Annotated in this window: 50 protein-coding genes (1 of these 50 only partly in view); 34 read left to right on the top strand and 16 right to left on the bottom strand. The window is 72.4% G+C overall.

Annotation, left to right across the window (positions count from 1 at the left end; all coding sequences use genetic code 11):
* The 5 genes from ACWCXX_RS02395 to ACWCXX_RS02375 all read right to left on the bottom strand — a co-directional run.
* Positions 1-565: the 5' end (the start) of an efflux RND transporter permease subunit gene (locus ACWCXX_RS02395; RefSeq protein ID WP_451123410.1), read on the bottom strand. 2591 nt of this gene lie to the left of the window's left edge; the window shows 565 of its 3156 coding nt (coding positions 1-565); its start codon is at positions 563-565; its stop codon lies beyond the left edge, outside the window.
* Positions 566-731: 166 nt separating this feature from the next.
* The gene (locus ACWCXX_RS02390; protein WP_451123408.1) at positions 732-1427 is read right to left on the bottom strand and encodes a response regulator; all 696 of its coding nucleotides are present in this window, start codon (positions 1425-1427) and stop codon (positions 732-734) included.
* Entirely contained in the window at positions 1424-2695 is a 1272-nt protein-coding gene (locus tag ACWCXX_RS02385) for a sensor histidine kinase (RefSeq protein WP_451123406.1), read from the bottom strand. Before ACWCXX_RS02385 ends, ACWCXX_RS02390 begins: the two co-directional genes overlap by 4 nt.
* A gap of 354 nt (positions 2696-3049) precedes the next feature.
* Positions 3050-3328 carry a PspA-associated protein PspAA gene (gene pspAA / locus ACWCXX_RS02380; RefSeq protein WP_451123404.1) on the bottom strand — a complete coding sequence of 93 codons (279 nt, stop codon included), beginning with the start codon at positions 3326-3328 and terminating at the stop codon, positions 3050-3052.
* Positions 3329-3341: 13 nt separating this feature from the next.
* Positions 3342-4124 carry a PspA/IM30 family protein gene (locus tag ACWCXX_RS02375; protein WP_451123402.1) on the bottom strand — a complete coding sequence of 261 codons (783 nt, stop codon included), beginning with the start codon at positions 4122-4124 and terminating at the stop codon, positions 3342-3344.
* 297 nt (positions 4125-4421) lie between these two features.
* Between ACWCXX_RS02375 and ACWCXX_RS02370 the strand changes: the two genes are divergently transcribed.
* The 3 genes from ACWCXX_RS02370 (at position 4422) to ACWCXX_RS02360 (ending at position 7102) form a co-directional block, all read left to right on the top strand.
* Positions 4422-5021 (top strand): DUF3043 domain-containing protein, encoded by a 600-nt coding sequence (locus ACWCXX_RS02370; protein WP_451123400.1) that lies wholly within the window; start codon positions 4422-4424, stop codon positions 5019-5021.
* Between the two features lie 86 nt (positions 5022-5107).
* On the top strand, positions 5108-5866 hold the full coding sequence (locus ACWCXX_RS02365) for a class I SAM-dependent methyltransferase (RefSeq protein WP_451123398.1): 759 nt from the start codon (positions 5108-5110) through the stop codon (positions 5864-5866).
* A 159-nt stretch (positions 5867-6025) separates the two neighbouring features.
* Positions 6026-7102 carry a S1C family serine protease gene (locus ACWCXX_RS02360; protein WP_451123396.1) on the top strand — a complete coding sequence of 359 codons (1077 nt, stop codon included), beginning with the start codon at positions 6026-6028 and terminating at the stop codon, positions 7100-7102.
* A 171-nt stretch (positions 7103-7273) separates the two neighbouring features.
* Here the strand turns inward: ACWCXX_RS02360 and ACWCXX_RS02355 are convergent, their stop codons facing one another.
* A complete protein-coding gene (locus tag ACWCXX_RS02355) occupies positions 7274-7483 on the bottom strand; it encodes a hypothetical protein (RefSeq protein WP_451123394.1) in 210 nt (69 codons plus the stop codon).
* Positions 7484-7716: 233 nt separating this feature from the next.
* Between ACWCXX_RS02355 and ACWCXX_RS02350 the strand changes: the two genes are divergently transcribed.
* The 4 genes from ACWCXX_RS02350 to ACWCXX_RS02335 all read left to right on the top strand — a co-directional run bounded on the left by ACWCXX_RS02350 (position 7717) and on the right by ACWCXX_RS02335 (position 12856).
* Positions 7717-8919, top strand: coding sequence for a bifunctional adenosylcobinamide kinase/adenosylcobinamide-phosphate guanylyltransferase (locus ACWCXX_RS02350; RefSeq protein ID WP_451123392.1), 1203 nt, complete (start codon positions 7717-7719; stop codon positions 8917-8919).
* Positions 8920-9138: 219 nt separating this feature from the next.
* Positions 9139-10245 carry a nicotinate-nucleotide--dimethylbenzimidazole phosphoribosyltransferase gene (gene cobT / locus ACWCXX_RS02345; RefSeq protein WP_451123390.1) on the top strand — a complete coding sequence of 369 codons (1107 nt, stop codon included), beginning with the start codon at positions 9139-9141 and terminating at the stop codon, positions 10243-10245.
* 86 nt (positions 10246-10331) lie between these two features.
* Entirely contained in the window at positions 10332-12137 is a 1806-nt protein-coding gene (locus ACWCXX_RS02340; protein ID WP_451123388.1) for a phosphatidylglycerol lysyltransferase domain-containing protein, read from the top strand.
* Positions 12134-12856 (top strand): hypothetical protein, encoded by a 723-nt coding sequence (locus tag ACWCXX_RS02335; protein ID WP_451123386.1) that lies wholly within the window; start codon positions 12134-12136, stop codon positions 12854-12856. Before ACWCXX_RS02340 ends, ACWCXX_RS02335 begins: the two co-directional genes overlap by 4 nt.
* Here ACWCXX_RS02335 and ACWCXX_RS02330 read toward each other — a convergent pair.
* Positions 12799-13560 (bottom strand): hypothetical protein, encoded by a 762-nt coding sequence (locus ACWCXX_RS02330; protein WP_451123384.1) that lies wholly within the window; start codon positions 13558-13560, stop codon positions 12799-12801. The genes ACWCXX_RS02335 and ACWCXX_RS02330 overlap by 58 nt on opposite strands.
* A gap of 88 nt (positions 13561-13648) precedes the next feature.
* On the opposite strand from ACWCXX_RS02330, the gene cobS reads away from it, so the two are divergent.
* The 8 genes from cobS to ACWCXX_RS02290 all read left to right on the top strand — a co-directional run bounded on the left by cobS (position 13649) and on the right by ACWCXX_RS02290 (position 25496).
* Complete coding sequence (gene cobS / locus ACWCXX_RS02325) at positions 13649-14440, top strand: adenosylcobinamide-GDP ribazoletransferase (RefSeq protein WP_451123382.1); 792 nt, start codon at positions 13649-13651, stop codon at positions 14438-14440.
* Between the two features lie 317 nt (positions 14441-14757).
* Positions 14758-16314 carry a leucyl aminopeptidase gene (locus ACWCXX_RS02320; RefSeq protein ID WP_451123380.1) on the top strand — a complete coding sequence of 519 codons (1557 nt, stop codon included), beginning with the start codon at positions 14758-14760 and terminating at the stop codon, positions 16312-16314.
* Positions 16315-16699: 385 nt separating this feature from the next.
* A complete protein-coding gene (lpdA, locus tag ACWCXX_RS02315) occupies positions 16700-18088 on the top strand; it encodes a dihydrolipoyl dehydrogenase (RefSeq protein ID WP_451123378.1) in 1389 nt (462 codons plus the stop codon).
* 61 nt (positions 18089-18149) lie between these two features.
* Positions 18150-19916 carry a 2-oxoglutarate dehydrogenase, E2 component, dihydrolipoamide succinyltransferase gene (sucB, locus tag ACWCXX_RS02310; protein WP_451123376.1) on the top strand — a complete coding sequence of 589 codons (1767 nt, stop codon included), beginning with the start codon at positions 18150-18152 and terminating at the stop codon, positions 19914-19916.
* A gap of 147 nt (positions 19917-20063) precedes the next feature.
* A complete protein-coding gene (locus ACWCXX_RS02305; protein WP_329813855.1) occupies positions 20064-20687 on the top strand; it encodes a GntR family transcriptional regulator in 624 nt (207 codons plus the stop codon).
* A gap of 387 nt (positions 20688-21074) precedes the next feature.
* Positions 21075-23744, top strand: coding sequence for a pyruvate dehydrogenase (acetyl-transferring), homodimeric type (gene aceE / locus ACWCXX_RS02300; protein WP_451123374.1), 2670 nt, complete (start codon positions 21075-21077; stop codon positions 23742-23744).
* A 113-nt stretch (positions 23745-23857) separates the two neighbouring features.
* Positions 23858-24856 (top strand): helix-turn-helix transcriptional regulator, encoded by a 999-nt coding sequence (locus tag ACWCXX_RS02295; RefSeq protein ID WP_451123372.1) that lies wholly within the window; start codon positions 23858-23860, stop codon positions 24854-24856.
* Between the two features lie 118 nt (positions 24857-24974).
* Positions 24975-25496, top strand: a complete 522-nt coding sequence (locus ACWCXX_RS02290; protein WP_451123574.1) for a DUF4240 domain-containing protein — start codon at positions 24975-24977, stop codon at positions 25494-25496.
* 45 nt (positions 25497-25541) lie between these two features.
* On the opposite strand, the gene ACWCXX_RS02285 is transcribed toward ACWCXX_RS02290, so the two are convergent.
* Positions 25542-26312: an SDR family NAD(P)-dependent oxidoreductase gene (locus ACWCXX_RS02285; RefSeq protein ID WP_451123370.1), complete on the bottom strand. Its 771-nt coding sequence runs from the start codon at positions 26310-26312 to the stop codon at positions 25542-25544.
* A 154-nt stretch (positions 26313-26466) separates the two neighbouring features.
* On the opposite strand from ACWCXX_RS02285, the gene ACWCXX_RS02280 reads away from it, so the two are divergent.
* Positions 26467-27135: a TetR/AcrR family transcriptional regulator gene (locus ACWCXX_RS02280; protein WP_451123368.1), complete on the top strand. Its 669-nt coding sequence runs from the start codon at positions 26467-26469 to the stop codon at positions 27133-27135.
* A 7-nt stretch (positions 27136-27142) separates the two neighbouring features.
* On the opposite strand, the gene ACWCXX_RS02275 is transcribed toward ACWCXX_RS02280, so the two are convergent.
* Positions 27143-27694, bottom strand: coding sequence for an N-acetyltransferase family protein (locus tag ACWCXX_RS02275; protein WP_451123366.1), 552 nt, complete (start codon positions 27692-27694; stop codon positions 27143-27145).
* 166 nt (positions 27695-27860) lie between these two features.
* Between ACWCXX_RS02275 and ACWCXX_RS02270 the strand changes: the two genes are divergently transcribed.
* Entirely contained in the window at positions 27861-28760 is a 900-nt protein-coding gene (locus ACWCXX_RS02270) for a TIGR01777 family oxidoreductase (protein ID WP_451123364.1), read from the top strand.
* A gap of 296 nt (positions 28761-29056) precedes the next feature.
* Positions 29057-30364, top strand: a complete 1308-nt coding sequence (locus ACWCXX_RS02265; protein WP_451123362.1) for an FAD-dependent oxidoreductase — start codon at positions 29057-29059, stop codon at positions 30362-30364.
* 150 nt (positions 30365-30514) lie between these two features.
* Here ACWCXX_RS02265 and ACWCXX_RS02260 read toward each other — a convergent pair whose 3' ends face one another.
* Positions 30515-32191: a regulator gene (locus ACWCXX_RS02260; protein ID WP_451123360.1), complete on the bottom strand. Its 1677-nt coding sequence runs from the start codon at positions 32189-32191 to the stop codon at positions 30515-30517.
* A 265-nt stretch (positions 32192-32456) separates the two neighbouring features.
* Between ACWCXX_RS02260 and lipB the strand changes: the two genes are divergently transcribed.
* The 4 genes from lipB to ACWCXX_RS02240 all read left to right on the top strand — a co-directional run bounded on the left by lipB (position 32457) and on the right by ACWCXX_RS02240 (position 35634).
* The gene (gene lipB / locus ACWCXX_RS02255; RefSeq protein WP_451123358.1) at positions 32457-33269 is read left to right on the top strand and encodes a lipoyl(octanoyl) transferase LipB; all 813 of its coding nucleotides are present in this window, start codon (positions 32457-32459) and stop codon (positions 33267-33269) included.
* A gap of 132 nt (positions 33270-33401) precedes the next feature.
* The gene (gene lipA, locus ACWCXX_RS02250) at positions 33402-34367 is read left to right on the top strand and encodes a lipoyl synthase (protein WP_451123356.1); all 966 of its coding nucleotides are present in this window, start codon (positions 33402-33404) and stop codon (positions 34365-34367) included.
* Between the two features lie 342 nt (positions 34368-34709).
* Positions 34710-34910, top strand: a complete 201-nt coding sequence (locus ACWCXX_RS02245; protein ID WP_356932158.1) for an SCO2195 family GlnR-regulated protein — start codon at positions 34710-34712, stop codon at positions 34908-34910.
* A 19-nt stretch (positions 34911-34929) separates the two neighbouring features.
* Complete coding sequence (locus tag ACWCXX_RS02240; RefSeq protein ID WP_451123354.1) at positions 34930-35634, top strand: DUF4191 domain-containing protein; 705 nt, start codon at positions 34930-34932, stop codon at positions 35632-35634.
* A 182-nt stretch (positions 35635-35816) separates the two neighbouring features.
* Here the strand turns inward: ACWCXX_RS02240 and ACWCXX_RS02235 are convergent, their stop codons facing one another.
* Entirely contained in the window at positions 35817-36284 is a 468-nt protein-coding gene (locus tag ACWCXX_RS02235; RefSeq protein ID WP_451123352.1) for an RDD family protein, read from the bottom strand.
* Positions 36285-36549: 265 nt separating this feature from the next.
* Between ACWCXX_RS02235 and glnA the strand changes: the two genes are divergently transcribed.
* Complete coding sequence (glnA, locus tag ACWCXX_RS02230) at positions 36550-37959, top strand: type I glutamate--ammonia ligase (protein ID WP_451123350.1); 1410 nt, start codon at positions 36550-36552, stop codon at positions 37957-37959.
* 1853 nt (positions 37960-39812) lie between these two features.
* On the opposite strand, the gene ACWCXX_RS02225 is transcribed toward glnA, so the two are convergent.
* Positions 39813-40286, bottom strand: coding sequence for a hypothetical protein (locus tag ACWCXX_RS02225; RefSeq protein ID WP_451123348.1), 474 nt, complete (start codon positions 40284-40286; stop codon positions 39813-39815).
* A 152-nt stretch (positions 40287-40438) separates the two neighbouring features.
* On the opposite strand from ACWCXX_RS02225, the gene ACWCXX_RS02220 reads away from it, so the two are divergent.
* Positions 40439-40876: a hypothetical protein gene (locus tag ACWCXX_RS02220; RefSeq protein WP_451123346.1), complete on the top strand. Its 438-nt coding sequence runs from the start codon at positions 40439-40441 to the stop codon at positions 40874-40876.
* A 119-nt stretch (positions 40877-40995) separates the two neighbouring features.
* Here the strand turns inward: ACWCXX_RS02220 and ACWCXX_RS02215 are convergent, their stop codons facing one another.
* Positions 40996-41265 carry a hypothetical protein gene (locus ACWCXX_RS02215; RefSeq protein WP_451123344.1) on the bottom strand — a complete coding sequence of 90 codons (270 nt, stop codon included), beginning with the start codon at positions 41263-41265 and terminating at the stop codon, positions 40996-40998.
* 188 nt (positions 41266-41453) lie between these two features.
* On the opposite strand from ACWCXX_RS02215, the gene ACWCXX_RS02210 reads away from it, so the two are divergent.
* Complete coding sequence (locus tag ACWCXX_RS02210) at positions 41454-41813, top strand: arsenate reductase family protein (RefSeq protein ID WP_451123342.1); 360 nt, start codon at positions 41454-41456, stop codon at positions 41811-41813.
* Between the two features lie 109 nt (positions 41814-41922).
* Here the strand turns inward: ACWCXX_RS02210 and ACWCXX_RS02205 are convergent, their stop codons facing one another.
* On the bottom strand, positions 41923-42777 hold the full coding sequence (locus ACWCXX_RS02205; protein WP_451123340.1) for an alpha/beta fold hydrolase: 855 nt from the start codon (positions 42775-42777) through the stop codon (positions 41923-41925).
* A 63-nt stretch (positions 42778-42840) separates the two neighbouring features.
* Here ACWCXX_RS02205 and ACWCXX_RS02200 point away from each other — a divergent pair, with 63 nt between their 5' ends.
* On the top strand, positions 42841-43335 hold the full coding sequence (locus tag ACWCXX_RS02200) for a MarR family transcriptional regulator (RefSeq protein WP_451123338.1): 495 nt from the start codon (positions 42841-42843) through the stop codon (positions 43333-43335).
* A 115-nt stretch (positions 43336-43450) separates the two neighbouring features.
* On the opposite strand, the gene ACWCXX_RS02195 is transcribed toward ACWCXX_RS02200, so the two are convergent.
* Positions 43451-44362 (bottom strand): Gfo/Idh/MocA family protein, encoded by a 912-nt coding sequence (locus ACWCXX_RS02195; RefSeq protein WP_451123336.1) that lies wholly within the window; start codon positions 44360-44362, stop codon positions 43451-43453.
* A 268-nt stretch (positions 44363-44630) separates the two neighbouring features.
* Here ACWCXX_RS02195 and ACWCXX_RS02190 point away from each other — a divergent pair, with 268 nt between their 5' ends.
* From ACWCXX_RS02190 to ACWCXX_RS02155, 8 genes are all read left to right on the top strand, one after another.
* Positions 44631-46148: a hypothetical protein gene (locus tag ACWCXX_RS02190; RefSeq protein ID WP_451123334.1), complete on the top strand. Its 1518-nt coding sequence runs from the start codon at positions 44631-44633 to the stop codon at positions 46146-46148.
* Positions 46145-47284 (top strand): ARPP-2 domain-containing protein, encoded by a 1140-nt coding sequence (locus ACWCXX_RS02185; RefSeq protein WP_451123332.1) that lies wholly within the window; start codon positions 46145-46147, stop codon positions 47282-47284. Before ACWCXX_RS02190 ends, ACWCXX_RS02185 begins: the two co-directional genes overlap by 4 nt.
* 232 nt (positions 47285-47516) lie before the next feature.
* Positions 47517-48551: a glutamine synthetase gene (gene glnII / locus ACWCXX_RS02180; protein ID WP_451123330.1), complete on the top strand. Its 1035-nt coding sequence runs from the start codon at positions 47517-47519 to the stop codon at positions 48549-48551.
* Between the two features lie 167 nt (positions 48552-48718).
* Positions 48719-49630, top strand: coding sequence for a DUF6891 domain-containing protein (locus ACWCXX_RS02175; protein ID WP_451123328.1), 912 nt, complete (start codon positions 48719-48721; stop codon positions 49628-49630).
* Positions 49631-50049: 419 nt separating this feature from the next.
* Positions 50050-50667, top strand: a complete 618-nt coding sequence (locus tag ACWCXX_RS02170) for a winged helix-turn-helix domain-containing protein (RefSeq protein ID WP_451123326.1) — start codon at positions 50050-50052, stop codon at positions 50665-50667.
* A 204-nt stretch (positions 50668-50871) separates the two neighbouring features.
* The gene (locus tag ACWCXX_RS02165; RefSeq protein WP_451123324.1) at positions 50872-52140 is read left to right on the top strand and encodes a sensor domain-containing protein; all 1269 of its coding nucleotides are present in this window, start codon (positions 50872-50874) and stop codon (positions 52138-52140) included.
* Positions 52125-52772: a LuxR C-terminal-related transcriptional regulator gene (locus ACWCXX_RS02160; RefSeq protein WP_451123322.1), complete on the top strand. Its 648-nt coding sequence runs from the start codon at positions 52125-52127 to the stop codon at positions 52770-52772. The genes ACWCXX_RS02165 and ACWCXX_RS02160 overlap by 16 nt, the downstream gene beginning before the upstream one ends.
* A gap of 236 nt (positions 52773-53008) precedes the next feature.
* Complete coding sequence (locus ACWCXX_RS02155; protein WP_451123320.1) at positions 53009-56137, top strand: alpha-N-acetylglucosaminidase; 3129 nt, start codon at positions 53009-53011, stop codon at positions 56135-56137.
* Between the two features lie 446 nt (positions 56138-56583).
* On the opposite strand, the gene ACWCXX_RS02150 is transcribed toward ACWCXX_RS02155, so the two are convergent.
* Positions 56584-57214: hypothetical protein (locus ACWCXX_RS02150; protein ID WP_451123318.1), on the bottom strand; the 631-nt coding region annotated here is incomplete at its 5' end.

The following is a 57214-nucleotide window of genomic DNA, read 5'->3' as shown; positions in this document are numbered from 1 at the left end:
CGGGGGTGACGGAGACCTGGAGGTCCCGCACCCCGTCGACGGTGACCTGGCCGACGCCGTCGATGTCCTCCAGTGCGGGGACGACCGTGCGGTCCAGCTGGTCGGCGAGCGCCTGCTGGTCCTTGTCGGAGGTGACGGCGAGGACGACCGCCGGGATGTCGTCGGTCGAGCCGGCAATGACCTGCGGGTCCACGCCGTCGGGGAGCTGGGCGCGGGCGCGGTTGACCGCCTGCTGGATGTCGGCGACGAGCTGCTTGGTGCCCTCGCTGCCGAAGTCGAAGGACGCCATGACGACGGCGTTGCCCTCGCTGGCGGTGGAGGTGATGCCGGTGACTCCGTCGACGGCCTTGAGGGAGTTCTCCAGCGGCTCGACGACCTGCTTCTCGACCACATCGGGGGACGCGCCCTGATAGGGGGCGAGCACCGACACCACCGGAAGCTCGATGGTGGGCAGCAACTGCTGCTTGAGTTGCGGGATCGCGATCGCTCCGAATACGAGCGCGACGATCGAGATCAGTCCGATCAGGGCCCGTTGCGCGAGGCTGAATCTGGACAGCCAGGACATGGGTGAGGTCTCTCTTCTGTGGCTTGCGAGGCAGGTGGGGCGGGTGACTCGGGACAGACCCGGCCCAGTTACACCATCGCTCACCGGCAGGGGCGCAGACCTCGGCCCCAGGGTCGCTTTCTTACGCCCCGCATACCGCAGGTGGAGTACGCCGAATCTCCACCCGTCACTCCACCCTGGGGCGCACCAGGCCCGATTCGTAGGCTATTACCACCAATTGCGCCCGGTCCCTGGCGCCCAGTTTCGCCATCGTCCTGTTCACATGGGTCTTGACCGTGAGCGGGCTGACGACGAGCCGCTCGGCGATCTCGTCGTTGGAGTGGCCGCCCGCGACCAGGACGAGCACCTCGCGCTCGCGGCCGGTGAGCGCGGCGAGCCGTTCCGCGTACTCGGCGGCGCCCGGCCCCTCGCCGTCCGAACTGCCGCCCTGGGCGAGGAATGTGGCGATCAGGCCCTTGGTCGCGGCCGGTGAGAGCAGCGCCTCGCCGGCCGCGGCGATCCGGATGGCGTTGAGGAGCTCCTCGGGTTCCGCCCCCTTGCCGAGGAAGCCGGAGGCCCCGGCCCGCAGCGACTGCACCACGTACTCGTCCACCTCGAAGGTGGTGAGCATGACGACCCGTACGTCCGACAGTTCCGGATCGGCGCTGATCATGCGGGTCGCGGTGAGCCCGTCCGTGCCGGGCATCCGGATGTCCATCAGCACCACGTCGGCCCGGGTCGAGCGGGCGAGTTCCACGGCCTGCGCGCCGTCCGCCGCCTCGCCGACGACCTCCATGTCGGCCTCCGAGTCGACCAGCACCCGGAACGCGCTGCGCAGCAGCGTCTGGTCGTCGACGAGCAGCACCTTGATGGGCGGTGTCATGCGGTTTCCCCCGTCCGGCCCACCATGTCCGGCTCCTCGGACTCTTCCTTGCGGGCCCTGACGGGCAGGATCGCATGGACCCGGAATCCGCCGCCGTAGCGGGGCCCGGCGGTGAGGGTGCCGCCGAGCGCGGTGACGCGTTCGCGCATGCCGAGCAGGCCGTGGCCGCCGCCTCCGTCCGGCGCGTCCGCGGCGCGGCAGTCCCCGCCCGAGCCGTTGTCGATCACGGTGATCTCGGTGGTGGCCCCGACCCGTACGACGCTCACCTCGGCCCTCGCCCCGGGCCCGGCGTGTTTGCGCACGTTGGTCAGCGCCTCCTGGATGACCCGGTACGCGGCGAGGTCGACGGCTGCGGGCAGCGGGGGCCTCCGGTCGGTGCAGGCCACCTCGACCGGGAGTCCGGCCCGCCGGACGGTGTCGACCAGTTCGTCCAGGACCGCGAGGCCGGGGGCCGGTTCGGTGGGTGCCTCGGGGTCTCCGGACTGGCGCAGCAGCCCGACCGTGGCCCGCAGTTCGTTGAGCGCGGAGCGGCTGGCTTCCCGGACGTGGGCCAGCGCCTCCTTGGCCTGGTCGGGGCGCTTGTCCATGACGTGGGCGGCCACCCCTGCCTGGACGTTGACCAGGGCGATGTGGTGGGCGACGACGTCGTGCAGGTCGCGGGCGATCCGCAGCCGTTCCTCGGCGACCCTGCGCCGGGCCTCCTCGTCGCGGGTGCGTTCGGCCCGTTCGGCGCGCTCCCGGATCGCGTCGATGAACGCCCGTCGGGAGCGGATGGCGTCCCCGGTCGCACCGGCCATGCCGATCCAGGCGAAGACGCCGAAGTTCTCCTGGTTGTACCAGGGCGCCGGGCCGAAGAACATCGCGGCGGCCGTCAGCACCGTCATCGTCAGCAGCCCGACCCGCCAGGTGGTGGGCCGGTCGGTGCGGGCGGCGACGGTGTACAGCGCGATGACGGCGCCGGTCACCACGGGGGCGGGCGGGTCGGACCGCATCAGTTCGAGGACCGTCAGTCCGGCGGTGGCCACGAGCACCGCCACGGGACGGCGCCGCCGCCAGACGAGCGCGACGGCCCCCAACACCATCAGGAGCACGCTGCCCGCCTCGGGCCTGCGGGTGGCGAGGGTGGGCCCGTCCGGCGCGCCGGGGTGGACGAAGGACGCGACGATCATGGCCACGAGCACGGCCAGGGCGAGCGCGGCGTCCAGCGCGAGGGGATGGTCGCGCAGCCAGTGCCGTACGCGCAGGACCCCGGTTCCGAGGGTGGTCACGTCAAGCTACGTTACGGCGTGTCGCGCGGAGATCGGGCCGAGTTCGCACGGAGGACCCCCTCCGGGGGCCGCGGGAACGGCCCGGAGGGCGGCAACGGCCCCGTTCCGGGACCGGGAACGAGCCCGCGGAAGGACGGGAGCGAGCCGGAAGGCCGACAACGGACCGGGGCCCCGTGGCTCGTCGCCCGCTCCGGACGCCCCCGGAAACACCTGGACACGCCGGGAAGCATCTGGACACCCCGGAAACGCCCGGACGCACGCGGAAGCATGCGGAAACACGCGTGCCCCGGGTCCGGTGGGCCGGACCCGGGGCACGGTTTCGTGCGGAGTGCGCGTGCTGGAGAGCGCCGCTCGTCAGCCGGGGATCAGGCCGTCGTCCCGGAGCATGGCGCGCACCTCTTCGAGGGTCGCGTCGGACGACGGCAGAATCAGCTCGGACGGCTCCAGGGAGTCGTCCGGCAGGGACGTGCCGAGTTCGCGCACCTTGGCCAGGAGCGCGTGGAGCGTGGCGCGGAAAGCCGGGCCGTCCCCGCTCTCCACCTCGGCGAGCAGCTCGTCGTCGAGCTTGTTGAGCTCGGCGAGATGGCTGTCGGCCAGGGCGACCTGGCCCTCCCCCATGATCCGTACGATCATGACGCTGCCTCACTCAACTCTTGTCGAACCGGTGCGGGGACTGCGACGACTGCCGCTGGGCGGCGTCCTGCGGACCGCCCTCGATCGCCTGCTGCGGCGTGGAGCCGCCGGCCAGCTCGGCCTTCATGCGCTGGAGCTCCAGCTCCACGTCCGTACCGCCGGAGATCCGGTCCAGCTCGGCGGCGATGTCGTCCTTCGCCGTGCCGGTCGGGTCGTCCAGGGCGCCGGAGGCGAGCAGCTCGTCGATCGCGCCGGCGCGGGCCTGGAGCTGCTGGGTCTTGTCCTCGGCCCGCTGGATCGCCAGACCGACGTCGCCCATCTCCTCGGAGATCCCGGAGAACGCCTCGCCGATCCGGGTCTGCGCCTGGGCGGCGGTGTAGGTGGCCTTGATGGTCTCCTTCTTGGTGCGGAAGGCGTCGACCTTGGCCTGCAGCCGCTGGGCCGCGAGGGTGAGCTTCTCCTCCTCGCCCTGCAGCGTGGAGTGCTGCGTCTCCAGGTCGGTGACCTGCTGCTGGAGCGCGGCGCGCCGGGAGAGCGCCTCGCGGGCCAGGTCCTCGCGACCGAGCGCGAGCGCCTTGCGGCCCTGGTCCTCCAGCTTGGCCGACTGTCCCTGCAGCTGGTTCAGCTGCAGCTCCAGCCGCTTGCGCGAGGTCGCCACGTCGGCGACACCGCGGCGCACCTTCTGCAGCAGCTCGAGCTGCTTCTGGTACGAGTAATCGAGGGTCTCGCGCGGATCCTCGGCCCGGTCAAGGGCCTTGTTTGCCTTCGCGCGGAAGATCATCCCCATACGCTTCATGACACCGCTCATGGGCTTCGCGCGCCCCCTTCTGACGGACTGAGCTCCAGCACTCCAACAGAACCCACAGTACGGGCCCTGCCTCTATTACCGCACTGTTCGAGCACGGATGTGCTCCTCCCCAAGGACGACTGCGTCCGGTCACCGCTCCGGCCCAGGGAGTAGGTGGAGGTCGGGGAGAACCGGGACGCCCGTATCCGCCGAACACGCGGGTACACCGGCCAGGACGCGGGCCGTTGCCGGATCGTTCCCGACCGGCCTGGGGTCATCGCGATCGACCCCGTACCCTTGGGCCTTGTGTTCCGTAGCCGTTCGAAGGAAGAGAAGGCGCCCACCGAGAAGGTGACGGCGGACCTCTCCAAGCAGCCCCGCGACCCGCAGGCTCCCAAGGGTCGCCCCACCCCCAAGCGCAGCGAGGCCCAGTCGCAGCGCCGTCGCGCCTCCAGTGGCGCGCCGCTCGACCGCAAGGAGGCAGCGAAGAGGCAGCGCGAAGCACGCCGGGCGGACCTGGCCAGGCAGCGCGAGGCGCTCGCCAGTGGTGACGAGCGCTATCTGCCGATCCGCGACAAGGGCCCGGTGCGGCGCTTCGTCCGCGACTACGTGGACTCGCGCTTCTGCGTCGCGGAGTTCTTCCTGCCGCTCGCCGTGATCATCCTGATCCTCAGCGTGATCCAGGTGCGGAACATCCAGAACATCTCGCTGCTGCTCTGGCTCTGCGTCATCGTGCTGATCGTCATCGACTCGATCGGTCTCTCGATCCGGCTGAGGAAGCAGCTGAAGCAGCGCTTCCCCGACACCCCCAAGCGTGGCGCGATCGCCTACGGCCTGATGCGCACGCTCCAGATGCGCCGCCTGCGACTGCCCAAGCCGCAGGTCAAGCGTGGAGAGCGGCCCTGAGTACGCATGTCTCCGGCTCGGCCGGCGGTCCGTCCGCCGGCCTCCCCGACGATGCCGCCGTCACCGGCTTCTCCGGAGCCTCCCCGGTGTGGCTGAAGGAACTGGGCGGTCTGCGCAACACCGTCCGCCAGGAGCTCGTCGCCCGGCAGCTGGACGAGCAGATCGCGGCCCGCTTCCCGGTCGGGCAGCGGCTGCGGGTCCTCGACGTCGGCATGGGCCAGGGCACCCAGGCGCTGCGCCTGGCCAGGGCGGGTCACACGGTGACCGGCCTGGAGTCCGACGCCGAGATGCTGCGGGTGGCCAGGGAGACGCTCGGCAGCGAGCCGGCGGGAATCCGTGAGCGGGTCCGGCTGATCGAGGGCGACGGCATGGACACCGGGGTGCACTTCCTGCCGGGCAGCTTCGACGTGGTGCTCTGCCACGGCGTGCTGATGTACGTCCGGGAGCCGGACGCGATGCTGGCCGGTCTGGCCCGGATGCTGGCCCCCGGCGGGCTGCTGTCGCTGCTCGTACGGAACGCGGACGCGCTGGCGATGCGCCCCGGCACCGCCGGGGACTGGGACGCGACGCTGGCCGCCTTCGAGAGCGACACGTACACCAACCGGCTGGGCGTCACCGTACGGGCCGACCGGCTGGACGCCCTGACGTCCACCCTCGCCGGGATCGCGGCGCCCCTGCACGCCTGGTACGGGGTGCGCGTCTTCACGGACAACGTGAGCAACGACGTGGAACTGCCCGCCGCCGCGGAGCTGGAACGGGTGCTCGCCGCCGAGGACCGCGCCGGGCGCACGGACCCGTACCGCCGGGTGGCCGCGCTGCTGCACCTGTGCGGCGTACGGGGCTGACCCCCGCGCACGGCCCCGGAACCCCCGCGGCGTACGGGGCCGGTCCGCCGCTCACCACGCACGACCGGGCGGCGGCGGGGTGCCGCCGGGACCGGGCGGCACCCCCTGGCCGAGCGGATTCAACAGGCCGCCGACGGCACCAAAAGCGATAATCCGGACATGGACGCTTCCCACTCCCGCAGCCGTGTCCGGCGGTTCCTGCTGTCCCTGACCGCAGGCGTCTGCGCTGCCGTCCTGGTGAGCGGCTGCTCGGACACGGCCTCCAGTTCGCCGGAGACCGAACCCGGCAGGTCGGCCTCCGCCTCCCGGACCGCCGACGACCTGCAGAGCGACTACCAGACCGTGATCAAGAACGTGCTGCCCTCGGTCGTGCAGATCGAGGCCGCCGAGAGCCTGGGCTCGGGGGTCGTCTACGACTCCAGGGGCCATATCGTCACCAACGCCCACGTGGTCGGCAACGAGAAGACGTTCAAGGTCACCGCCGCCACGGGCGAGAAGGTGCTGCGCGCCTCACTGGTCTCCACCTATCCGGAGCAGGATCTGGCCGTCATCAAGCTCGACAGCGTGCCGGCCGGGCTGAAGCCCGCGAAGTTCGGCGACTCGGGGAAGGTCGAGGTGGGGCAGATCGTGCTGGCGATGGGGTCACCGCTGGGACTGTCCTCCAGCGTCACCCAGGGCATCGTCTCGGCGCTCGGCCGGACCGTCAGCGAGAGCCGCGCGGACGGCGGCACCGGCGCGACGATCGCGAACATGGTGCAGACCTCGGCGGCGATCAACCCGGGCAACAGCGGCGGCGCGCTGGTCAACCTGAAGAGCCAGGTGATCGGCATCCCGACCCTGGCGGCGACGGACCCGACGCTGGGCAACAGCGCGGCACCGGGCATCGGGTTCGCGATCCCGGTGTCGATGGTGAAGACGGTCGCCGATCAGATCATCAAGAGCGGCAGGGTCACCGACTCGGGCCGGGCGGCCCTGAACATCACCGGGCGCACGGTCGTCGACGAGAACTACCGGCCGGCCGGGGTGGCGCTGGTCACTGTGCCGAGGAACGGTGCCGCGGGGAAGGCGGGGCTGCGGGCCGGCGACATCATCACCCGGATCGACGACACTCCGGTCACGTCGATCATGTCCCTGGCGGAGGCGCTGGCCTCGGACAAGCCGGGCCAGAAGGTCACGGTGACGTATCTGCGCGACGGGGCGGAGAAGACGGCACAGGTCACCCTGGGCGAGATCTAGGGCGTGTTTCGGAAGTCCCGCCCGGCCGGGAACGCCCTCCGGGCGGACGAGGCCACTTTCGAAACCCGCCCCGGGGCGTGTCCGGCGGACCGGCCGGTACCGGCACGGCGCCGACAGCGGTTGTGCGGGTCCGGGCCGGGCCCGCACAACCGTTTCCGTGCCGGAGCGGGATCAGCCCTGGTCCGCCTGGAGGCTCATGGGGCCGTAGATCTTCGTCGCGTCCTCGAAGAGCGTCACCTGCTCCGCCCCGCCGTCGAGGAGTTCCTTCCAGTACTCACCGATCCAGGACTCCGCGTCGCCCTGTGTGGTGAATTCCTCCGGCTGCAGCGCCGGCTCCGTCTCCGTGCCGTCGGACTTCTCGAACCGCCACGTCCACGCCATGTCCGCCTCCTGGGTCGCGTTGCTGTCCGCAGCCTAGTGCCCCTCCCGGCAAGCTCTGCCCCGTCGCACCGCCCGGCACGCACGCTCCTTCCGGACAGACACCGGCCGGTCGCGTCACCGGTGCTCGCCTCCGGTACCGGAAGGGGGCCGCGGCCGGTACGGGAACGGGTCCGCGTCCCCTCGAAGCGCCCCAAGTCGCGCACCCGCCGCGCGGACGCGGGAGGATCGAAGGCGTGGAACTGACTCTCCTCGGCACCGGAGCCCCCGACGGGCTGCCGCGGCCCGAATGCCCCTGCGCCGCCTGCGCCGCCGCCCGGGGGCCGCGCTCGCGGGCCGCCACCGCGCTGCTGGTCGACGACGCGCTGCTGCTCGACCTCACCCCGGGGGCCGTGTTCGCCGCGGCCCGCGCGGGGCGCTCGCTCACCGGCGTACGGCAGGTACTGCTCACCCATCCGCACGACGGCCCCGCCGTGGAACTGCCCGCCGGGCTGCCCCCGGCGGGGCGGGTGCCGGACGGCCAGGTGCTGACGCTGATCAGCGGCCACCGGGTGCGGGCGGTGCCCATGGACGCCCCGGGCACGGGGTACGAGGTCACGGCGCCGGAGGGGACGCGGCTGCTCTACCTGCCGCCGGGGGCCGCGCCCGCCGGTCTCGCGGACCGGATGGCGGAGCCGTACGACCTGGTGGTCGGCGACGTGGTGGGGCGGCCGGACGCGGTGGCGCGGCTGCGGGCCGTCGAGGCGGTCGGCCCGGCCACCGGGATCGTCGCCGTCCACCTGGACCACGACGCGCCGCCCGGGACCGAGCTGGACCGGCGGCTCGCGGCGGCCGGTGCGCGGGCCGTGCCGGACGGGACGACGCTGGTGGCGGGCGAGTGCCGCGCGGAGCCGGGGACACCGCGGCGCACCCTGGTGACGGGCGGGGCCAGGTCCGGCAAGTCGGTGGAGGCCGAGCGCCGCCTGGAGACGTTCCCCGAGGTGGTGTACGTGGCGACCGGCGGGAGCCGGGAGGGGGACGCCGACTGGGCGGCCCGGGTCGGCCTGCACCGGGAGCGCAGGCCGGCCGCCTGGCGCACCGAGGAGACCTGCGAGCTGGTGGAGCTGCTGGAGTCGGACGGGCCGCCGCTGCTGATCGACTGCCTGTCGCTGTGGCTGACGGACGCGATGGACCGGGTGGGCGCCTGGGACGACGCGGCGTGGGCGCACGGCGGCGAGGACGCCCTGCGGAAGCGGACCGCCGCCCTGGTCGGCGCGGTGCGCGGAACGCGGCGCACGGTCGTCGCCGTCACCAACGAGGCCGGTTCGGGCGTGGTGCCCGCGACGGCCGCCGGGCGGCGTTTCCGGGACGAGCTGGGTCGGCTGAACGCCGCGTTCGCCGACGAGTGCGAGCAGGTACTGCTGGTGGTGGCCGGCCAGGCCCTGGTCCTGCGGGGCTGACCGGGGCGCGGGAGGCACGACGTCGGGGTGCGGGTGCCGCTGCTCCCCCACCCGCCCCGGCCGCGGCGGGGCGCGCTCCGGCCGGGGGCGGGGCGCGCTCCGGCCGGGGGCGGGGCGCGCTCCGGCCGGGCGTCAGAAACACGGCGGGTACTGTTCCGCCGTGAGCCCGCCGCCGGGCTCACGGCCCACTCGACGCATCGACCCGCGAGGCAGACCCCCGTGAATCTGGACGACTTCTCCGACCTGATCGAACGCCCCGACGGCGGCGTACGGCGCGACGCCGAGGAACGCCGGGAGCGCATGGTCGTTCCCCCCGGCGCCCTCGGCCGCCTGGACGAGCTGGGCGAATGGCTCTCGGCCGCGCAGCAGGCCGTGCCGGTCAGGACGATCGAGCAGCCGCGCGTGGTGCTCTTCGCCGGTGATCACGGAGTGGCCGAGCTGGACGTCTCCGGGCGCGCGGCCGGTACCGCGCACGAGCTGGTGCGGGCCACGCTGGACGGCACGACGCCGCTCGCCGTGCTGGCCCGGCAGTTCTCCGTACCGGTGCGGATCGTCGACGCCGGGCTGGACTGCGATCCGGAACTGCTGCCCGAGTCGGTGGTGCGTCACCGGGTTCGGCGCGGCAGCGGCCGGATCGACGTCGAGGACGCGCTGACGGCCGAGGAGGCCGAGCGGGCGGTACGGCTCGGCATCGCGATCGCCGACGAGGAGGCCGACTCCGGCACCGACCTGGTGGTGCTCGGCGATCTGAGCGTGGGCGGCACGACGGCCGCGTCCACGCTGATCGCGGCGCTGTGCGGCACGGACGCCTCGGTGGTCACCGGGCGCGGCGGGGCGGGCATCGACGACCTGGCGTGGATGCGCAAGTGCGCGGCGATCCGGGACGCGCTGCGGCGGGCCCGGCCGGTCCTCGGCGACCAGCTGGAGCTGCTGGCCGCGGTGGGCGGGGCCGACCTCGCGGCGATGACCGGTTTCCTGCTCCAGTGCGCGGTGCGCCGGCTGCCGGTGATCCTGGACGGGGTGGTCTCCTCGGCCTGTGCGCTGGTGGGGCAGCGGGCCGCCTTCCGGGCCCCGGACTGGTGGCTGGCGGGCCAGGCGAGCGGCGAGCCGGCGCAGAGCAAGGCGCTGGACCGGATGGCGCTCAACCCATTGCTGGACCACGGCGTCATCGTGGGAGAAGGAAGTGGGGCATTGCTCGCACTCCCGCTCGTCCGGGCCGCGGCCGCGCTGGCGGCGGAACTGCCCGAGCGCGACCCCGGCGCCGACGAGAAGGACGGTGCCGACGAGGGGGCGGACGCGAGCGCCGCGTACGACGACGCGACCTGAAGCCCGCGGACCGGCTGTGCCGCGGCCGTGGAACACCGGCCGCAGCACGGCCCCATGCAATGCGATGCCCCATATGATCGCTTTTCATGGGAGAGGTCCGAATGGTCACCGAGGACTTCGGGCGAGCAGGTGCCCGGCCGCCGAGCACCGTCGGGTCCCGGCGCGCCGCCGCGTTCGCCATCTGGTACCTGCGCGTCGTCTCGTTCGTCAATTTCCTGAGCGCGGTCTGGGTCACCCTCGGCAATGACCTGCGCCGCCACAACACGGAGAACTACTTCACCCCGTACCTGCTCACCGCGGGCTTCTCCTCCGGCGTGGTCGCGCTCTTCCTGGCGGTCACCATGCGCCGCCGCAAGCGGGCCGCGTGGATCGCGAACCTGGTGGTGAGCGGGCTGCTGCTGGTCCTGTTCGCCCTGGTGATCACGTTCCCGGAGGTACGGCAGCATCCGCAGAACTGGATCTCGCTGGTGCTGACCGCCGTCTTCGTCGGGGCGCTGCTCGTCGGGCGGCGCGAGTTCTACGCGAAGGGCGACCGGTCCAACCCGAAGCTGGCGGCCCTCGTCGCGATCGGCGGGCTGCTGGTCACCTCGCTGCTCGCCGCGGGCCTGGTCACCCTCACCAACACCGCGCACGACGCCTACCGGGCGACCTTCCTGGACCGGTGGCGCTACGGCGCCCTGCGGCTGGTCTCGGTCGCCGACAACGACGTCGCCTTCCCCGGGATCACCACGCCCGGCTGGGTCGACGTCACCATCAACATCCTCTCCACGCTGCTGCTGATCGCCGTCGTCTACGTGGCGTTCCGCTCCCGCCGGGCGGTCGACCCGATCACTCCCGAGGACGAGTCCCGGCTGCGGGCCCTGCTCGACCGGCACGGCGAGCGCGACTCGCTGGGCTACTTCGCGCTGCGCCGGGAGAAGAGCGTCATCTGGTCCCCCACCGGGAAGGCCGCCGTCATGTACCGGGTGGTGGGCGGGGTCTCGCTCGCCTCCGGCGACCCCATCGGCGACCCCGAGGCGTGGCCCGGGGCGATCGGGCCGTGGCTGGCCGAGGCCCGCGAGCACGGCTGGATCCCGGCGGTGATGGGGGCGAGCGAGGAGGGCGGCACCGTCTACGCCCGGCACGGTCTCGACGCCCTGGAGCTGGGTGACGAGGCGATCGTGGAGACCGCCGAGTTCACCCTCGAAGGGCGGGCGATGCGCACCGTGCGCCAGGCGTACAACCGGGTGCGGCGCGCCGGGTACGAGGTGACCGTCCGCCGCCACGCCGACATCCCCGAACAGGAGATGGCCGAGTTGGTGCGGCGCGCCGACGACTGGCGCGACGGGGCGACCGAGCGCGGCTTCTCGATGGCGCTGGGCCGGCTCGGCGATCCGGCCGACGGGCAGTGCGTGATGCTCGAATGCCGCAACGCCCCGGCCGGGGAGGACGGCGGGCGGGGCGAGTTGCGGGCCGTGCTGAGCTTCGTCCCATGGGGGGCGAACGGTCTCTCGCTGGATCTGATGCGCCGTGACCGGGAGGCCGAGAACGGGCTGATGGAGTTCATGGTCATCGAACTCCTCCAGCGGGCGGAGAAGATCGGGATCGCCCAGGTCTCGCTGAACTTCGCGATGTTCCGGTCGGTCTTCGAGAGGAGCTCGCGACTCGGCGCGGGACCGGTGCTGCGGCTGTGGCGTTCCCTGCTCGGCTTCTTCTCGCGCTGGTGGCAGATCGAGTCGCTGTACCGCGCCAACGCCAAGTACCGGCCGATCTGGGAGCCGCGCTTCATGCTGTTCGAGAAGAGTTCCGACCTGCTGCGCATCGGTGTGGCGGCGGGGCGTGCCGAGGGGTTCCTGGAGGCGCCCGGTCTGCCCAAGTGGCTGCACCGCTCGCATCTCGGGACGCGTGGATGAGCCCCGGGGGCGCGCTGTGCGCCGCGGCCCGCCGCGAGTGGGGCCCGCTCCTGGCCGCGGTGCGCGAGGGGGTCGGCACCTCCTGGCCGCGGGCGGTGCCGTTGACGCTCGCCGCGGTCTGTCTGACGGCGCTGCTCCATGGGGTGCAGCAGCGGTCGTGGGGCCTCGGCGCGGTGCACGCCCTCGGGACGGTGCGGGCCGAGGACCCGTTGTGGGCGGCCCTGCTGCGCACCCCGCTGTCGTTGTTCGTGCCTGCGCCGGACCTGCCGGTGTGGGGGGCGCTGGCGCAGATCCTGGTGGTGTTCGGGGTCGCCGAGATCTGCCTGGGCCGGTGGCGCACCCTGCTGATCGCGTACGTGGCGACGCTGGCCGGGACGCTGTACGCGCGGATCGGTGTCGCGCTCGGCCCGAGCGGGCCGTTCGGGCTGCCCGCCTCCGACGCCCTGGTCGCCGACACGGGACCGTCGGCGGCGGTGGTCGGCCTCGCCGTGTACGTCTGCTGTGTGTACCGGGCCCGGTCGACCGGTTGTCTGGTGGTCGCGGCGATGGTGGTCGAGGTGCTCGTCAAGGACAACCTGGCGGGCAAGGAGCATCTGGCGGCGATCGCCGTGGTGCTCGTGCCGTGCGTCGGTACGACCCTCCGGGCCCGGCGGCGTCCGCGTCAGGACCTGCGTCCGGGGAGCGGTGTCCGGTCCGGTGCGCCGCCGATCAGGTCCTGAAACCTGCGTTGGGGGCCCACCCAGCGCACGTCGTGGCGGTAGGCGCGCAGCAGCGCGCGGGCGCGGGTGCGGTGGCGGTGCCGGTAGAAGCGCCGCGCCCACACCGAGGTCGGCCGGGCCAGCCGGACCGCCCCGATCAGCGCGACGAACGGGACGAGCGCGCCGACGACCGCGAGCCGCGCCTTGCCCTTGAAGAGGGCGATCAGCACGAAGCAGAAGTTGACGAGCAGGGTCAGGATCACGCCGAGTCGGCCCTGCTGCTCGTCGCTGCTCAGCTCGTTCACGCCCAGCGGCGAGAATCCGGCCAGGACCAGCAGCACCAGTGCGGCGGTGAGGACCACCACCTCCACGCTCTGCCGCCCCTCCTCGGTCCAGTACACGTCGTCGAGGTGGAGGATCAGGGCGAATTCGTCCAGCACCAGTCCCGCGCCCATGCCGAAGACCACCGCGCAGATCCCCGCCTCGACGCCGCGCCGGTCGGCGGCGACCGCACCGAACCCGCCGATCACGGTCAGCACCACGCCGGGGACGACGTGGTGGATGTGCATCCCGCCGGGCGCGATGTTGCGGAACGGCCCCTTTCCGGCCCGGATCATCCGGGTGACGAACCGGGTGACGGCGAAGGTGAGCACGAAGGCGGCCAGGGCGAGCAGCAGGGGCAGCTTCCCCGGCTCGACGATGTTCCGATCGAACCAGTGACCCATGCCACCCACTCCCGGTGTGCCGCTTCTGCGGTGTTCTGTCCAGTCATGGGCAATCTATCGGCCGGTCGCACCGATTAGCCTGCGCGCCGTGACCTCCCTGAACAGCCACGGCGTACGTTTCGCCTTCGGCACCCTGACGGTGCTTCCCGTCCGCGTCACCCGCTGGGACCGCGGGGCCGCCCGCGCCGGGATGCTGTGCGCGCCGCTCGCCGGTCTCGTCGTGGGGCTCGCCGCCGCGCTGCCCGGCGTCCTGTCGCTGCTGCTCGGCGCGGGTCCGCTGCTCGCCGCGGTCGTCTCGGCCGCCGTGCCCGCGGTGCTGACCCGGGGGCTGCATCTGGACGGTCTCGCGGACACCGCCGACGGTCTGGGCAGCGGCAGACCGGCGGACGACGCCCTGCGGATCATGAAGCAGTCGGACATCGGTCCGTTCGGTGTGATCACCCTGCTGTTCGTGCTGCTGGCCCAGGTCGCGGCCCTGTACGAACTGTACGGGCGGGGCTGGGCGCACGGCGCGGTGGCCGCGGCCGCGGCCGCGGTCGTCGCCCGGCTGGCGCTCACCCTGGCGTCCCGCCGGGGCGTGCCGCCGGCCCGGCCGGAGGGGCTGGGCGCGGCGGTGGCGTCCACGGTGCCGGTGGCGTCCACGGTGGCGGTCGGGGCGCTGGTGGTCGCGGGCTGCGCGGGGGCCGGTGCGCTCCTCGGCGGGTACGGGGCGCCGCACCACGCGCTGGCCGCGGCGGTCGCGCTCGGCGCCGCCGAACTCCTGTTGCGGCACTGCGTGCGGCGCTTCGGCGGGGTGACCGGCGATGTCTTCGGCGCCCTGGCGGAGACCGCGGCGACGGCGGCCCTGGTGGTCCTGGCGCTCGGCGGGGGCGGGGCGTAGGGCTGCGTCCTGACCGGGGGCAGAACCTTCGTCCGGACCGTGGACGGGGCCTTCGGCGGGGCCTGCCGATGTCCGGCCCGGTGCGCCGACGCCCCCGCGTCCGCGGACCGTCGTGCCCGCGGGGCCCCCGGACCGGTCGTCCGGGAGCGACGCCTTCACGCCATGACGGCCCGTGGGCGGCCCGCCGCCGTGATCCCTCAGCAAAGGCGCGCGTAGGCTCATTCCCGGCACATTGCGGCGGCGTCTACGATGCGCCGGGCACGGTCGGCCCACCCTTCGACCGACAACGAACTCAACGGAAGCGAGATTTCACCACCGTGACTGCTCTCACTCTCAGCACTGCCGGTGCGGCGACGCTGCGCGCCGACGCACTCGTCGTGGGCGTCGCCAAGGGCTCTGGCTCCAAGTCTGGGAACCTGGTCCTCGCACCGGGCGCCGAGGCCGTGGACAAGGCGTTCGACGGAAAGCTCGCCACCGTCCTGGAAGCCCTGGGCGCCGCGGGTGCCGAGGGCGAGGTGACCAAGCTCCCCGCGCCCGACGGCCTCAAGGTCCCGGTCGTCGTCGCGGTCGGACTCGGCTCCGTCCCGAAGAAGGACGGTGCGTACGACGCCGAGGCGCTGCGCCGGGCCGCCGGCTCCGCCGCCCGTGCCCTGGCCGGGTCGAAGAAGGCCGGTTTCGCACTGCCCCTCGCGTCCGTCGAGGACGCCGGGGCGATCGCCGAGGGCGCGCTGCTCGGCGCGTACGCCTTCACCGCGTACCAGGGCGGCGAGAACAAGCTCGCGCCCAAGGGCAAGAAGAACGGCAACGGCGCCAAGCTCCCGCTGGGCGAGGTCGCCCTGCTCGGCGGCAAGCCGCGCGACAAGGAGTTCAAGGCGGCCGTCGAGCGCGCCGCCGCGGTCGTCGAGGAGATCAACCGCGCCCGCGACCTGATCAACACCCCGCCGAACGACCTGTACCCCGAGTCCTTCGCCGCCGTGGCCACCGCCGCGGGCAAGGAGCACGGCATCAAGGTGCAGGTCCTCGACGAGAAGGCGCTCGTCAAGGGCGGCTTCGGCGGTCTGCTGGGCGTCGGCCAGGGCTCGGCCCACGGCCCGCGCCTGGTGAAGCTCGCCTACACGCACCCGAAGGCGGAGAAGACCCTGGCCCTGGTCGGCAAGGGCATCACCTACGACTCGGGCGGCATCTCGCTGAAGCCGGCCGGCCACAACGAGACGATGAAGTGCGACATGAGCGGTGCCGCCGCCGTGTTCGCGGCCGTCGTCGCCGCCGCCCGGCTGGGCCTCCAGGTCAACGTCACCGGCTGGCTGGCGCTCGCCGAGAACATGCCCTCGGGCAACGCCACCCGCCCCGGCGACGTGCTGCGCATGTACAGCGGCAAGACCGTCGAGGTCCTCAACACGGACGCCGAGGGCCGGCTCGTCCTCGCCGACGCGCTGACCCGGGCCTCCGAGGAGAAGCCGGACGCGATCGTCGACGTGGCGACCCTGACCGGCGCGATGGTGCTGGCGCTGGGCAACCGCACCTTCGGCATCATGGCGAACGACGACGCCTTCCGGACCTCGATCCACGAGATCGCCGAGGAGGTCGGCGAGGCGTCCTGGCCGATGCCGCTCCCCGCCGACCTGCGCAAGGGCATGGACTCCCCGACCGCCGACATCGCCAACATGGGCGAGCGGATGGGCGGCGGCCTGGTGGCCGGCCTGTTCCTGCAGGAGTTCGTGGGCGAGGGCATCGCCTGGGCGCACCTGGACATCGCGGGCCCGGCCTTCCACGAGGGCGCGCCGTACGGCTACACGCCGAAGGGCGGCACCGGTTCCGCGGTCCGTACGCTGGTCAGGCTGGCCGAGCGCACCGCCGCCGGCGACCTCGGCTGAGGTCGCGGGAGCGATGTACGGTACGGCCCCGGGCATACGTCCGGGGCCGTACGCGTTGCCTTCCACGGCGTCGCCGCACGGATCCGGCGGGGTTTCGCTCCGGATGAAACCGGCGTTCCCGCTCCGGCTCCCGGGGCGGCGCCGCCCGCCCGGAATCCCCCTCGCTCCCTACTTGGCGGTAACCCATCGGGACGGATGATCGTCCGCCCCGGACCCGGGCCCCGCGTCCCGCCGACCGTCAACAAGTGCGAAGATGGGTTCTCGGCAGGACAGGGCCCCCACCACAGGGCCGACACAACACAAAGCGGCCGAACACCAGCCGACCGGCCGGTCATCCCCCAGCGACGGGGCCCGGCGTACGGCGCACATGCATGGAGGACGTGACGTGGCGAACGACGCCAGCACCGTTTTCGACCTAGTGATCCTCGGCGGTGGTAGCGGCGGTTACGCCGCGGCCCTGCGCGGAGCGCAGCTGGGCCTGGACGTCGCTCTGATCGAGAAGGGCAAGGTCGGCGGCACCTGCCTGCACAACGGCTGCATCCCCACGAAGGCCCTGCTGCACGCGGGCGAGATCGCCGACCAGGCGCGCGAGTCCGAGCAGTTCGGTGTCAAGGCCACCTTCGAGGGCATCGACATCGAGGCCGTCCACAAGTACAAGGACGACGTGATCTCCGGCCTGTACAAGGGCCTGCAGGGACTCATCGCCTCGCGCAAGGTCACCTACATCGAGGGTGAGGGCAGGCTCTCCTCCCCCACCTCGGTGGACGTGAACGGCCAGCGCATCCAGGGCCGCCACGTGCTGCTCGCGACCGGCTCCGTGCCGAAGTCGCTGCCGGGCCTGGAGATCGACGGCAACCGCATCATCTCCTCGGACCACGCGCTGAAGCTGGACCGCGTCCCGAAGTCCGCGATCGTGCTGGGCGGCGGCGTCATCGGCGTCGAGTTCGCCTCGGCATGGACGTCCTTCGGCACCGAGGTCACGATCATCGAGGGCCTGAAGCACCTCGTCCCGGTCGAGGACGAGAACAGCTCGAAGCTTCTCGAGCGCGCCTTCCGCAAGCGCGGCATCAAGTTCAACCTCGGCACGTTCTTCCAGAGCGCCGAGTACACGCAGGACGGCGTCCGCGTGACCCTCGCCGACGGCAAGACCTTCGAGGCCGAGGTGCTGCTGGTCGCCATCGGCCGCGGCCCGGTCTCGCAGGGCCTGGGCTACGAGGAGGCCGGGGTCGCGATGGACCGCGGCTACGTCCTCGTCGACGAGTACATGCAGACCAACGTGCCGACCGTCTCGGCCGTGGGCGACCTGGTCCCGACGCTCCAGCTCGCGCACGTCGGCTTCGCGGAGGGCATCCTGGTCGCGGAGCGGCTGGCCGGTCTGAAGACCGTTCCGATCGACTACGACGGTGTCCCCCGGGTGACGTACTGCCACCCCGAGGTCGCCTCCGTGGGCATCACCGAGGCCAAGGCCAAGGAGCTCTACGGTGCGGACAAGGTCGTCGCCCTGAAGTACAACCTCGCGGGCAACGGCAAGAGCAAGATCCTCAAGACCGCGGGCGAGATCAAGCTCGTCCAGGTCAAGGACGGTGCCGTGGTCGGCGTCCACATGGTCGGTGACCGGATGGGCGAGCAGGTCGGCGAAGCCCAGCTGATCTACAACTGGGAGGCGCTGCCCGCCGAGGTCGCGCAGCTCATCCACGCCCACCCCACCCAGAACGAGGCGATGGGCGAGGCCCACCTGGCCCTGGCCGGGAAGCCCCTTCACTCCCACGACTGACCAGTCGACCGGGCGCGACGACCGACCCACTTCCGCACTTTCGTAAGGAGCAACCGAAACCATGTCGGTTTCCGTAACCCTTCCGGCGCTCGGTGAGAGCGTCACCGAGGGCACTGTCACCCGCTGGCTGAAGGCCGAGGGCGAGCGCGTCGAGGCCGACGAGCCGCTGCTCGAGGTCTCGACCGACAAGGTCGACACCGAGATCCCGGCTCCCGCCGCCGGCATCCTGGCCGCCATCAAGGTCGCCGAGGACGAGACCGTCGAGGTCGGCGCCGAGCTGGCCGTCATCGACGACGGCACGGGTGCGGCGCAGCCCGCCGCGGCTCCGGCCGCCGAGCCCGCAGCCGCCCCGGCCCCGGCGCCCGCCGCCGAAGCCCCCGCCACTGCCCCGGCGCCCGCCGCCGAGGCTCCGGCCGCCGCACCGGCCGGTGGCGCCGCCGGTACCGATGTCGTCCTGCCGGCGCTCGGCGAGAGCGTCACCGAGGGCACCGTCACCCGCTGGCTGAAGGAGGTCGGCGAGGAGGTCACGGAGGACGAGCCCCTCCTGGAGGTCTCCACGGACAAGGTCGACACCGAGATCCCGGCCCCGGTCTCCGGCGTGCTGCTGGAGATCGTCGTCGCCGAGGACGAGACCGCCGAGGTCGGCGCCAAGCTCGCCGTCATCGGTGCCGCGGGTGCCGCTCCGGCGGCTGCCCCGGCTCCGGCCGCCCCCGCCCCCGCCGCCGCACCGGCCCCGGCCGCCCCGGCACCGGCCGCCGCTGCTCCGGCTCCGGCCGCTCCCGCGCCGGCTCCGGCCCCGGTGGCGCCCGCCGCCCCGGCTCCGGTGGCCCCGGCCGCCCCGGCGCCCGTCGCCGCCCCGGCCCCGGTCGCCCCGGCCGCGCCCTCCGGTGACGACGGCGCGTACGTCACGCCGCTGGTCCGCAAGCTCGCCGCCGAGAACGGCGTCGACCTGGGCACGGTCAAGGGCACCGGCGTCGGTGGCCGCATCCGCAAGCAGGACGTCGTCGCCGCCGCGGAGGCCGCCAGGGCCGCCGCCGCTGCTCCGGCCCCCGTCGCCCCGGCCGCCCCGGCGGCCTCGAAGGCGCCGAAGCTGGAGGCGTCCCCGCTGCGCGGTCAGACGGTCAAGATGACCCGCATGCGCAAGGTCATCGGCGACAACATGATGAAGGCGCTGCACTCGCAGGCCCAGCTGACCTCGGTCGTCGAGGTCGACGTCACCAAGCTGATGAAGCTGCGCGCCCGTGCCAAGGACGCGTTCGCGGCCCGCGAGGGCGTCAAGCTGTCCCCGATGCCGTTCTACGTCAAGGCGGCGGCCCAGGCGCTGAAGGCCCACCCGGTCATCAACGCCCGGATCAACGAGGACGAGGGCACCATCACGTACTTCGACTCGGAGAACATCGGCATCGCCGTGGACGCCGAGAAGGGTCTGATGACGCCGGTCATCAAGGGTGCGGGCGACCTGAACATCGCCGGCATCTCGAAGAAGACCGCCGAGCTGGCCGGCAAGGCCCGCGGTGGCGGCCTGACCCCGGACGACATGTCCGGTGCCACCTTCACCATCAGCAACACCGGTTCGCGCGGTGCGCTGTTCGACACCGTCATCGTGCCCCCGAACCAGGCAGCCATCCTGGGTATCGGTGCCACGGTCCGCCGCCCGGTGGTCGTCGACCACCCGGACCTCGGCGAGACGATCGCGGTGCGCGACATGACGTACCTGTCGCTCTCCTACGACCACCGTCTGGTGGACGGCGCGGACGCCGCCCGTTACCTGACCGCGGTCAAGGCGATCCTGGAGGCCGGTGAGTTCGAGGTCGAGCTCGGCCTCTGAGCACCACGGTTGTAACCAGCCTCACCAGCGGCGCCCCCGTCCGGACCTCTTCCGGGCGGGGGCGCCGCCGTATTGTCTAGACACACCGGTCGCCCCGGCAGCCGCGATGGTGCGGACAGCGCCACCCTGCCCCCGAAGGAGCCCCTCATGACCCCGCCCGTCGTCCACTCGCTGCGCGAACAGATCCGCGAGCACATCGTGGACGGGATCGTCAGCGGGCGCTGGAAGCCCGGTGAGCGGATCGTGGAGCGCCGGATCGCCACCGAGCTGGAGGTCAGCCAGACGCCGGTGCGCGAGGCCCTGCGGGAGCTGGAGACGCTCCGGCTGATCGAATCGGCGCCCAACAAGGGCGTACGGGTCCGCAACCTCACCGCGGCCGACCTGGAGGAGAGCTATCCGGTCCGGGCCGGTCTGGAGCAGATCGCGGCGGAACTGGCCGCTCCGGCCCTGGGCGAGGACTGCTCGCGCCTGACGCCCCACGTGACGGCCCTCTACGAGGCGGACCGGCTGGCCGACGGCGAGGCACAGGTGCGGCACACCGTGGCCTTCCACCGCGAGATGGTGCGGGCCGCCGGGAACGCCGTGCTGCTGCACACCTGGGAGGGGCTGGGCATCGAGGTGTTCACCGCCCTGTCGATCCGGTGGCTGGGCACCGTGCAGAAGTCGTACGCGGAGGAGCACGAGGCGCTCATCGAGGCGTTCCTGCGGAAGGACCCGGACATCGGCGTGCTGGCGAAGGCCCACGTGCTCGGCTGCGCCCCGCGCGCCTGAGCTCCCGAGGGGGCCGGGCGGCACCCGGACGGGCCGCTCCACCAAGTCCCTTCAGCGCCTCCCGGGGCCCGCGCCGGAGCCTCCCGGCCCCCTTCGAGTACGTCGGCGAGTGGGCCGGGAAGTACGTCGGGAGGGCGTACGCATCTGTCGCGAGGGGCGCTCTTCCGTGCAGGTGGGCACCCCTTTTGCACGCTAAATCCCGTCACTCCGTGCCCCGTTTCGAGGCACCGAATGCCAATTTCTTCATATCGAGAAGTTTTGCCCTTCATCCTTTGATCGATCATCGATCGGCCCCTTACAGTTCACTCCGCGGGCCCACCGGCCCCATCGCCCTGTCCTGCCAGTCAGGGCCTTCTCCACCCCCCTCCACTCCGGAAGGCGGCGATCATGACCGACCCCGTAGGAAAGCTTCCGAGCGAGCTCGATCAGCTCCCGGACCGTGACCCCGAGGAGACCGCCGAATGGGCGGCCTCCCTGGACGCCGTCACCAAGGCCGCGGGCCCGCACCGCGCCGCGTACCTGATGCGGCGTTCGCTGGAGCACGCCGAGGGCGCCGGTCTCGCGCTGCCCAAGCTGCTGGAGACCGATTACGTCAACTCCATCCCGACCGCCGCCGAGCCGGCGTTCGACGGCGACCTGGAGATGGAGTCCCGGATCACCGCCTGGAACCGCTGGAACGCGGCCGCGATGGTCACCCGCGGTTCCCGCTTCGGCGTCGGCGGCCACATCGCCACCTTCGCCTCGGCGGCCTGGCTGTACGAGACCGGCTTCAACCACTTCTTCCGCGGCAAGGAGGGGGACGGCTCCGGCGACCAGCTCTACGTCCAGGGCCACGCCTCCCCCGGCATCTACGCCCGCGCCTTCCTCGACGGGCGCCTCGACGAGCGGCAGCTCGACAACTTCCGCCAGGAGGCGGGCGGCGACGGCCTGCCGTCCTACCCGCACCCGCGGCGGCTGCCCTGGCTGTGGGAGTTCCCCACCGTTTCGATGGGCCTCGGCCCGCTGTCGGCGATCTACCAGGCGCGCTTCAACCGCTACCTCGCCAACCGCAACATCAAGGACACGTCGAACTCGCACGTCTGGGCCTTCCTCGGCGACGGCGAGATGGACGAGCCCGAGTCGACCGCCGCCCTCGCGCTGGCGGCCCGCGAGGGTCTCGACAACCTGACCTTCGTCATCAACTGCAACCTCCAGCGCCTCGACGGACCGGTCCGCGCCAACTTCCGCGTGGTCCAGGAGCTGGAGGGCGCGTTCCGCGGAGCCGGCTGGAACGTCGTCAAGACGCTCTGGGGCAACGCCTGGGACGAGCTGTTCCGGCTGGACACCACCGGTGCGCTGGTCCGCCGGCTCCGGGAGGTCCCGGACGCGCAGTTCCAGACGTACGCCACCCGCGACGTCGCGTACATCCGCGAGCACTTCTTCGGCGCCGAGCCCGCGCTCGTCGAGCTGGCGAAGCTGCTCACCGACGCGAAGATCGCCGAGTGCTTCTACACCTCGCGCGGCGGCCACGAGGCCCGCAAGGTGTACGCGGCGTACAAGGCTGCCCTGGCGCACAAGGGCGCGCCGACCGTGATCCTCGCGCAGACGGTGAAGGGCTTCACCCTGGGCAAGGGCTTCGAGTCCAAGAACGCCAACCACCAGATGAAGAAGCTGTCGGTGGACGAGTTCAAGGACATGCGCGAACTGCTCGGCCTCCCGATCCCGGACAGCGCGTTCGCCGACGGCATGGTGCCCTACGGCCACCCCGGCGCGGACTCCCCCGAGGTCCGTTACCTCCAGGAGCGCCGGGCCGCGCTCGGCGGTCCCGCCCCGGCCCGCCGGGTGCACGCGGTGGCGCTGCCCGAGCCCGAGGAGCGCGCGTTCAAGGCCCTGTACAAGGGGTCCGGCAAGCAGGAGATGGCCACCACCATGGCGTTCGTCCGCCTGGTGAAGGACCTGATGCGGGACAAGCAGACCGGCAGGCGATGGGTGCCGATCGTCCCCGACGAGGCCCGTACCTTCGGCATGGAGTCGCTGTTCCCGTCGGCCGGCATCTACTCGCCGCTGGGCCAGACGTACGAGCCGGTCGACCGCGACCAGCTGATGTACTACAAGGAGGCCAAGGACGGCCAGATCCTCAACGAGGGGATCACCGAGGCCGGGGCCATGGCCGACTTCATCGCCGCCGCCACGTCGTACGCGACGCACGGCGAGACGATGATCCCCTTCTACATCTTCTACTCGATGTTCGGCTGGCAGCGGACCGGCGACCAGATGTGGCAGCTCGCCGACCAGCTCGGCAAGGGCTTCATCGTCGGCGCCACGGCGGGCCGCACGACGCTGACGGGCGAGGGCCTCCAGCACGCGGACGGCCACTCGCACCTGATCGCGGCCACGAACCCGGCCTCGCTCAACTACGACCCGGCGTTCGCGTACGAGATCGCGGTGATCGTCAAGGACGGTCTGCGCCGGATGTACGGCCCCGAGGCCGAGGACGTCTTCTACTACCTGACGGTCTACAACGAGCCGAAGCCGCAGCCCGCGATGCCGGAGGGCGTCGAGGAGGGCATCGTCAAGGGCCTCTACCGCTTCAAGGAGGGCGTGGCGGCGTCCGCGGACGCGCCGCGCGTCCAGCTGCTGGCCTCCGGAACGGCGATCCACTGGGCCCTGGAGGCGCAGGAGTTGCTGTCCTCGGACTGGGGCGTGACGGCCGACGTCTGGTCCGCCACGTCCTGGGGCGAGCTGCGCCGCGAGGCGCTGGAGTGCGACGAGGCGCTGCTCCGCGGCGAGCAGCGGGTGCCGTACGTGACGCGGGCGCTGGAGGGTGCCCCCGGTCCGGTCCTCGCGGTCAGCGACTGGATGCGTCAGGTTCCGGACCAGATCAGTCAGTGGGTGGAGCAGGACTGGTCCTCGCTCGGCACGGACGGCTTCGGTCTGTCGGACACCCGTGACGCGGCCCGCCGCCACTTCGGCGTGGACGCGCGGTCGATCACGGTCGCGGCCCTGGCCCAGCTGGCCCGCCGCGGCGAGGTGACCGCGTCCGCGGTCAAGGAGGCCCGGGAACGCTACGGGCTCTGAGGCGACGCGGTGGCCGGGCCCGTCCCGGCCACCGCTCGCGGCCGTCGGCCCGCCGCGTCCTCCGTCCCCGGTCGGGGTGGGGACGGGCCGGGCCGACGGCCACAATGGGCCGCATGCGTGCCGCCCGCCTCATCAAAATGGTGCTGCTCCTGCAGTCCCGCACCGCCATGACCGCCGCCGAACTCGCCCGTGAGCTGGAGGTGTCCGAGCGGACCGTCACCCGCGACGCGCAGGCGCTGTCCGAGGCGGGCATTCCGGTGTACGCGGACCGCGGCCGGGCCGGGGGCTACCGCCTGATCGGCGGGTACCGCGCCCTCCCCCACAGCCTCAAGGGCATGGGAGGCGCCCCCCTCACCGGCCTCGCCCGCACCGAGGCCGAGGCGCTCTTCCTCTCCGGGCTGCCGTCCGCCCTGCGCGACATGGGGCTGGAGGACGCCGCGTCCGCCGCCCGGCTCAAGGTGTCGGCGGCCCTGCTCCCCTCGTTGCGGGACGCCTCCGACAGCGCCGCCCGGCGCTTCCACCTGGACGCTCCCGGCTGGTACCAGGAGCCGGTCACCCCCGAACTTCTGCCGGCCCTCGCCGAGGCTGTCTGGGACGACCGGCTCGTCCGGGCCCGCTACCGCCGCCGGGACGGCGAAGTGGAGCGGGAGATGGCACCGTACGGCCTGGTGCTGAAGGCGGGGGTCTGGTACCTCTGCGCCCGGGTCGCGGACGACTTCCGGGTGTACCGGATCGACCGGTTCTCGGCCGTCGAGGTGTCGGACGGGCGGTTCGACCGCGACGAACGGTTCGACCTGCCGAGCTTCTGGGACGAACGGGCCGCCCAGTTCGCCCGGTCGCTGCTGCGCACCGAGGTGACGGTGCGGCTGTCGCCGGAGGGGGTACGCCGACTGCCGTACACGATGGACCGTTCGGCGGTCCGGGAGGCACTGGACGCGGCCGGTCCGGCCGATGCCGAGGGGTGGCTCACGATCACCCTGGCGGTCGAGTCCCTGGAGGTGGCCTACGGCCAACTGCTGTACCTGGGGCCGGAGTCGGAGGTTCTGGAACCGGCCGCCCTGCGGGACCGTTTCACCGCGGCGGCCGAGCGGCTGCGCGATCTCTACCGCTGAGGGCCGCCGGGGTCCGCCGGGGGCCGGGGCCGCCGAGGGCCGCCCGACGGGCCCTGCGGGCTCCCCTCCCCCGCGTCCGCGTGCGTCGTCCACCGCCAGGGCCGATGCTTGACCCGTGATGGACGAGACGGAGTTCTGGGAGATCGTCGACAGTACCCGCGAGGCCGCCGAGGGCGATCCCGAGGACCAGGCCGACCTGCTCGTCGAACGGCTGGTGCGGCTCGATCCCGACGCGGTGCTGGACTTCGCCCGGCACTTCGAGGCCCGTTACAACCGCGCCTACCGCTGGGATCTGTGGGGCGCCGCCGCCGTGCTGCTGGGCGGCGCGAGCGACGACGCCTTCGACTTCTTCCGCTGCTGGCTGATCGGACAGGGCCGGGAGGTCTTCGAGGGGGCGCTGCACGACCCGGACGCCCTCGCCGAGCTCCTCGACGACTTCGACGAGGAGCTCGACGGGGACGGCGAGGACCTCGGTTATGCCGCCGACGAGGCGTACGAGCAGCTCACCGGCGCGGTCGCCCCGGAGCTCGGTCTGCCGCCCCAGGCCGCGGAGCCGGAGGGCACTCCGGTCGACTTCGAGAACGACGCCTCGCTGGCGGAGCGCTTCCCCTCGCTCTGGGAACGGTTCGGGCCGCGCTGAACGGGCCCCGTCACCGCGTCGCGGACGACGGGGCCCGCCGCTCCGTCAGAAGTGGGTTCCGCCGTCGATCCGGATCTCCGTGCCGGTGATGAACGCGCCGTCCTCGGAGCCGAGCATCGCGACGACGCCCGCGACGGTGTCCGGGCTGGCGAAGCCCGCGCCGAGCGCCGGGGCCAGCTTCGCGAAGAGCGACATGTCGGCGTCGGCGGGCAGCCCCGGGCCGGTGCCGCTGGTCATGTCGGAGGAGATCGAGCCGGGGGCGACGGCCACGACCCGCAGCCCCTGCTTGCTGTACTCGCTCGCCAGCGCGTGCGTCATGGACTGGATGCCGCCCTTGCTCGCCGCGTACGCCGACATGTAGGGGTGCGCGAAGCTCGCCGAGGTGGACGAGAAGTTCACGACGACCGGGGCGTTTCCGGCCAGCAGGGCCGGGATCGACTCGCGGATCATCAGGAACGTCCCGGTGAGGTTGATCGCGATGATCTTGTTGAAGAACTCAAGCGAGGTCTTGTGCGTGTGCTCGGAGCGCAGGATCCCGGCCGCGTTGACCAGGACGTCGAGGCCGCCGAGGGTCTGCAGGGCGGAGGCGACGCCCGCCCGGACCGCGGCCTCGTCCGAGATGTCGAGGACCAGGGTCGTCAGGCGCGCTTCGGTGCCGTTCGCCACCGCCGTCGCGTGCGTCGCCGCCAGGCCCGCCTCGTTGACGTCGGCGGCGACGACCCGGCCGCCCTCGGCGAGCACGCGGTGGACGGTGGCCCGGCCGATGCCGGAGCCACCACCGGTGACGAGTACACGGCGACCTTCGTAGCGGTTCATCTCTGATCTCTCCCGATCCGTACGTGCCTGTCGGGACGGCCCCATAGCCACCCGACCGATGTCCACCGTACGCCTGAGTGGCACGTTTTGCCACAGCGGCATTTCGCGCACACCTCTCGGTCGGCACAGTGATCGCCGGGGTAGTCTCCTGTCGATGAGCACCGAGCCGAGCCACCCCTCCCTCACCGAGCGCCGCAAGGCCGCGACCCAGCTGGAGATCGCGCGGGCCGCCGCGGCCCTGTTCGCCGAGCACGGCCCCGACGGCACCACGGCGGAGGACATCGCCCGCCGGGCGGGCGTGGCGCTGCGCACCTTCTACCGGTACTTCCGCTCCAAGCAGGACGCGGTGGGCCCGCTGCTCTCCGGGGGCGCCGAGCGCTGGCGGGCGCTGCTGGAGGCGGCCGAGCCCGGGGACGAGGTGGTCGCGACCCTGGAGCAGGCGGTCGTCGAGGCGCTCCGGGCGCCGGACGCGCACGCCGCCGAGCAGCTCGGCTGGACGCGCGGGCTGCTGCGGGCCGCGGAGGAGGACCCGGCCCTGCGGGCCGTCTGGTACCGGGTCAATCAGGATTCGGAGGAACGGCTGCTGCCGGTGCTGGCCCGGCTCATGGCCTGCGGCAGGGACCCGCTGGAGGTCCGGCTCGCCGCGGCCGCCGCCACGGCCGCGGTGCGGGTGGCGCTGGAGACCTGGGCGCGGACGGACGCGCCGACGAGTGGGCCCGGCTCCCCCGCCGAGCTCGCGGTGCGCTGCCTGCACGAACTCATGGGCGGGATGCGGGTGTTCACGGACCGGCCGGGTGAGGACCGGCCGGGATCGGGCGGCTGACGGAGGGTCACGGGGCGAGCGAACGCCCCATCATGACGTCGTCGACGTACCGTCCGTTCAGGAAGAACTCGCCGTGCAGCACGCCCTCGACGACGAAGCCCTCCGACTCGTACAGGGCACGCGCGGGCGTGTTGTGGCCCAGCACCCGCAGGGTCATCCGGTTCGCCCCCGCGGCGCGTGCCGTCGCGAACGCGGCCCGCAGCAGCGCCCTGGCGACGCCCTTGCCGCGCGCCCGGTCGGCCACGGCGAGGCCCTGTATCTGCCGGACGTGCGTGTTGCAGGGCAGCGGGGTCGGCGGAACCAGCCGGAGGTAGCCGACGGGGCCCGGCTCGCCCGCCGCCTCGGCCACCAGGAAGTCCTCGGGCCGGTGGTGGTCGTCGAAGAAGGGCGCGTACGGCGGCTGCGGCTTCGGCATCACGGCGTGCATCGTCGACCAGGTGGCGCGGTCGAGTTCGGCGAGAGCGGCCTCGTCGGAGGAGACCGCCGGGCGGATCGAGTACCCGTGGCTCCCGGATGCGGGCGGGTGGTTCTCGGACGTGTGCGTGTGGTTCTCGGGCATGCGCGCCACTGTGCCACGCCGTGCCCCGCCCGGTCAGCCGGGATTCTTCGCCCGCCCGTCCGCCACCTGCCCCTCCGCCACCCGGCGCCCGGCGGCGCGCGGGCCGTACGGGAGCCGTTGGCCCGGTCGCCGGCGCGCGCCGGAGCCGCTGCGGCAGGATGGACCCATGCTGCACTCCCGTATCGCTGTCACCGGAGCATCCGGACTCATCGGAGCGGCGCTGGTGCGCTCGCTGCGGGCCGACGGGCACGAGGTGGTACGCCTCGTGCGGCGCCCGGCGCGGACCGGCGACGAGGTGGAGTGGGACCCCGGACGCGGATACGTCGACGTGGCGGGCCTGGTGGGCTGCGACGCCGTCGTCCACCTCGCCGGGGCCGGGGTCGGCGACCACCGCTGGACCGCCGCGTACAAGCGGGAGATCCGGGACAGCCGGGTGCTCGGGACGGCGGCGATCGCCGAGGCGGTCGCCTCGCTGGACACGCCCCCGAAGGTGCTGCTGTCCGGGTCGGCCATCGGCTACTACGGCGACACCGGGGACCGCGCCGTCGACGAGAGCGCCCCGGCCGGCGAAGGATTCCTGTCGTCCGTCTGCGTGGAGTGGGAGGCGGCCACGGCCGCCGCCCAGGAGGCGGGCGTACGGACGGTGCACGCGCGCACCGGTCTGGTCGTCGCCCGCGAGGGCGGGGCCTGGGGCCGGCTCTTCCCGCTGTTCCGCGCGGGACTCGGCGGCCGGCTGGGCAACGGGCGCCAGTACTGGAGCTTCATCTCGCTGCACGACGAGGTCGCGGCCCTGCGCCACATCCTCGACACCGAGTCGCTGTCGGGTCCGGTGAATCTGACCGGGCCGGACCCCGTCACCAACGGCGAGGTGACGGCCGCGATGGGGCGGGTGCTGCACCGCCCCACGCTCTTCACCGCCCCGGCCCCGGCCCTGCGGATCGCCCTGGGGGACTTCGCCGAGGACGTGCTGGGCAGTCAGCGGGTGCTGCCGGGCCGGTTGCTGGACTCGGGCTTCGCGTTCGCCTTCCCGGGCATCGACGCGGCGATCCGCGCGGCGCTGCGCTGAACGCGCCGACGCCGCGGCGGAACAGGGCACCGGGCACGTCGACGGCACCGCGCCCGACACACCGGCGACGCACCGGGAACGCACCGGCGCACGCCGGGCCGCGCACCCCGCGCGTCCCCGGCCTACGCGCCTTGCGCGGAATCGGACGCGGATGCGACCCCGTGCAACGGTGCCCCGGGTGCGCGCGACTTCGACCCTGGCGGCGGCCCTCCTAGCCTCCTTGCGAACTCGGGCATTCCGGGGGCCTGTCGGGGGCAAGAGCCTCCCAGTAGTTGCGCCGACTCGGGGAGGGGCACGTGCTCAGCTCGGCACATCACGCGGACGTCGTCATCATCGGGGCCGGGATCGCCGGCCTGTCAGCCGCCCACCGCCTGACCGGCGCGGGGGTGAGTGTCAGTGTTCTGGAAGCCGGTCCCCGGGTCGGCGGCCGGATGGCCACGGCCGAGCTGGACGGCTTCCGGCTCGACCACATCGGCCCGCTTCTCAGTACCTCCTGCCCGGAGTTGCGCACGACGCCCGGCCTGGAGGGGCTGGTGCTGCGCACCTTCGCGCCGGGGGTCCTCGTACACAGCGAGGGCCGTCAGTACCGGACCGGCGACGCACGGGGCGCGCGGGGCGCATTAAAGGCGGCGCGCGCCCTCGCAAGCGCCCCCAGGCCGCCGATGGGCGGGCCGATCGACCAGGCCCGGCTGGGTGCCGCGCTCTCCCGGCTCGCCGCCACTCCGACCGCCCGCATCCTCGCCCGGCCCGAACAGACGGCGCTCGCCGCCCTGTCCCACCGTGGCCTGCCCTCCCGCACGGTCAACGGCTTCCTCCGCCCGCTGCTCTCCGCGCTGCTCGGCGACCCCGGCCTCAGCACGTCCAGCCGGTGCGCCGATCTCGCCCTGCGCGGCTACGCGCGCGGCCGGCTCTGCGTGCCCGAGGGCGGCTCGGGCACCCTGCCCGACCTGCTCGCGGCCTCGCTGCCGCCCGGCACCGTGCGTACGGGCGTGCATGTCACGGCCGCCGACATCACCTCGGTCCGCACCAAGGAGCACGGTGAACTGGGTTGCCGTTCACTGCTGTTGGCGACCGGCGCCGGGGCCGCCGCCGAGCTGCTGCCGGGGCTGCGGATGCCGTCCTTCCACCCGGTGACGGTCCTTCACCACACCGCCCCCGTCGCCCCATCGGCCGGCACCTCGCTACTGCTGGACGCCGACCGCTCGGGGCCGGTCGCGCACACCGCGGTGATGAGTGCGGTCGATCCCTCGCGCGCGCCCCGCGGCCGGACGCTGATCAGCTCGACGGTCCTCGGCACCCCGCCGTCCGACCTGGACCGCACCGTCCGCGCCCATCTCGCCGCGCTGTACGGCACCCCCACCGACGACTGGGAGCTGCTGGCCTCCCACCACGATCCCGAGGCGATACCCGCGATGCCCGCCCCGCACGACCCGCGCCGCCCGGTCCGGTTGCTCGACGGTCTGTACGTGTGCGGCGACCACCGCGACACCAGCTCGGTCCAGGGCGCCCTGCTCTCGGGCCGCCGCGCGGCCGATGCGATCCTCACCGACCTGGGCGTACGGCCGGGGCACGGCAGCGGAACGGGACTGCCCGAAGCCGCGTAGACCGGGGCGTCGAACCACCCGGGACCGCGTGGGCCGGGGCGTCGAGCCGTCGAACCGCCCGGGGCCGCGGGGAAGGGTGTCCGGGGCGCGTCCGACGGAGGCGGTCGTTCGCCCCCGGGGCTCGGTGCCGGGTTCCGGCACCGCCAGGGCTCACCCCAGCGCGGCGACCCGTTCGCGGTAGTTCCGTACGGCGGCCGCGTCCCGGTACGGCTCCAGGCGGCGCTCGAAGTCCCGTACGTACTCCGTCGCCCGCACCGACCGCATCTCCGCGGCCTGTTGGGCGGCCTCGGCGCCGAGCGCGCACGCCTGGTCCAGTTCACCGAGCCCGAGCCGTGCGGAGGCCAGCACCACCCGGCAGAAGAGCCTGCTGCGGGCGTACGCCGGGGAGCGCAGCTGGAGCGAGCGCTCCGCGTGCTGGGCCGCGGCCCGGTGCTGCTGCAGATCGCGGTGGCAGTGGCCGAACTCGTCGGCGAGCTGGGCCTCGTCGAAGTACCGCGCCCAGTGCGGCACCTCGTCCCCGGGCCGGGCGGTCTCCAGCGCGCGCTCCGCCCTCGCCAGCGAGGCGGTGCAGGCCCTGGCCTCGCCGAGCACTCCGTGGGCGCGTGCCTCGACGGCGTGCAGCAGGGCCTGGACGACGGGCGGCGCCGACGAGCCGATGCCCTGCTGGGCCACCCGGGCCAGCTGTACGGCCTCCCTGCCGTGTCCGAGGTAGACCGCCTGTCGGCTCATGGTCATCAGGACGTAGCTGCCGTACGCGCGGTCGCCCGCGGCCTGGGCGAGCCGCAGGGCCTGGACGAAGTACCGCTGGGCCAGGCCGTGGGCCGCGATGTCGTAGGAGGTCCAGCCGGCCAGCCGGGTCAGGTCGGCGGCGGCGGAGAAGAGTCGGCGCCCGGTGGCCTCCCCGTACCTGCCGCGGAGCATCGGCTCCGCCTCGTGTTCCAGGTAACGGACGAGTGCCTGCCGGGCGTGGCCGCCGCCGTAGGTGTTGTCGAGGGCGCGGAAGAGCTCGCCGACCGAGCGCAGGGCGGCGACGTCGCCGCTGCCGACGCGCTGGCCGGGGCCGCGTTCGGTCTGCCGCTGGCGGGGGAAGCCGAGGGCGTCCGGCAGTCCGGAGACCGTTGGCGGCGTGGGCGCTCCCGGGGGTGCGGACGGACCGGAGGGCCTGGACGGCACGGGGCCGCGGGGGCCGCCCCGGCCGGGACCGGGCGCCACTGCTCCGCCGGGGGCGTACGGACCGCGCGCCCCCGGCACTCCGGGTGCGCCTCCGGGGCCGCCGGGGCGCGCGGAACCGACCGGTTCGACGGTGCCCACCGTCCCGGCCGTCCCATGGGCACCACCGGCCCCGTCGTGCGCCGGGGACACGGGTTCATTCCCCCGTCCCACCCATTCGTCGGCCCGTCCGATCAGCCAGTCCCTGCTGGGCACGACGAGTCCGGCGGGGGTGAAGGCGATCTTGCGCAGCTCCGCGTTGCTGCCCGAGTCCTTCCGCCACAGCCCGCTGACGATGTCGACCGCCTCCGCGGGCGTGGCCGCGAACTCCAGGCCGGCGTAGACGGGGGCGCACGCGTCGAGGCCCAGGTCCTGTGCGGAGAGGCGGCGGCCGAGCCGCCGGGTGAAGACCTCGGCGATCAGCGCGGGGGTGGTGCCGCGGGGCTGCTGGCCGCGCAGCCAGCGGGTCACGGAAGTTTTGTCGTACCGCAGGTCGAGGCCGTGTTCGAGGCCGAGTTGGTCCACCCTGCGGGCGAGGCCGGCGTTGGAGAAACCGGCCTCGGTGATGAGCGAGGCGAGTCGGCGGTTGGGGGTGCGCTGTGGAGGTCGTTCCGACATCAGCTGTGCGGTCTCCTGCCTTCGGGGCCGGGCGGGCAGCCCTTATGGAACGGCGCGAATTTAGCGGCCCCCGTGCCAGTTACAGCTACCTACGCTTCACTTTCATCCGATCGTGTGAGGATTGAGGGTGGCGCTGACGGGTAGGACCTGCCGGGCCTCCGCCCCGGGGCCGGTCGTACAGTGGCCAGGGGCGTGATCCAGTGCATGGTGGCGCGGTTCCGGGCACCTCCCGGCTCCCGGCACCGCGAGTAGGAGGGCATCTGTCGTGGCTGAGCTTCGGTTCGTCCGGCTGGGATTCGGCGAGGAAGCCGTCGACTACCAGGAGGCCTGGCAGAAGCAGCGCGAGGTGCACGCGGCCAGATTCGAGGACGCCGTCCCGGACACCTGTCTGCTGCTGGAACACCCGCCCGTGTACACCGCCGGGCGGCGCACGACCGACAGCGAGCGTCCGCTGGACGGCACCCCCGTCATCGACGTGGACCGCGGCGGCAAGATCACCTGGCACGGCCCCGGGCAGCTGGTCGGCTACCCGATCCAGAAGCTGCCCCGCCCGGTGGACGTCGTCGCGCACGTGCGCCGGCTGGAGGACGCGCTGATCCGCACCGCCGCCGATTTCGGCGTGGAGACCACCCGGGTGGAGGGCCGCAGCGGCGTCTGGGTGCTCGGCGACCCGGTCGAGGACCGTCCGGCGCTCGGCGGCCTCTCCCTCGACTTCGACCCGCGGCTCCAGGACGAGGAGTTCGACGCCCGGCTGAACGGCCCCGAGTACGCCCCGTCCAACGCCGGCCAGCGCCGCGAGGACCGCAAGCTGGCCGCGATCGGCATCCGGGTGGCCAAGGGCGTGACCATGCACGGCTTCTCGTTCAACGTGAACCCGGACAACACCTGGTTCGACCGGATCGTGCCCTGCGGCATCCGGGACGCGGGCGTCACCTCGCTCGCGTACGAGCTGGGCCGCGACATCACCATCGCGGAGGTGCTCCCGGTCGTCGAGAAGCACCTCCGGGACGTCCTGGAGAACGCGCACCTGGCGCCGCGCGTCGTCGAACGCCCGACGGATGCCGTGGCCACGGCATGACAGTCTGGAGGGCCGGCGGGGAATAGGACCTGTCGGCCACAGGTTGGCCAGACGTAAAGCCGTCTGAACCACGGGCGTACCCTGGTGTTCGCCGAAGAATCCAATGCAGTGAAAGCAAAGGGGAGTGCCGGAGTGTCCGCTGTCGCACCCGACGGGCGCAAGATGCTGCGCCTGGAGGTCCGGAACAGCCAGACCCCCATCGAGCGCAAGCCCGAGTGGATCAAGACCCGGGCGAAGATGGGCCCCGAGTACAACCAGCTGCAGAAGCTCGTGAAGAGCGAGGGTCTGCACACGGTGTGCCAGGAGGCCGGCTGCCCCAACATCTTCGAATGCTGGGAGGACCGCGAGGCGACCTTCCTCATCGGCGGTGACCAGTGCACCCGGCGTTGCGACTTCTGCCAGATCGACACGGGCAAGCCGCAGGCGCTGGACCGGGACGAGCCCCGCAGGGTCGGCGAGTCCGTCGTCACGATGGACCTGAACTACGCCACCATCACCGGCGTCGCCCGCGACGACCTGGAGGACGGCGGTGCCTGGCTGTACGCGGAGACCGTGCGCCAGATCCACGCGCTGACCGCACAGCGGGAGGCCGGCCGCACCAAGGTCGAGCTGCTGATCCCCGACTTCAACGCGGAGCCCGAGCAGCTCGCCGAGGTCTTCTCCTCGCGCCCCGAGGTGCTCGCGCACAACGTGGAGACGGTGCCGCGGATCTTCAAGCGGATCCGCCCCGGCTTCCGTTACGAGCGTTCCCTGGAGGTCATCACGCGGGCCCGCGAGGCCGGTCTGGTGACCAAGTCGAACCTGATCCTCGGCATGGGCGAGACCCGCGAGGAGGTCAGCGAGGCGCTCCAGGACCTGTACGACGCGGGGTGCGAGCTGATCACGATCACGCAGTACCTGCGCCCCTCCGTGCGCCACCACCCGGTCGAGCGCTGGGTGAAGCCGCAGGAGTTCGTGGAGCTGAAGGAGGAGGCCGACGAGATCGGCTACTCCGGCGTGATGTCCGGGCCGCTGGTCCGTTCCTCGTACCGCGCGGGACGCCTTTTCCAGCAGGCGGTCGAGCGCCGGGACGCCGCCGCCGCGGCGCCCGCCGTGTGAATCCGAGCACAAGAAGCTACCGAGCAGTAATAGCCGGTTCGTCGCGGCCCGTACGTTCCTCGCAGGTCGGGGACGCGTATGGGCCGCGTCGGCGTGCGCGGCGCCCGGATCGAGGTTTCATTGGTGTTTGACCGACCGGTCATGCGCTGGTAACACCGAGCAGTGACGCTGGGTGCATACGACGCAGTGGCTCGCGGTGGCCGTACCGGCCGCCGTCGGCCCCGCTTCCCGCACCCCGCGCCCGCCACCCACTTCGCGCAACGCAGTCCCGGGCACGTTCGCCCCGGGCAGCTGAGTCCACGCAAACTCAGTCCGCACATCCGCTCCGAGGAGATTTCCACGATGCAGGCCGTGCCGGTACGCGCCACCGCCATCCCTTCCGTCACCGATGCCCTCCGCGCCGTCGAGTCGCTGCTCCTGAGCGGCGGCCAGCGCACCGCCCGCCGCAATGCCTGGAACGCGGTCGTGGAGGACCGGCGCCGGGCCAAGGACAGGGTCGAGACCGAGTACGTACTGGAGGCCGCGGCCGACCACCGTTCCTAGGCCACGTAAACTTCTGTGCATGGCGAGGAAGGCAAACACTGAAGGCGCGGACAGCGCCGAGAACGCGGGGCGGCTCAAGCAGATCGCCCTGACCTACAAGATGACCAAAAGGACCGATCCCAAGGTCGGTCTCGTCGTCGCGGGCGTGGGAATCGTCACCTTCGGTGTGCTTCTCGGGGTCGGCTTCCTGATCGACCACCCGGTCTACCTGGGCATCCTGGGCTTCGTACTGGCCCTCCTCGCGATGGCGATCGTCTTCGGACGGCGTGCCGAGCGTGCCGCCTTCGGGCAGATGGAGGGGCAGCCGGGCGCCGCCGCGGCCGTGCTGGACCGCGTGGGGCGCGGCTGGACCACGACCCCGGCGGTCGCGATGAACCGCAGCCAGGACGTCGTCCACCGCGCCGTCGGCAAGGCGGGCATCGTGCTGGTCGGCGAGGGCAACCCGAGCCGGGTGAAGTCGCTGCTCGCGGCCGAGAAGAAGAAGATGTCGCGCATCCTGGTCGACGTACCGGTGCACGACATCATCGTCGGCAACGACGAGGGCCAGGTGCCGCTGAAGAAGGTGCGCACCAAGATGCTGAAGCTGCCGCGCGTCCTGACCGGCCCGCAGGTCACGGCCGCCAACGACCGGCTGCGCGCGATGGGCGACCTGATGAGCAACATGCCGCTGCCGAAGGGCCCCATGCCCAAGGGCATGCGGATGCCGCGGGGCAAGATGCGCTGACGCGACGGACACACGCAAAGGGCGGGGCGCGAACCGGTTCGGTTCGTGCCCCGCCCTCCGCGTACATACGCTTTCGGCAGTGCCAGTGCCCCGGGTGCCGCTTCCGGGGCTTCCTCGCACCGGACGCCCGCGGGACCGCCCCGGGCGCCCCGGCCGGGGCGGTCCCGGAGGCGTAGGACGTCTCAGATGCGGACCTGGACCGCGCGGGCCAGCCGGTCGTGCAGGCCGCGGCCGTCGCGGTCCCACACCAGGGCCGGGATGACCAGGCACAGCAGCACGCTGCGGACGACGGCCCACCCGAACGACAGCCGGTTGCCGTTCTCCGCGATGACCCTGATGCCCAGGATGCGCTTTCCGGGGGTGCAGCCGATGGTCCCGACGGTGAGCACGCTCAGTACGAGGAAGATGCCCAGGGCCCAGTTTCCGGCCGCCTGCTGGTCACCGCGGGCGAACAGCCCGTATGCGATCAGCATGCACAGGGCCCAGTCGATGAAGATCGCGCCGAAGCGCCGGCCGAGCGGCGCGACGGAACCCGGCCCGTCCTCGGGCAGGCCCAGCCGTTTGCCCCGGTGGCCGAAGTCGGCCCCCATCTCCTCGGCGGCCGCGCGCGGCCCGGAGAGCCACGATCCGATTGCTTGCCTGTTGTCCACCCGAACACGGTACTGCGCCCGGCTTCTCCCCCCGCCCGGCGGGTACCGCCGCAGGCCCCGGAACGGCCGGGGCGGGGCGGGGAGAGTGGTTCCTTCACCGACCGTGAGGCGCCGGTCACACCCGGCCCGGTTAACTTCTGCGAAACAAATGGGTCATGCTTGAGAAATCCGGCCTGCCTATGGTCAGGTCCAGCGTGTGCCACCGCACTGGCCGCACCACGAGCCGCAACCCCGTCCCTCCCGGGCCGGGAGTAGGAGGAGTTGGATGTTCCAGAACGCCGACGACGCGAAGAAGTACATCGCCGAGAACGACGTCAAGTTCGTCGACGTCCGGTTCTGCGACCTGCCCGGTGTGATGCAGCACGTCACCGTCCCGGCGGCGACCTTCGACCCGGCCGACGAGCTCGCCTTCGACGGCTCGTCGATCCGCGGCTTCCAGGCCATCCACGAGTCCGACATGGCCCTGCGCGCGGACCTGTCGACCGCCCGTGTCGACCCCTTCCGCCGCGACAAGACCCTCAACATCAACTTCTTCATCCACGACCCGATCACCGGCGAGCAGTACAGCCGTGACCCGCGGAACGTGGCCAAGAAGGCCGAGGCGTACCTCGCCTCCACCGGCATCGCCGACACCGCGTACTTCGGCCCCGAGGCCGAGTTCTACGTCTTCGACAGCGTCCGCTTCCAGACGTCGGCGAACGAGAGCTTCTACCACATCGACTCCGAGGCCGGCGCCTGGAACACCGGCGCTCTCGAGGACAACCGCGGTTACAAGGTCCGCTACAAGGGCGGTTACTTCCCGGTCCCGCCGGTCGACCACTTCGCCGACCTGCGCGCCGAGATGTCCCTGGAGCTGGAGAAGAGCGGTCTTCAGATCGAGCGCCAGCACCACGAGGTCGGCACCGCCGGCCAGGCCGAGATCAACTACAAGTTCAACACGCTGCTCGCCGCCGCCGACGACCTGATGCTCTTCAAGTACATCGTCAAGAACGTCGCCTGGCGCAACGGCAAGACCGCGACCTTCATGCCGAAGCCGATCTTCGGCGACAACGGCTCGGGCATGCACGTCCACCAGTCCCTGTGGTCCGGCGGCACCCCGCTGTTCTACGACGAGCAGGGCTACGCGGGCCTCTCGGACATCGCCCGCTACTACATCGGCGGCATCCTCAAGCACGCTCCGTCGCTGCTGGCCTTCACCAACCCGACGGTGAACTCCTACCACCGGCTGGTCCCGGGCTTCGAGGCCCCGGTCAACATGGTGTACTCGCAGCGCAACCGCTCCGCCGCGATGCGCATCCCGATCACGGGCTCCAACCCGAAGGCCAAGCGCGTCGAGTTCCGCGCCCCGGACCCGTCGTCCAACCCGTACCTCGCCTTCTCCGCGCTGCTGATGGCGGGCCTGGACGGCATCAAGAACAAGATCGAGCCCGCGGAGCCGATCGACAAGGACCTCTACGAGCTGGCTCCGGAGGAGCACGCGAACGTCCAGCAGGTCCCGACCTCCCTCCCGGCCGTCCTGGACGCGCTGGAGGCGGACAACGAGTACCTGCAGGCCGGTGGCGTCTTCACGTCCGACCTGATCGAGACGTGGATCGACTACAAGCGCACCAACGAGATCGCCCCGATCCAGCTGCGCCCGCACCCGCACGAGTTCGAGCTGTACTTCGACCTCTAGGACTCCGGAGGGCGGGTCGGGCGATCCGGTAACGGACGCACCGCACAGCACAGGTTCATGGGCCCTCATCGGGAAACCGATGAGGGCCCATGGGCGTTCGGGAACGCCGGTCGACCGAGGGAGTCACTGAGCCGGCATCATCACCGGTTGCTCACCGGTTCCGGTGCCGGGCTGCATGGTGCCCGTCGTGGTACCGGGGGCGGTCGTGCCACCAGTCCCAGGCGTGGTTGTCCCACCAGTCCCCGGTGTAGTCGTACCACCAGTCCCCGGTGTAGTCGTACCACCAGTCCCCGGTGTAGTCGTACCACCAGTCCCCGGTGTAGTCGTACCACCAGTCCCCGGCATGGTCGTACCACCAGTCCCAGGCGTAGTCGTACCACCAGTCCCCGGTGTGGTCGTACCACCAGTCCCTGGCATGGTCGTCCCACCAGTCCCAGGCGTAGTCGTGCCACCAGTCCCCGGTGTAGTCGTCCCACCGGTACCAGGTGTGGTCGTGCCGCCACCGACCGTGTTGCCGCCGCCGACCGTGTTACCGCTGCCCGCGATGACGGAGCCACCGATGGTGGAGCCGATGATCTGGTTCAGGTTGTTGATCGTCTGATTGCTGACCTGGTTTATCACCGTCTGCGACAGACCGAGGCTTCTCCCTGTGGCCTGCGCCGCCGCCACGCCCTGGGCCACCGCCTCCTGGGGGGAAGCGCCTCTGCTTCTCGCCGCTTGTGCCGCGCTCGTTCCGGCAGCCGCAGCGGCGGCTGCGCCTCCGGCCGATGTCGCCGATTCGTCCCCGGCGCAGACCACAGGGCCTACGGAGAAGCTGCCCGTGCCCGTCACGGCGGTCGGGCCGATACGGCCGTCAGCGGAAGGGCGCAGCAGCATCCCCCCGGGGGAGACGACGAATGTCCCGTTGGGACTGAAGTTCTCTCCCGTCAAGGTGCCTGCTGCCACCCGACATGTCTGGGTCGGCACGGCGGAAGCAGGTGCGGCAGTGGTCACTGCCAGCCCTCCGACAAGCGCCACTGCCGCGGCGGAACTCAGGACGACTTTTCCCCTCACGGTTTTCCCCTTTCCGACACTGCGCTCTCTTGCTGTTCCAGTCGGGTGTCATCGTGAGCAGCGGGCCGGAGTCACGGCGTGACTCCGGCGTGATGCCGATGCGACGACGGGACTGAAAGCAGCAACTCGGGGAGGGATCCTGGAATCCCTCCTCCACTAGCTTGCGCGCTTCCTTCGAGGATGTCGCACCGAAAGATTTTCCGGATTCAATCAGTAATGACTGGGGAGTTGAGAAAGGCGCTGCACGAGACGCATTCCGGGGAACGTGACCCGGCCGGACGAGACGGACCGGCAGCGGACCGGGTCGAACGATACGATGGTTGCCAACACCCAGTACCGGTTCTGCGGGAACCGTCCCCGTCGAGCCATGGCGCCGGGACCATCGAAGCCCCAGAACATCACTGATGGGGCAATCCGGTTCACATCGAGCCTTTGAGCTGATGAACATGAAGAAGACAACTCTGCGGAACATCGGTGTCGCAGCAGCGGCTTCCTTCTTGACAGCGGGCATCCTGGGTACATCGGCGAGCAATTCTGTCGCCTCACCGCGGAATTCCCAGGCCGCACCGTCGGTGCTCCAGTGCTACACGGTCACTGACCAGCCGAACGAGATCGTTTGCTACCGGCTTTCGCAGCGGGCTCTGAATACGGGCAGCCAGATCGTATTCTGGCCCTTCCTCATTCAGGTGCCCACGCCTTCGAATCCCCCGACTCCGGTCGTCGTGGATGTCCTGCCACCGGATCTGCCTCTGGGGAATTCCCTCAACAGCGTGGCACAGTAGCTCCGGCCGCCAACGGGATCAGTTCCGCAAGGCAGTTCCCACTTCGGCCACGACCTTGCCCGACAGCTTGCGGTTGCTGCGGGCCGTGGCGTTCTTGGACGCCTTGGCGGCGACGTGGTCGACCGTCACCACCACCGTGTCGACCAGATTGCCCTTCCCGTCACGGAAGTTGATCTGCACCGCGTAGGACTTCGTCGAGCCGGTGCTGTTCGTCACGGTGACCTTCGCGGTGGCGTGGCCGTCGGTACCGGTGGCCGGGGAGCCCACCTTCACATCGCCCTTGGCGTTCACGCCGTTCTTGAAACCCTTCAGCTTCTCGCCCGCGGCCGCTGTCGCCGAGGCCACCACCTCGGCAGCCCTGGATGCCGCCGACGCCGCGGCGGACGCCGCGCTGGAGGCGTTGCCGCCGCCGCCGGAGCAGGCCGCAGCCATCGACAGCACGACCGCCGTCAGCAGTACGGCCGCAGGCCCCCGCACCACATTCCTCGTCATCGTGCCTCCCGGCACTCGCCCGTCGCACCCTTTCCCCGCCCCAGTCAAAGGGCCGACGGACGATGTCGCATGCCCGTGGGCACCGGACGGGTGGTGGGCCGGGCGGCCGAAGCGGGGTCGCGGCGCGTGGCGGGACGGACCAGCCTGGAGACATGAGCGACCAGGAGCCGCCCCCCGCCCCCGGGACGGCACGGGCCCGGCGGCGGTGGCCCCGGCTGCTGCTGCTGCTCGCCGTGCTCGTACCGGTCGTCGGTGGTGCCGTGGCCGTCGAGTGGGCCGCCGGGGTACTGACGCGGGAGGGGACGAGACCTCTCCGCATCACCTACGAGGTCACCGGGACCGCCGAGGACGTCACCGTCACCTACCCCACCTGGCAGGAGGGCGGTCTTTCCACGGCGCGGCTGACCCTGCGCTCCCTGCCGTGGACCGGAGAAGTGCGGACCAGGGGTTTCATGCGGGGCGGCTCCCTCGCCGTCACCTTCGGAAGATCGGGCGGCGAGGTCACCTGCGCCGTGACGGTGGACGACGGGACCATCCGGACGGCCTCGGCCTCCGGTGCCTTCGCCACCGCCACCTGCGACGGCTTCTGAGCCGGAGGCACGGATGCGCGGAGGTGCCGATGTGCCGATACGCGCATACGCACGTACGCGGCCGGGTTCCCGGGCTCGGTGAGGAGCCCGGGAACCCGGCCGCGCGGGATGCGTCGGGGTCAGCGCCCGTAGCGGATCAGGGCGCGGACCATGCGGCAGGTCGTGTCGGACGGCGGGTGGACGCCGATGCGCTCGGCGGTCGCGCGTATCTTGGCGTTGGTCGCGGTCGACGGGTAGTAGACGCCCGTGTCGAGCAGGGCTATCGCCAGGCGCATGGCCTTCAGGCGGCGGTTGTGGGAGATGTACCACTCGCGGGGCCGGCCCGCGGGGAGCGGCTTCTTCTGCAGGGGCGTGTGGAACGGCTTGGTCGTGACTGCGGCAACGGCCATGAACAACCTCCTGGCACGGTCGTGGAACCCTCACGAACTCCCTCCATTTTACGGCCCACCACTGACAATCGCCGCTGGCCAGCAGGGCTTTCATGGACTCCCTCACGCATCTTCGGCCCCACGGGGAGCGGGGCCTTCCGGGTCTTCGGCGCGCTGGAGGACGAGGCCGCTCCCGTACCTTTGACCCCATGGAGATCTGGATCAATCCCGCCTGTTCGAAGTGCCGCAGCGCGGTGCAGCTGCTCGACGCGGAGGGTGCCGATTACACCGTCCGCCGCTATCTGGAGGACGTTCCGTCACCGGACGAGATCCGGGCCGTGCTCGACCGGCTGGGGCTGGAGCCGTGGGACATCGCACGGACCCAGGAGGCGGACGCGAAGGAGCTGGGGATCAAGGAGTGGCCGCGCGAGGCCGACTCCCGCGAACGGTGGATCTCGGCCCTCGCCGAGCACCCGAAGCTGATCCAGCGGCCGATCATCACCGCGGACGACGGGACCGCCGTCGTGGCGCGCACGGACGAGGCGGTACGGGACGCCATGGGGCGCTGAGGAACCGGCACACCGCCCCGGCATACGCCCGTGGGGTACGCCGGTCCGCCCGGCGTACCCCACGGACGTATCGCAATCGGGGCCGGGCCCGCCCGTGGCGGGCCCCGCGCTACCGGGCCGCCAGGAAGTCGGCCGCCCTGCGGTTCAGTTCGGCCACCGTCGGCCCGTGCAGCGGCAGGGTGTGGTGGGTCGCGCCGGGGATCGTCACCGTCTCCGCGTGCGGCAGCAGCCGGGCCGCCGCGGCGGCGACCCGGGCCGGGTCGTGGACCCTGCCGTTCCCGGCCAGCAGGATCAGGGTCGGCACGTCCAGGCCGCGCAGGGCCTCCGCGGCGGGGCGGGGGCCGGTGACGGGGCGGGCGGAGGAGAAGTCCGCCGCGGCGCAGCGCAGCCGCAGCCAGGCCGAATCCAGCACGGCGCCGCCCGTCTCCCACTCCAGGAAGGCGCGCGTGCGCCTCGCGTCGGGGCGGAGCAGCATCGGCAGCGCGCGCAGCAGATAGCCGGGGCGGTATCCGGCGAAGCACTGGGTGGGGTCGAGGAGGATCAGCTTCCGGACGCGGTGGGGTGCGTGCAGGGCGTGGTGGAGGGCGATCCAGGCACCGTACGAGTGCCCGCACAGCGCGACGCGGTCGGCGCCCAGGCCGTCCAGCACGGCGTCGAGCCATGTCGTCAGGTCCCGCACCGTACGGACCGGGCGCTCCCCCGCGACGCTGCGGCCCGGGTCGCCGACGAGGTCGACGGCGTGCACGCGGTGGGTTTGGCCCAGGTGGGCGGCCTGGGCGTGCCAGACGGTGGAGGTGTCGCCGCCGCCGGCCAGCAGGACCAGGGACGGGGCGTCCTCGGGGCCGTGGCTGTTGACCCGGGTGGCGCCGTACGGGGTGGGGAGCTCCGCGTGCGTCGTTCCGGCGGGCCAGTCGGTCCTCAGGACCTCGTCGTAGGCCGCGAGGAAGGACGTGGTGACGGTCATGGATGTGCCTCCCGGGTCGGATGCCACCCGATATTATCTCGCTCAGCGAGATAATTGGAGTGGGTGACCGGGAGAGGGGACGGGGCGGTGAGCGACGAGGGGCCCGAACTGGAGCTCGTCCATCTGCTGCGCAGGGTGACCGTCGAATTCGGGCTGCGCCAGGCCGAGTTCGCGAGCCTGCACGGAATGCACAGCACCGACGTACGGGCGCTGATCTGTCTGCTGGACGCGGAGCGGGCCGGTACGGCGGCCACCGCCGGGTGGCTCGGCTCGCAGCTCGGGCTCAACTCCGCGGGCACCACCTCGCTCATCGACCGCCTGGAGCGACTGGGGCACATCACCCGCGTCCGCGACGCGCGCGACCGGCGCCGGGTGCTGCTGAGCGTGACGCCGCGCGCGAAGGAACTGGGCCGGGCGTTCTTCGGGCCCCTGATCGAGGACACCACGGCGGTGCTGCGCGACCTCGACGAGAACGGGACGGCCGCCGTCCGGCGCTTCCTGGACGCCGCGCACCGGGCGGTCACCACGACTCCCCCACCGCCCGGCGCGGCGGGGTGACGCCCGGCCCAACCCGGACCGGCCCAGTACAGCCCTGCCCGGTCCGGTGCGGCCCGGCCCCGGTTTTCGGTCCCGTCCCGATCTCCGGCCCCGGGCCCTCCGTCCGCCTGCCCGCCTACTCCCCCACCTGCTTCTCCGCCTCGGCCAGCAGTTCCGTCATGCGCAGGCCGAACCGTACGTCGCACGGGTCCGGCTCCCCCGTGCGCACCGAGTCGATCAGCGCGTCCACCGCGGCCCGCAAGGAGCCGACCGCGTCGCCCCAGCGCGGCAGCGTGACGATTCCGTGCTCGCCCCGGAGCTCGATGCCGGTGCCCACCGCGCTCGTCGGGGCCCCCAGCGCGAGCGTCACCGTGCTGGACGCGCCGGAGGCGTGACGGAGGATCAGATGGACGACATCGGACGGTCCGCGCGCAGCGGTCAGCCGGGTCACGTCCCCCAGCACCGGGATCAGGACGGACAGGACGTGCGGGCCGACGTCCCACAGGCCGCCCTTCTCGCGGCGCCAGGGCGAGGCGGCGTACTCGCTGGTCGAGCCCGGTGCGAACAGGGCTCCGATCCATTCGGCGCGGGCGGTGAACCAGCCGCCCAGGGCTGCCTGTTCACCGATCCAGGCGGAGGTGTCGGCCGCGAACCTCAAGGTGCAGAAGACGACGGACGCGACCCCCGTCTGTTCGGCGGCACGGGCGACCTCGCGGGCTCCCGCGACGGTGGTCGCGACCGGCTTGTCCAGCAGCAGATGGCGTCCGGTGGCCGCGGCGCGGGCGGCGAGCGGGGCCTGGACGTCCGGCGGCACGGCGAACGCGATGGCGTCACTGGCGGCGAAGAGCTCGTCGATGCCGGCTTCGCCGGTGTACGCCGTGGTGCCGTGCGCGGCGGCCAGCACCTCCGCGGCCTCGGCGCGGCGGCCCCACACACCGCTGAGCGCGACGCCGGGGTGGGCGGCGAGGGCCGGGGCCTGGGTGTTCCGGGCCCAGGGCCCCGTACCGACGAGGCCGATGCGCAGGGGGGTCGGGGGAAGTGTCGTCATGGGGCAAGTCTGCCGGGTCGACCGGGCCCGCCCCGTATTGAGCCGCCGACCGGCCCCGACCCGACCGACCGGCTCGGCGTCCGGCGCCGTTCTTATCCATTTGGCGGAGGGTGAGGTTCATGGCTACGTTTACGGGGCCGGCCGCGGGACTCCGGCGCGACTTCCGGGACTTGCCTCTGAAGCAGTGATTTCGCTGTTCGCGCCCCCATTCCCCGGCCGGCATCCCACCACCCCCGTACCGGGCGGTGCGTGACATCACGGGGGAACCATGTCCACCAGCAACGGACCCGACGCCGGCCTCGTCGCCGCCGAGGACGTGCTGCTCTTCGTCAACGCGGCGATCACCGCCACCGGCCAGCGCGAGTTCCGCTCGACCGCGTACCAGCAGCAGCTCTCGCTGGACTTCCTGCACGAGTACGTACGGGTCAACTACCGCCGGGTGTACGCCTGCGCGCTCGCCCTCGACATCAACGACCACAACGCGGCGCGCATCGTCCAGGGGCTGCTGGAGCACGCCGGGGACGCGACGCCCGAGGAGAAGCGGACCGAGGGCCGGCTGATCGCCGCCCGGCTCGCGAAGCTGCCGCCGCAGCGCGTGTACCGGCTGTTCCGGGCGCTGCGCGCGGCCGGGGTGAACAACCGGCGCACCCGCGCGATCATGCGCGACTGGCTGGCCGCACGGCCCGACCGGGCGCACGACGCGGTGAAGTACCGCTCCGGTCTGAAGACCGCGGCCCGGCACATCCACCTCCGGTTCGACGGGGCCGGGGAGCCGGACGGGGGCGGTGCGCCGGGCAAGGCCGATGCGTCGGACGGGGCCGCCGAGGTAGGTGACTTCCTGTTCCGGCCGGGGCAGCGCACGCACTACCGGCACCAGTTGCTCGACGCCTGGCGGCGCGCCCACTACGAGCAGCGGGCCGTCGAGGAGCTGCCGTTCACCGTCGCCGAGGGCTTCGCCGCCCGGCACGGGATGAAGCGCGAGGCGTTCCTGGAGCGGGCGGCGCCGCGGATGACCCGGCTGGAGCGGCTGCGGACCCGGCAGCAGCGCACCGCCGCGAACGGCCGGCTGCCCGCGGACGTGGACCTGACCGTGATGCCGCTGACCCGGCTCGCCCTGTACGCCCTGTCGTTCGGCCTCGACGAGCGCCGACTCCACCGCGCGGAGCTGACCCGTGCGCTGCGCGCGGCGGCCCGGCGTGCGGCGGGTCCGCACGCCGGGAGCTGGGGCCGGGTCGCCGCCGTGCTGGACGACAGCTACTCCTCGTCCGGTTCGGGCGAGAAGCGGCGCCGTCCGCTCGCCGTGGCGCTGGCCTGCCACCACCTGCTGGAGGTGCTGGCCGGGCCTGGCGCGTACACCCCGCTGTGGACCTCGGGCCGCACCGATCCGCTGCTGGTCGGGCCCTGGGGGGCGACCCCGCTCGGCACCCGGGTGCTGGACGCCCTGGAGCTCGGCCCCGAGCGGCTGGTCATCGTCTCGGACGGCTGGGACAACGCCCCGCCCGGACTGGCCGGCGAGGTGCTCAGGGTGTGGCGGACCCGGCTCGACCCGGACCGGCGCACCGAGGTGGTGCATGTGAACCCCGTGTACGACGCGGACGGTTTCGACGTGCGGCGCCTCGCGCCGAGCGTGCCGACGGCGGGCATCCGGGACGCGGAGGACCTGCCGACCCTGGTGGAGATCGCGCAGTTCGCCGAGGGGCGCACGGGAGCTGCGGCCCTGTATGCCTATCTGGACCGGCAGGTCGCTCGCTTCGTGGCCGAGGGCAGGACGGGAGCCGCATCGTGAACAGGCTCGAACTGACCGGGCTCACCGCCCGCCCCGCCCAGGTGTGGGGCGGCATCCGGCTGGTGCCGCTGGTGCGCGAGCAGCCGGTCGAGGGGCTCCGGCTGCACGAGGAGATCTACCTGGACTCCGTGCCCGGCGTCGTGGACCTCGGGCCGCGCGACCACTACGCCTCGGTCATTCCGCACGGCTTCGTCGCCGACTGGGCCGGCGAGGGCGAGCAGAGCGCCGCGTACGGGACGCAGCTCGGCGCCCCGGCGGGCTCCCCGGCCGGGGACCGGCCGCCGCGGACCGTGCGGCTCCAGCGCCACCGTCACCACCGCATGGCCAAGCGGCAGCCCGGCGACCGGCTGCGTTTCCTGCCGCTGCACCTCGCGTTGGAGGGGTATCTCGCCCTGCACTTCGGCGGGCCCTCGACCGCCTGGGAGGAGTGGTCGCGGCAGGCGCTGCGCGACGGTCTCTCGCCGCGCGCCGAGGACGCGTACATGGGGTGGGCGGTGCAGGGGCTCGACGACGCGCTGCGGGCCTTCGAGATCCATCCCGGCCAGTGCGGCGTGATGGTGTACGCGGCCGACGCGCTCGCCGCCGCGTTCGTGGTGCCGCACCCGGACGACTACCGGCTGCTGCACCCCTCGCTGCTCCAGGACCTGTACGGCGAGCTGATCCACCAGTACGCGATGTACGGCGGGCCGGTGCCGGAGTTCACGGCGCGGATATCCGACGGCGCTTGGCTGCGGACGCTCGCCGAGCTGCGGTCGGCGGCGCGGCGCCAGGAGCTGGAGTGGACTCGGGCGCACGACACCCTGTTCGCGCGTGAGCTGCTGGACAGCTCGTACTCCTTCGACCGGGTGTACCAGATGGGTTCGTTCACGCTGTGGCGGTTCCTGCCGCCGTTCCGGACGGGCGGGGAGGGGCAGCACGTCGGCGAGACGATCACCGACCACAAGGGGCGGGTCGCGTACCTGAAGACGTTCCGGCTGTCCGAGGCCCAGATCCGGCGGGGGCATCTGCTGCACCGGCTCGCCGACGCGGACTGGCGGCTCTCGCGGGCTGCCGCGGCACTGGGCACCAGCGAGCAGGAAGTGCGGCGCCGCATCCGCGCGGCCGGCTTCGAGTCGCTGCTCAAGGTCCGCCCGTAGCCCATGGCCCCCTCCCGCCCATGCGCGGCAGCCCGTGCGTGACGCCCCGTGTACGGCGGCCCGTATACGGCGGCCCGGCGCGTCGCGCGGAAAACTTCCGTAACACGGGGTTCACATTCGGGCAACGGACGGGAAATCGCGTCTTGCGAAGCTGCGCTGGACAGACCGGCCCGCAGGACCGCAGCACCCGGACCGGACCGCAGGACCGCAGCACCCGCAAAGGATGGCTTCCGTGACGTTCAAGGCCGAGTACATCTGGATGGACGGCACCGAGCCGACCGCCAAGCTCCGCTCCAAGACGAAGATCATGAGCGGGAGCTCCTCGCAGGACGTGGACCGGCTGCCGCTCTGGGGCTTCGACGGTTCGAGCACCAACCAGGCCGCGGGCAGCGCCTCCGACCTGGTGCTGAAGCCGGTCTTCGTCTGCCCGGACCCGATCCGCGGCGGCGACGACATCCTCGTGCTGTGCGAGGTCTTCGACATCGACATGACGCCGCACGCCTCCAACACCCGTGCCGCGCTGCGCCCGGTGGCCGAGCAGTTCGCCGGTCAGGAGCCGATCTTCGGCATCGAGCAGGAGTACACCTTCTTCGACGGCCACCGGCCGCTCGGTTTCCCCGAGGGCGGCTTCCCGGCCGCGCAGGGCGGCTACTACTGCGGGGTCGGCGCCGACGAGATCTTCGGCCGCGAGATCGTCGAGAAGCACCTCGCCAACTGTCTGGCGGCGGGCCTCGGCATCTCCGGCATCAACGCCGAGGTCATGCCCGGCCAGTGGGAGTTCCAGGTCGGTCCGCTGTCCCCGCTGGAGGTCTCCGACCAGCTGTGGGTCGCCCGTTGGCTGCTGTACCGCACCGCCGAGGAGTTCGACGTCTCCGCGACCCTCGACCCGAAGCCGGTCAAGGGCGACTGGAACGGCGCGGGCGCGCACACCAACTTCTCCACCAGGGCGATGCGCGAGGGCTACGACGCGATCATCACCGCGTGCGAGTCGCTGGGCGAGGGCTCGAAGCCGATGGACCACGTCAAGAACTACGGCGCGGGCATCGACGACCGGCTGACCGGCCTGCACGAGACCGCCCCGTGGAACGAGTACAGCTACGGCGTCTCCGACCGCGGCGCCTCGGTCCGCATCCCGTGGCAGGTCGAGCGGGACCGCAAGGGGTACATCGAGGACCGCCGTCCGAACGCCAACGTCGACCCGTACGTCGTCACGCGGCTGATCGTCGACACCTGCTGCTCCGCGCTGGAGAAGGCCGACCAGGTCTGATCCCGCCGCGCCGTCGTGGCGAAGGGGCGTCCGTCCGGCCGGGTGGGCGCCCCTTCGCCATGCCGCCCGCGTCCCTCGCCACGACGCCCGCGCCCTTCGCCATGCCGCCCGTGCCCCGGTCCGTCCGTGTCCGGTCCGCTGTCAGTGGTGCGTGCCAGAGTGGTCCCATGCTCGACATCAAGGTGGAGACCCAGAACTCCCGTACGTACACCCGTGTTTCGGAACAGGCGCTGAGCGCCCTGGTGCACCGCATCGGGGCGGAGGACGACCAGTTCCTGGTGGTCCAGCGCATACCCGACCTCCCCGGGACCTTCGTGCAGGTCCTCCACGGGAAGGGGGCCGGCTACCGGCTGGAGCACCGCTCCGGCGGCCCCGCCACGCACTACTGGACGACGGTCGACTCACCGGAGCGGGTCGCCGAGCTGATGACCCGCTGGGCGCGCCAGGAGCCGGAGTGGGACGCGGGCACGGAGTGGGAGAGCGCCGGGCTGCCGGAGCCGGAGCCCGTGCCGGAGGTCCCGGCGGAGATCCGGGAGCAGCTGGAGGAACGCATACGGGTGCTGCTCCGCTGCGGGTACGGGACGATCGACGGTCTCTCCCGGGCGGCCGAGGACTACCTCGTGAAGGACGGCGTCCGTCCGGTGACCCTCGCGCAGGCGCGGCAGCTGGTGGAGCGGCTGTGGCTGGAGCGGGTCGAGGAGCAGCGGCAGTGGCCGGAGGTGACGGACGCGGACCGGCTGGAGCGGGCGTTCGCCCGACTGGAGGGGGACGGGATCACGGCGAGGGAGAATTTCACCTGCTGCCGCTCGTGCGGTCTGGCCGAGATCCGGGACGCCGGACGTGAGGACGCGCGCGGTTTCGTCTTCTTCCACATGCAGGGGGCGGAGAGCGTCGCGTCGGGGTACGGCCTCTCGCTGTACTACGGCGGGTTCGACCGGTCGGAGGAGACGACCGCCGCCGTGGGCCGCGAGGTCGTGCGGGCGCTCGACGAGGCGGGGCTGACCGTGGAGTGGGACGGTTCGCCGGACACGGCGATCAATGTGGTCGGGCTGGACTGGCGCAAGCGGCTGGTGGGTTGAGACGGTCCCGGGGCGAGGCACCGATCCGGCACCGGCCGTGGAGCAGGCCCGTGGGCCGGGTCCGGGCACCGGCCGGGGCGGTTCGGGTACCGGCGCGGGGGAGGCCGGTACCGGTCCGTCGGTTGCGGCGGGCCGGCGTGAGGAAGTCGGCACGGCGGGGCGTATCGACGGGTGAGAGGGGCCTGCTGCGCCGACCGGTCGTCTGGTTCAATGGGGCCATGGTCGGCATCCAGTACACCTCGACAGGTCGCAGCGACCTCGAACCGTTCTGGCCTTCCCGTCAGCACCACGACTTCGACCGGGTGTGTTGCCGCGCGTTGAACGCGCAGGCCCTCTAAAGCCGCTCACCCCGGCCTTCGGTCCGCGCGCAAGCAAGTCCGTCCACCGACGACCTCCTTCGCGCGAAAGAGCTGATCCTCATGGCGAACACCCGTACCTTCTCCGCCGCTGCCGCCACCGCGGCGCCCGCGGCATCCGCTGCGGCCACCCCTTCCGCCCGTCCCTTCCCGTCCCGGCGCCACCGGCTGCGCGCCGTCGACCCCGGTGAGGCCGTCCGGCCCGCCGACCTGTCCGGTCTTCTGCCACCGGGTGCCACCTGGCTGCCCGCACCCCAGCACACCGTTCCGGCGCTGCCGGGCCGGCCGCCGATGGTCGGCTACCTGGTGCTCGTGCCCGCCGATCAGCGGCCCGCCCCCGGGAGCCCGCTCGCCGGGGCCGCCCAGTACGTGGTGCCCACCCCGGTGGAGGACCCGGCCGCGGGTCCGGTGCGCATCGACCCCGTGCGGCGCACCGCCGTGGTGGACGGGAACACGCTCGACCTCACCTACCTGGAGTTCGAGCTGCTCGCCCATCTGGTCGCACACCCCCACCGGGTGCACACCCGCGACCAGTTGGTGACCACGGTCTGGGGCTACGGGCACGTGGGCGACGGGCGCACCGTGGACGTCCACGTCGCCCGGCTGCGGCGCAAGCTGGGCGCCGAACACCGCCGTTCGATCCAGACGGTGCGGCGCGTCGGCTACAAGTACGTCCCCTGACGGCGCCGAGGACGCGGGCAGCGGCCCCGGTCCGGCACCCGCCGGGCCGGGGTCGCTCCGTGTGCCCGGCCCCGGCCGGGCGGGGGTGGTGCTGGGTACACCCCGACCGGGTGCCGGACCGGCTGACACCCGGACCGCCCGCCGGGTGAGACTGTCTGCGCGACGGGGTCCGGCACGAGGGCCCCACGAGGGGGGCGGACCATCATGAGTACGGCAAAGGGACGGGTGTCCGGTGCGCTGCTGGCCGCCTGGCGGGGGCTGGTGCTGTCGTTCGCGAGCCTGGCCGGCTCGGTCACCCTCTTCGTGTGGACCGTGCTCTCCGTCGTCTGCATCCCGCTGGGCATCGGCCTGTTGACCACCCCGCACGCGCTGGAGCTGGTCCGCAAGCACGCCAACCGGCGGCGGTTGCTCGCGATCACCTGGTCCGACGTCCGCATCCCGGTCCCGTACCGCCCCTTCCCCAAGGATCTGCGCACCGGGTTCACCGGGCAGGTGGAGCGGACCACGCTGATGCTGAAGGACCCGGCGACCTGGCGCGACATCCGGTGGCTGCTGGTCGACATGACGGCCGGTTACGTGGTGCTGATCCTGGCGGCCGGACTGTTCGTCTATCCGCTGGAGGGCTTCGTCCTGGCGGGGGGCCTGTGGCGGGTCTTCACCGACGACCGGTACTGGTACGCGTTCGTGCCGGTCGACAGCCAGGCGACGGGGCTGGCCGCCGCCGCGCTCGGGGCGGTGCTGCTCGTGCTCGGTCTGCTGCTCTCCGAGCGGCTGCTGCGGCTGCACTTCGTGATCACCCGGGCGATGCTGGCCCCCGTCCGGGAACAGGAACTGGCCCGGCGCATCGACCGGTTGACCGAGACCCGGCACGAGGCGGTGGACACCGCCGCCTCCGAGCTGCGCCGCATCGAGCGCGACCTGCACGACGGCGCCCAGGCCCGGCTGGTCGCCATGGGCATGAACCTGGGCACCGTGGAGGCGCTCATCGAGAAGGACCCGGCACAGGCGAAGAAGCTCCTGGCCGCGGCCCGCGAGTCCTCCGCCGAGGCCCTCACGGAGCTGCGCGATCTGGTGCGGGGCATCCACCCGCCGGTCCTCGCCGAGCGCGGACTCGGGGACGCGGTACGGGCGTTGGCGCTGCGGCTGCCCTTCGCGTCCGAGGTCGAGGTGGAACTGGCCGGCCGGGCGGACGCCGCGGTCGAGTCGGCGGCCTACTTCGCGGTGAGCGAGACGCTGACGAATGCCGCCAAGCACTCGGGGGCGGATCGGGTCCGGGTGGACATCCGGCACGCGGACTCCGTGCTGCGGATGTCCGTCACCGACAACGGCAGGGGCGGGGCGACGGTCGGGGCGGGTTCGGGGCTGAGCGGAATCGAACGCCGACTCGGTACATTCGACGGCGTCATGGCCGTCAGCAGCCCCGCGGGCGGTCCCACCGTGGTGACCATGGAGATCCCTTGCGAGTTGTCCTAGCCGAAGATCTCTTCCTGCTGCGCGACGGCCTGGTCCGGATGCTGGAGGCGTACGGCTTCGAGATCGCGGCCGCGGTCGAGTCCGGCCCCGAACTGACCAGGGCGCTCGCCGAGTTGGAGCCGGACGTCGCGGTGGTCGACGTCCGGCTCCCGCCGTCCCACACGGACGAGGGCCTGCAGTGCGCACTGGCGGCGCGACGGGCCAGGCCGGGGCTGCCGGTGCTCGTGCTGTCGCAGCACGTGGAGCAGCTGTACGCACGCGAGCTGCTGGCGGACGGCGACGGGGGCATCGGCTATCTGCTCAAGGACCGGGTCTTCGACGCCGACCAGTTCGTCGACGCGGTGCGCAGGGTCGCGGCCGGCGGCACCGCGATGGACCCGCAGGTGATCTCGCAGCTGCTCTCGCGACGGTCGCAGGACAAGCCGCTGGGCGGGCTCACCCCGCGCGAGCTGGAGGTCATGGAGCTGATGGCCCAGGGCCGTTCGAACATGGCGATCGCCGCGCAGCTGGTGATCACGGAGCGGGCGGTGGCCAAGCACACCTCGAACATCTTCGGGAAGCTCGCCCTGCCGCCGTCCGACGACGACAACCGCCGGGTCCTCGCGGTGCTCGCCTACCTGGACCGGGGCTGAACCGGACCGAACCGTACGTCCACGGGGCGGGTGTCCGGACTCCGGCTCGCCGCCTTCGCCCGACGGCCGGAGTCCGGCCGCCGCGTCCCCGCCCCCGCGCCGTGAGGGCCGAACGGCTGGATCGGGACAAACCGCCGCCCACCCCATTGCCCGCCCCCTCACCCGTCATTAACGTGCGCACCGCACACGCCTGTTGTCGCATGCACCACCATGAACAACACCGAGGAGTGCGGATCGTGACGGACCCTTCCCTGCCCTTCAGCTCCTCCCGTCCCTTCGGCTCCTCCCGGCTCACGAGACGTGCGCTGCTGGGAGCCGCCGGGGCGGCCGGAGCCGCTGCCGCGGTCGGCGCCTTCCCCGCGCCCGCCGCGGCCGCACCGTCCGCTCCCGCCCGGGACCTCGCCCCCGCGCACGATGCGCTCCGTCGTCTGTTGCCGGACCACGCGGACCAGTTCCGCCTGCGCCCCCTCCCCCGGGGCGAGGACGCGCAGGCCCCCGACCGCTTCCGGGTCACCGGCTCCACCGGGCGGATCGAGATCGCCGCGACCACGCCGGCCGCCGCCCTGACGGGGGCGCACTGGTACCTCAAGTACACCTGCGACGCCGTCGTCTCGTGGGCCGGCAGCCGTACCGTGGTGCCCCGCCGACTGCCCGCTCCCCGTACCCCCGTCGAGCGTTCCGCGACCGTCGCCCACCGGTTCGCCCTCAACGACACCCACGACGGCTACACCGCCCCGTATGCCGACTGGCCGCGCTGGGAGCGGATGCTCGACGTCCTGGCCCTGCACGGCTGCAACGAGGTTCTGGTCACCGCCGGCCAGGAGGCCGTCTACCACCGGCTGCTCCAGGACTTCGGCTACAGCGACGCCGAGGCCCGCGGCTGGCTGCCCGCTCCCTCCCACCAGCCGTGGTGGCTGCTCCAGAACATGAGCGGATACGGCGGCCCGCTCGGCACCGAGCTGATCGACCGGCGTGCCGCCCTGGGGCGGAGCATCGCCGACCGGATGCGGGAACTGGGCATGGCGCCGGTGTTCCCCGGTTACTTCGGCACGGTCCCGGACGGCTTCGTGGACCGCAATCCGGGGGCCCGGGTCGTCCCGCAGGGCACCTGGAACGGGCTGCGCCGCCCCGACTGGCTCGACCCGCGCACCCCCGTCTTCGCCGAGGTGGCCGCCGCCTTCTACCGACACCAGGAGGAGCTGTTCGGCCCGGCGGACCATTTCAAGATGGATCTGCTGCACGAGGGCGGCAGCTCCGGTGACGTCCCGGTGCCGGACGCCGCCCGTGCCGTCGAATCCGCTCTGCACGCCGCGCACCCCGGCGCGACCTGGGTGATCCTCGGCTGGCAGGCCAATCCCCGGCCCGTGCTGCTGGAGGCGATCGACACCGACCGGATCCTGATCGTCGACGGTCTCTCCGATCTGGACACCGTCACCGACCGGGAGAAGGACTGGGGCGGAGCACCGTACGCCTTCGGCACCATCCCGAACTTCGGCGGCCGTACGACGATCGGGGCCAACACCGACCGCTGGACGGAGAAGTTCACGGCCTGGCGCGACAAGCCGGGCAGCGCCCTGGTCGGCACGGCGTACATGCCGGAGGCGGCCGAACGCGATCCGGCGGCCTTCGAGCTGTTCAGCGAGCTGGCCTGGCGGACCGGGAGGACGGACCGGGAGGCGTGGTTCCGGGCGTACCCGAAGTTCCGCTACGGGGGCCGCGACAGTGCGGCGGAAGCGGCCTTCGCCGCACTGGCCGACACGGCGTACCGGCTGACGAGCACCGACGGCCGTCCCGTCGACTCCCTCTTCTCCCGCAGGCCGAACATCACCTCCTCGGTGAACCTCGCCTTCGACCCGGCCGGTTTCGACCGGGCGTTCGCGGCGCTCCTCGACGTGCGCCCGGCCCTGCGCGACTCGGACACCTACCGCTACGACCTCACCGATCTGGCCCGGCAGGCGCTCGCCAACCGTTCCCGGATCCTGCTGCCGCAGCTGCGGGCCGCCCGGACCGACAAGGACGTCGCCCGGTTCCGTACCCTCGCCGCGCTCTGGCTGAAGCTGATGCGGCTGACCGACGCGGTGTCGGGCTGTCACCGGGCCTTTCTGCTGGGGCCGTGGCTGGAGGACGCCAAACGGCTGGCGACGAGCCCGGTGGAGGCGGTCCGGCTGGAGTGGACGGCGCGCACCCTGATCACCACCTGGGCGGACCGGGCGGCCGCCGACGAGCTCAGCAACTACGCCAACCGCGACTGGCACGGGCTGCTGGGCGAGGTCCATCTCCCGCAGTGGCAGGCGTACTTGGACGAGCTGACCGACGCGCTCGCGGAGGGCCGGGCCGCGAAGCCGTTCGACTGGTACCCGGGCGAGGAGGAGTGGACCCGCCGCACCGACGTCCATCCGGTACGGGCGACGGGCGATGCCCACCGCACGGCGCGGCGGGTCTTCGAGACCCTGTCCACCGCCCCGTACCAGGGCACGGTCACGGTCTCGGCCGATCCGGTGGCGTTCACCCCGGGCAGCACCGGCACGGTGACGGCCGCCTTCCGCAACCTGAACGGCCTGCGGCCCACCGGCCGGATCGACTTCGCGCTCACCGGCCTCGACGCCACCGCGGCGGACGGCACCTCCCTCGACGGGGTCGCGGCCGGCGGGTCCGGTTCGGTGGACTGGCGGGTCACCGCCCCGCCCGAGCCGCTGACCGCTCCGCTGCGGCCGATGCCGTACGAGCTGAGCACCTCGTACGGGCCGCGCGGCGAGGGCCGGGTGACCGATCTGCGGCGCGGCGCGGTGTACCTGGCGGCGCCGCTGGAACCGGGCTGGCGCACGTACACGGCGAACGCGGCGGTCTTTGGACAGCTGGACGGGCGGTTCGCGATCAACGGGGCGGGCCAGGACCTGTGGAAGGGCACCAGCCAGTTCGGCACGGCGTACCGGGAGGGGGTCTGGTCCGACGGGGCGGAGGTGACCGTGCGGGTCGACGCGCAGGAGAACACCGGGGGCTGGGCGCGTTCGGGGATCGTGGTGCGCAACGGCCTCGCGACGCCGGGCTCCGCCGGGTTCCTGAATCTGGCGGTGACGCCGTCCAACGGAGTGGTGCTCTCGTACGACACGAACGGCGACGGCACCCTGGACGCCTACCGACAGATCACCGGGATCAAGGCTCCGGTGCTGCTCCGGCTGGCCCGGTCCGGGATCGGGTGCACGGGTTCCTGTTCCACCGACGGCGGGACGACCTGGCGGACAGTGGCCACGGTCGCCGTACCGGGGACGGCGGCGGCGCAGGACGTGGGGATCTTCATGAGCGCGACGAACGGCGGGAGCGGGCTGCGCGGCACGGTCGAGTTCAGCGGGTGGCAGTTGCGGTGAGGCGCCCCGTTGCGCCCGCGAGCGGGCCGGGGGACCATCGCACGATTCGTCCGTTCCGTTGAACGCGCGTGCTGTCCGGGCGCACCCCGACGGCACGGCGCGTCGGCTACGGATACGCCCTCCTGAGGCCTGTTACCGTACGCAGCCGACCGAGCCAGTACCGCTCGGTCGGACTCCTGCCCTCAGCTGCGCATATCGGGCCACCGCGTGGTGGCCGCAGCCGACTCGGCCGCCGCTCGACACCCCTCGGTGAGGTCGCATGCCTCCAGGTTCTCCTGGATTTTTCTGCCGTTCTTCACACCGGCCGGTTTCGTCGGCCGATATCGGTTCGGGTCCGGGGAAACACCGCCGTCCGCGGGAAAACCCCTGGCCATGGCTGGAGCGCGAGCAGCCGTCCTCGGAGAGCCTTCGCTGGTTGCCGCCAGCTGAGCCCGGTCACGCCGACGTCACGCCGCGGTGACGCCCGGCACCCGACGATGGCTGGTGCAGGCAAGCGCAAACCCGCTTTCACACGCAAGGAATCCACCATGATGAGAAGCATTCGGCAAGGAATTCCCCGCCTGATCGGCGTGTCGAGCTTGGTCGCGGCGCTCGCTGGCGGGATTGGTGCGACAACCGCCACAGCAGCGCCCCAGGCACCATCCCCGTCCCAGATCCTCTGCACTCAGTCCCTCCCCCCGACCTGCATCGACACCGCCACCGGCAACGTGCTCCAACAGGGCGCGCAGACCGGCGGCACCGGCAACGTCCTCCAGCAGGGCGCGCAGACCGGTCCCGGCAGCGGCAATGTCCTCCAGCAGGGTGCTCAGACCGGTCCCGGCAGCGGCAACGTGCTCCAGCAGGGTGCCCAGACCGGCGGTCGTGGCAACGTCCTCCAGCAAGGCGCTCAGACCGGTCCCGGCCGTGGCAACGTCCTCCAACAGGGCGCGCAAACCGGTCCCGGCCGTGGCAACGTCCTCCAACAGGGCGCGCAAACCGGCGGCCGTGGCAATGTGCTCCAGCAGGGTGCCCAGACCGGCGGTCGTGGCAACGTTCTCCAGCAGGGCGCTCAGACCGGTCCCGGCCGTGGCAACGTCC

This window comes from Streptomyces sp. NPDC001732 (genome assembly GCF_053596315.1).
The sequence above is the reverse complement of the archived record's forward strand: the minus strand, read 5'-3'. Positions and strand labels throughout refer to the sequence as shown.

Coding starts and splice junctions, on each gene's coding strand:
- ACWCXX_RS02290 (WP_451123574.1), top strand. CDS start 24,975: ATGGACGAGACGGAGTTCTGGGAGATCGTCGACAGTACCCGCGAGGCC.
- ACWCXX_RS02355 (WP_451123394.1), bottom strand. CDS start 7,483: ATGGCGTGGACGTGGCGGTTCGAGAAGTCCGACGGCACGGAGACGGAG.
- ACWCXX_RS02165 (WP_451123324.1), top strand. CDS start 50,872: ATGAGTACGGCAAAGGGACGGGTGTCCGGTGCGCTGCTGGCCGCCTGG.
- ACWCXX_RS02340 (WP_451123388.1), top strand. CDS start 10,332: ATGGGAGAGGTCCGAATGGTCACCGAGGACTTCGGGCGAGCAGGTGCC.
- ACWCXX_RS02170 (WP_451123326.1), top strand. CDS start 50,050: ATGGCGAACACCCGTACCTTCTCCGCCGCTGCCGCCACCGCGGCGCCC.
- ACWCXX_RS02305 (WP_329813855.1), top strand. CDS start 20,064: ATGACCCCGCCCGTCGTCCACTCGCTGCGCGAACAGATCCGCGAGCAC.
- ACWCXX_RS02335 (WP_451123386.1), top strand. CDS start 12,134: ATGAGCCCCGGGGGCGCGCTGTGCGCCGCGGCCCGCCGCGAGTGGGGC.
- ACWCXX_RS02390 (WP_451123408.1), bottom strand. CDS start 1,427: ATGACACCGCCCATCAAGGTGCTGCTCGTCGACGACCAGACGCTGCTG.
- ACWCXX_RS02205 (WP_451123340.1), bottom strand. CDS start 42,777: ATGACCGTCACCACGTCCTTCCTCGCGGCCTACGACGAGGTCCTGAGG.
- aceE (WP_451123374.1), top strand. CDS start 21,075: ATGACCGACCCCGTAGGAAAGCTTCCGAGCGAGCTCGATCAGCTCCCG.
- ACWCXX_RS02270 (WP_451123364.1), top strand. CDS start 27,861: ATGCTGCACTCCCGTATCGCTGTCACCGGAGCATCCGGACTCATCGGA.
- ACWCXX_RS02275 (WP_451123366.1), bottom strand. CDS start 27,694: ATGCCCGAGAACCACACGCACACGTCCGAGAACCACCCGCCCGCATCC.
- ACWCXX_RS02360 (WP_451123396.1), top strand. CDS start 6,026: ATGGACGCTTCCCACTCCCGCAGCCGTGTCCGGCGGTTCCTGCTGTCC.
- ACWCXX_RS02375 (WP_451123402.1), bottom strand. CDS start 4,124: ATGAAGCGTATGGGGATGATCTTCCGCGCGAAGGCAAACAAGGCCCTT.
- ACWCXX_RS02175 (WP_451123328.1), top strand. CDS start 48,719: ATGCTCGACATCAAGGTGGAGACCCAGAACTCCCGTACGTACACCCGT.
- ACWCXX_RS02225 (WP_451123348.1), bottom strand. CDS start 40,286: ATGACGAGGAATGTGGTGCGGGGGCCTGCGGCCGTACTGCTGACGGCG.
- ACWCXX_RS02295 (WP_451123372.1), top strand. CDS start 23,858: ATGCGTGCCGCCCGCCTCATCAAAATGGTGCTGCTCCTGCAGTCCCGC.
- ACWCXX_RS02195 (WP_451123336.1), bottom strand. CDS start 44,362: ATGACGACACTTCCCCCGACCCCCCTGCGCATCGGCCTCGTCGGTACG.
- ACWCXX_RS02210 (WP_451123342.1), top strand. CDS start 41,454: ATGGAGATCTGGATCAATCCCGCCTGTTCGAAGTGCCGCAGCGCGGTG.
- ACWCXX_RS02215 (WP_451123344.1), bottom strand. CDS start 41,265: ATGGCCGTTGCCGCAGTCACGACCAAGCCGTTCCACACGCCCCTGCAG.
- ACWCXX_RS02240 (WP_451123354.1), top strand. CDS start 34,930: ATGGCGAGGAAGGCAAACACTGAAGGCGCGGACAGCGCCGAGAACGCG.
- glnA (WP_451123350.1), top strand. CDS start 36,550: ATGTTCCAGAACGCCGACGACGCGAAGAAGTACATCGCCGAGAACGAC.
- pspAA (WP_451123404.1), bottom strand. CDS start 3,328: ATGATCGTACGGATCATGGGGGAGGGCCAGGTCGCCCTGGCCGACAGC.
- ACWCXX_RS02245 (WP_356932158.1), top strand. CDS start 34,710: ATGCAGGCCGTGCCGGTACGCGCCACCGCCATCCCTTCCGTCACCGAT.
- ACWCXX_RS02190 (WP_451123334.1), top strand. CDS start 44,631: ATGTCCACCAGCAACGGACCCGACGCCGGCCTCGTCGCCGCCGAGGAC.
- ACWCXX_RS02220 (WP_451123346.1), top strand. CDS start 40,439: ATGAGCGACCAGGAGCCGCCCCCCGCCCCCGGGACGGCACGGGCCCGG.
- ACWCXX_RS02330 (WP_451123384.1), bottom strand. CDS start 13,560: ATGGGTCACTGGTTCGATCGGAACATCGTCGAGCCGGGGAAGCTGCCC.
- ACWCXX_RS02285 (WP_451123370.1), bottom strand. CDS start 26,312: ATGAACCGCTACGAAGGTCGCCGTGTACTCGTCACCGGTGGTGGCTCC.
- ACWCXX_RS02280 (WP_451123368.1), top strand. CDS start 26,467: ATGAGCACCGAGCCGAGCCACCCCTCCCTCACCGAGCGCCGCAAGGCC.
- sucB (WP_451123376.1), top strand. CDS start 18,150: ATGTCGGTTTCCGTAACCCTTCCGGCGCTCGGTGAGAGCGTCACCGAG.
- ACWCXX_RS02260 (WP_451123360.1), bottom strand. CDS start 32,191: ATGTCGGAACGACCTCCACAGCGCACCCCCAACCGCCGACTCGCCTCG.